This is a genomic window from Ruegeria sp. O5, assembly GCF_056535105.1.
Map to the genome: position 1 here is coordinate 1 of NZ_JBQERN010000001.1, position 56512 is coordinate 56512.

The window sequence follows — 56512 nt, forward strand, 5'->3', positions numbered from 1 at the left end:
ACTCAGCATTGGGCTGGAAAAGCCCTGTCGCATTCGAAAGGAAAGTGGCTTAAACGAGCACTTGGGGCGGCACAAAAACGGGACAGGTCCAGTGTCGCTCCTTAATTGGGTCTTTGCCACTCCGGGCGACCTTACGCCATCGTTCGGCACTGTTACGGACTTCTTTCAGGCCCACTTCCGTAAATGAACCGAGACCCATTTCGCGTCGTCTGCCGTGGATTTGGACCCGCAGAAACCATTGCCCGCCGCCATCAGCGCGTTTGTGCAGCCAAAGCCCGCCACCGTCGTTGTATTTTCCGGGAGGCGCTGTCTTTACCTTGACTGCCGTGAGTTTGTTTAGTGCAGGCATCGATCCACCTTCATGTCCACCCTGTATTCAGGGACACAGTGAAACACTTGGAGCTAAAGGGAAACAGTAAAGTACCCGCAAAGCACTGTCCTTGCGCAATTTTTTCCACGCCGGTGGATATAGGGGGACAAGCAGAAATACAGGGCAACGGTACTTCAAGGCATCTCGACCGCACCAAATCTTTTCGCATCCTGTGAAGCACGGATCAGCTTATGCGAAGCTGACTTTGCCGTTCTGGTCTGTTCTCTTGCATTGCAAATCCGTGGCCCGTAACTAAGCCAGGTGTCGGGAAGCGCGCCATGCCTCTGCAATGATGCGATTTTTCCCTTCGTCCTGAATTTGCGGGCCGTAATTGCGGGTAGGTGCGATGAGACTTGTCATATCAACGATGAAAGATGAGGGGCCGTTCATCCTTGAATGGATCGCGTATTACCTTTCGATCGGGTTTACGCATTTCATCGTTAACTCGAATGACTGCTCCGACGGCACTGACGCAATTTTGAAAAGATGCGAGGAACTGGGTTTTCTGGTGCATATCGACAACCCCGGTCCCTGGAAGCATGGGCCGCAGGCGTCGGCCTATGCGAACGCTATGGAACATCCCTGGTACGCTGAGGCCGAGTGGATTCTGGTTTGTGATGTCGACGAATTTCTCGATATCCGTGTTGGGGACGGCACGCTGGACGATCTGTTTCGTACCTTTCCACATGCAGATGGCTTTGCCGCGATATGGCAGATGTTCGGGCACAATGGGATTGTCGAGTTTGAAGACAAGTTTGTGATCGAACAATTCACATCTGCAGCAGAGTTGGGGGTGGTTACGCCGCAGAATGTGCGTGCCTTCAAATCGCTTGTCAGAAACAACGGGTCTTATCGGGCAATCAACACACACCGTCCACGTGGCCCAATCGCCGGCAAGGCTGAAAGCTTTGCATGGATCGATGGTGACGGAGATCCCTTGCCACCTGCAATGCGGCGAAACGGTTGGTCTCATTCCACGACTGGCGCGGCCTTTGGGCAGCAGTTTTTCAGGATGAACCACTATGCCGTCCGGTCCATTGAGAGTTATCTGATGAAGCGGCTGCGGGGGGATGTAAACACAACCGCGTTTCATCCCAAGATGGAGGCAACGGGACAAGCCTATTGGCACATGCATTGCTTCAACAAGGTTGAAGAATTATCGGTCCTTTCCAAATTGGACCGCCTTGGAAAATCGTATGATGAACTACGTGCGGATCGTGTTCTGGGAGATTTGCACGAAAAAGCTGTTGCTTATCACAAGCGCCGTATCTCGGAGATACGTGAAACAGAGGCCGCGCAGGGATTCATAACCCGGTACAAGAATTTTGCCGGGGGGCGATATATAAAGGCGCTGGATCTGGGCGTGATGGAAGAAGGCGATCTTTCCTTTGATGCCGAGACCTACAAAGACCCCGAAGTTTCTTTCGCGCAAGTTGCGAAATGGACGCGTTTGGGCAAGATGTCCAAACCTGAAAACTCACGACCCAATAACTATCCCTGGTTTACCCGGCTGGATTCTCTGGGAACGGCCATGGAGTACGAAGAAGCGGCGGCACAGCATGCATTAATCACTGATGCAAAACAGGTGGACTTGCCGTTCGATCCGAAGGACCCATCTTTCCTGCCGCAAGTGTCTCCGGAGGTTGAAAGAACGAAAGAGCAGCGACAGCGGTTCTTGCGGTCAATTAGTGGCAAGAAGAACTGGGTTTTGATCGGGCATGTCGAAACCGAAATCGTAGAAGAAATACTCGCATTGGATGCAGTCGCGCAATTGACAATCATCGGGCCATGGGGGCTGTCGTGGGATACGTTCGCCTGCAAGGATACAACGCAAGATAGTAATCTACAGGCCCTGGATCGCGCGTTCTATGCATTGCTGGAGTATTTCCGCGAACCGATCATTGCGGGGCGTCTGAGGGTCTACCGAGCGCTGCCGCCTTTGATGCTGAAGTTGTTTCAGGATCAAAGTGTGGGCGTCGTAATCATACGCGGCGTTCGCGCCGAGCGTGTCATGTTACAATTGTTGAACCGGATCGACAGGGTTCTGGCTCCGGGCGGAAGTATCGCCTTTACATCCTACAGGCGGGGCAAAGGGTCTTATTCCGGCATGTCTTCGGCGATTAACCGTTTTCTTGCGAGCAAAGCGAGTGACTATCGGATTACAAGCCTCGAGCCTCCGTGGCTTGGTATCGACAAGTTGCCACCACTTTCCAAAAACGACACATAGCTTCTGGTTCTTGAGGCAACGACATGTTAGCCATTGCCCAATAAACAAAACGGGTTTCGCGAGAAATCAATACCCGTCTGCAAGTGAGGTCGAGATGTCAAACGAACCCAGAGTGATCGGTGCTGTTCCCGGCAGCCAGAATAAACCGAACGCAGACAAGGCAACCAAGCGCAAGAATACAAAAGACGCGATCCGTCGTACGTTCCTGACGCGCCTTCCCAAGGGCGGGGTGGCTGTTGAGATCGGTGTCTGGCAGGGCGAGTTTTCTCCGACAATCCTGAAATTGCTTGAACCCAGTCAGTTGTTTCTGATCGATCCCTGGAAACATATTGGCGAGGAATCGCACACAACGGCGTTTGTCGGCCGGACCGAAGACGAAAAGATGGAAGCCATCTTCCAGAAGGTCGTCGCGTCCTTCGAAAAAGAGATCGAGGAAGGCAAGGTTGGCATCATTCGCGATTTCTCGGTGCCGGCATTAAAGCTCTTTGACGATGAGAGCATCTCTTTTGCCTATGTCGATGGGGATCATTCTTACGAGGGCGTTACTGCGGACCTGGAGGCGTTGTTTCCCAAGATCAAATCGGGTGGGATCATGGCGTTCGATGATTACCACCGTCGCGGCTGGTGGGGTGATGGCGTGATCCGGGCCGTCAACGAGTTTCTGGGCAAACACCCCCGTGAATTGCGTATCCGGGCAATTGCTGGTGCGCAGATCGCTATTGAAAAAATCACCCCGCAAGATGACAGCAAGAAACAGGGCGACTGAGCGTCTGGGGTGAATGGCAGCGATGAACAAGCCTGAAAAAATCCTCATCTCTGCGATGAAAAATGAGGGCCCGTATATTCTGGAATGGGTGGCTCATCATAAAGTTTTGGGTTTCGACAGGATCATTGTTTACACCAACGATTGCACGGACGGTACGAACAGAATTTTGCGCCGTCTTGAGGCCCTGGGTCATGTTGAGTTTCACAGGAACCGAGTGGGAACGGGCGGGATTCACAGATCAGCTCTGAGGCAGGCCCGCCGTTTGCCCGTCGTGAAAAAAGCCAAGTGGGTCTATGTCTGCGATGCGGATGAGTTTCTGAATATTCATGTCGGAAACCATAAGGTGGACGACCTGATTGAGGCCACACCGGGCGTGGATGTCATTTCCATTCCATGGAAGATATTCTCGAACAGCGGTCGCCATGTGTTGCGCGACGCGCCAGTGACGCAACAGTTTTTTGATGGTGAGTTGGAGTATGAGCAGGGCGGGGCGGGGCGCCGGTTCGTCAAATCGCTTTTCCGACAGGGCGAAGTCTATCTCCGCTATGGTATGCACAACCCGCATCCCAAATCCGAATTTGAGGCAGGTGTGTTCCGGTCTGTTCCCGGGGGGCACGCGAAAGAACCCGCACCTTTTGGGAATCATGTTGCACCGCCTTTTGGATTTGAGATTGCACAGATCAATCACTATGCGGTCCGCTCCACACAAGCTTATCTGGCCAAGCGCAGCCGTGGGCGAGCTAATCACTCGTCCCAGACGTTGGGAACGGAATACTGGGACCGTTGGAACAGGGGTGGCGCGGCGGATGAGACGATCCTCAGGTACAAGGACGAAGTTGACGCATTGATGGCGGAGTTTCAGTCCGACGAACGGCTTGCACGGCTGCACCGAAAAGCATTCCTGTGGCATAAGGCGTTGATCGAAGATCTTCTCAAACAGCCAGAATACAACGCGCTTTACCAGACGCTTGTTAATAAGCCGGCTGTAGAATTTGTTGCTAAAGACCGCGGATTGCACGCGCGTCTTTCGGCAGACAAGCAACCGTCTTCCAGCGAAAAACAGCCTGAATCCTGAAAAACCCGCCTTCGGAGAAACTGCATATGGCCGCGGAAAATACTCTTCCCACAATCGGAATGCTCTGGTTGGAAGGTCCTCTCAGTTTTCTGGAACAGATGTGCCTTTTGTCTTTTGTCGCGAACGGACACAGGGTCGTGCTGTTCCACTATGACGAAGTCGAGAATGTACCCGAAGGTATCGAACTGGTTTCGGCGAACGAAATTCACGAACCGCAGCGGTTCATTATGAACAACCAGTTTAAAACACCGGTTCCGCAATCTGATATTTTCAGGCTGCAGCTGATGCAAAAAACCGATTTTCTCTGGTGCGATACGGATGTGATTTCTTTGAAACCGATCCCGAAAGCGGATCATATTTTCGGCTTCTTCAATCGCAATACGATCTGCAATGCGATCATGCGGTTGCCGTCCGACAGCCCCGCGCTGAAAGCGTATACGGAATACAGTCTTGATCCATTCCCGATCCGTCCTTGGGTAGAAGGTGAGGAACGCGAGAATCTGGAGCGCCAGAAAAAGGCCGGTGAGTTGCCTCATGCCTCGGATCAGGCACACAGTGTTTACGGACCCGGTGTCATGACGTGGTTTCTGCGACATCATGGCGAGATAGAACACGCCAGCCCACCCCCGGTGTTTTACCCGTTGCCGTTTCGGCAAACGGGGCAGGCGAACGACATTCCAGCGCGGGAGTTTCGAAAAAAGTACCTTACGGATCAGACGCAGGCCGTCCATCTTTGGGGCCGTCGGATGCGTTGGTGGATTGCCAAGGGTGTAAAACGTCATTCATTTCTGGATCGAAGGCTGCGCGGTTTGGGGATCAGTCCTGCCAATGCACCTTTGCCACGCAGAGGGCGGGGCGCGCCGCAGAAAATTGAGTTTCCCGACTCGCTTCCGGATTTGCGGATCAGCAAAGAGGAAATCAGTGAGGCCACCAACGGCGTGATGTCCGTAGCTCAGGTCGCAAATTCTGAGCAGTTCTTCAAATTGGCCCAGGTTGAATTGGATAAGATAAAAGACAAAGGGCTTTATGGGGTGAATGACAAACCCCAATCGGGTCATCAGCGAGGTTGGGATCACTATGCCAATGACGCATTGCGGTTGAATGCCATGTCTATGTCATTGTCGAGGTTTGCCAACAATCAGCGCTATTTGCCTGACTTGAGCAACCCCAAGACCGTGACTGAGAAGATGCTGGTCATGAAGCTGTTTGCCGAGATGCCCGAAGTGTCGGCGGCGGATAAGTTGACGGCGGAAAGTTATATCCCAGAACCAGCCAGGAACCTTGTTACACCGGTGAAGCGCTATTGGGTTTCATCGTCGCCTGAGTTGCCGGAAGACCTCGATCTCGAGCCCGGCAGCTATTGGCTCAAATGCAATAACGGGCAGGGGCAAAACCACAGGATCACTTGGCCCATGAACACAGAAGACCGCAACCTGGCCAAGGAAAAGCTTACCAACTGGAGCAATAAACCCATTCCCCACGGCTTCTGGGCGGCAGAATGGTGGTATTCCACGATCGAAACGCGCTATTTCCTCGAGGAAGATTTGGCGGTTGAAGGTCAGGACATCATCGATTGGAAATTCTGGGTTGTCGCCGGAAAGGTCCAGATTGTTCAGGTCGACCGGGACCGCTCTCGGGGGCATGTGCAGATGATCCACGACCGGGATTTCAACTTTATCCCGAAAGAGCTGTACTTCCAGACAAGCGATGACACCGAGCCCAAGCCAGAGGTCTTTGACGATATGGTCGCAATAGCCGAAGCGGTTGGGCAACGTGTCGAGTTTGCGCGGGTGGACCTTTATGTAATTGGCGACAAGATATATCTTGGCGAAATTACGCTCTGCCCGTTTGGCGGAAAACGCAAGATGCGTACGCCTGAACTGGATGTGCAGTTGGGTGAGGCCTGGGTCGGCACCCGTCTGTTCCCGAACTGATCAGGTTACTCGACGGCGATTTCCTGACGCAGCTTTCCTGTTGTCTTGTCAAAGATCAGGACGCGGTTGTCGTCGGTCACGACCGCATACCAGTTGGACCCGATGGTCAGGGCCTGTGCCCGGGCACCGTCGGGCAGGTTGATCTGATCTGGCAAGGCAGGTGTGCGGTCCGATAGGCGGATGACAATCAGGGCGAATGTCACTAGAACCCCGCCAATCATCACCGCGGTCAGCAGCATGACCATTCGCCGCAGCAATCGCAGCTGCGGGGTTTCCTGCGGTTCTTGGGGTTCGGAAGGGACAGTCATGGGCACCCGCCAGATTGAGTTTCAGATCGCGGCTGATCCGCCGCCTCGCCTTGATAAGGCGCTTTCCCGCGATGCGCCAGACGGTGAAAACCTGTCGCGCACGCGGCTGGCGCGCCTGATCGAGGATGGCGCGGTTTGGATTGACGGAACCCGGACGCAGGACCCAAAGGCCAAGGTGTCCGAAGGGGCTCAGGTCGCCATAACTGTAGCCGAAGCGGAAGACAGCCATATCGGTGCTGAAGACATCCCGCTTGAGGTTGTTTTCGAAGACGCAGACGTGATCGTCGTCAACAAGCCAGCAGGTATGGTGGTGCATCCCGCGCCGGGCTCGCCCGGGGGTACGCTGGTCAACGCCTTGTTACACCATTGCGGTGACGCTTTGTCAGGTGTTGGGGGGGTGAAACGCCCAGGTATCGTTCACCGGATCGATAAGGAAACCAGCGGTCTTCTGGTGGTCGCCAAATCAGACGCCGCACATCACGGGCTGGCCGAGCAATTCGCAGCACATAGTGTCGAACGCTATTACCGCGCTGTGTGTTACGGGGTTCCGGATGCAAGTGATCCCCGTTTGCGAGGCGTCAAAGGTGTCAGCTTTGAACCGGGAAACATCATGCGTGTGACCACCCAGCTTGCGCGGCACAAGACCGACCGTCAAAGGCAGGCGGTGTTGTTTCATGGCGGGCGCCACGCGGTGACACGCGCGCGGGTTGTTGAAACATTTGGCACGCCTGCTGGCCTGGCTTTGATCGACTGCTGGCTCGAGACCGGGCGAACGCACCAGATCCGCGTTCATATGGCCCATGCCGGGCATGGGCTTGTCGGGGATCCGGTCTATGGTGGAAAGCGGAAACTGGCGACCAAGGCGTTTGCGCCTGCCGCCGCCGAATGCGTGTCCGGCTTTCCCCGGCAGGCGCTTCACGCTGCCGTATTGGGGTTCGAGCACCCGGTGACGGGCGAAAACCTGCGGTTTGAAGCCGAACTGCCGCAAGACATGGAGAACCTGATTGCCGCGCTTCGCGCACCGCTGACATAATAAGCAAAGTCCTGTGAGTAAGAGTTTCTTATCTTTCCTTCATGAAAGATTAATTTCAGACTGTTAGCAGCACCTCTTGAACAGGATGGGTTCTTTACCCATATCCTATGTTAAAGACTTAAACATTTGTCGGAGGGACATCATAATGGCAAATTACGCAAATCTCCCCGCGCCGACGCCCGAGGGCGGCCTGAACCGCTATATGCAGGAGATTCGCAAGTTTCCCCTGCTTGAGCCGGAAGAAGAATACATGCTGGCCAAGCGCTGGGTCGAAGAGCAGGACACAGAAGCCGCGCATAAGATGGTGACATCGCACCTGCGGCTGGCGGCCAAGATTGCCATGGGATATCGCGGCTACGGTCTGCCGCAAGCCGAAGTGATTTCCGAAGCCAATGTGGGCCTGATGCAGGCGGTCAAACGTTTTGACCCTGAAAAGGGTTTCCGTCTGGCCACCTATGCCATGTGGTGGATTCGCGCCTCGATTCAGGAATATATTCTGCGGTCATGGTCGCTGGTGAAACTGGGCACAACCTCGGCGCAGAAAAAGCTGTTCTTCAACCTGCGCAAAGCCAAGGCGCGCATCGGCGCACTGGAAGAGGGCGACTTGCGCCCCGAAAACGTCGCGCAAATTGCCAATGATCTTGGCGTGACCGAAGAGGAAGTCATCAGCATGAACCGCCGTATGTCCGGCGGGGACGCGTCTCTGAACGCCACGGTCGGGTCCGAAGGCGAAGGGACGATGCAATGGCAGGACTGGCTTGAGGATGAAGACGCCGATCAGGCCGGAGACTATGAGGCGCGCGATGAACTGGAAGCGCGTCGCGAGTTGCTGGCTGCGGCGCTGGACGTGTTGAACGACCGTGAAAAGGACATCCTGACCCAGCGCCGCTTGCTGGATCAGCCGGTGACGCTGGAGGACCTTAGCACGCAGTACAATGTCAGCCGCGAGCGGATCCGTCAGATCGAAGTTCGCGCGTTCGAGAAGCTGCAAAAGAAAATGCGGGATCTGGCACGTGAAAAAGGGATGCTGGGTGTCAGCTGACCACAATACCAGCCTGCAATAGCTGCGGGCTGGTTATTACACTTGTGCGAAGAAACCGCCTCTTCGCGCACGTGCCCGGCGCGTCCTGACAGATCATTTCCTGCTGAACGCGTACGGCCTCTATCCAGACTGTGAAGCCAAAAGAATGGCCGCAGAGCCAAAGCTATGGTACTGCAAGGACGCGTTTCAATTCGATGACGGTGTGACAGGTCGATCCTGCGGACCTCGCAGGGGAGCGAACCCTTTGGGTTCGAAAATCTATGGAGAGCGTGATGCAAAAACCGGTTCAGTTTGGCGTGTTGGGGGCCGCGAAATTCGCGCGTGAATACATGGCACCGGCGATACATGCCGCCAACGGGGCGCGACTGGCTGCACTGGCGACGTCAGACGCGGCAAAGGCTGAACCGTTTTCGTCTTTCTGTCCCGATCTGAACGTGTTCAAAAGCTATGATGCGCTGTTGGCGGACCCTGGTATTGATGCGGTCTACATACCACTGCCCAACCATCTTCATGTGGAATGGAGCCTGAAAGCGCTGGATGCCGGCAAGCATGTGCTGTGCGAAAAGCCGATGACTATGAAGGCGGACGAGTTTGACGCATTGATCCAAAAGCGCGACGAAAGCGGCTTGCTTGCCGCCGAGGCGTATATGATCGTGCATCACCCCCAGTGGCAACTGGCACGTAAACTGATTGCGGATGGTGCAATCGGCAATCTGGTGCACGTAACCGGAGCGTTCAGTTTCGACAATCGGGCAGATACCCAGAATATTCGTAACCGCGCTGAAACGGGCGGCGGCGGATTGCGTGATATCGGGGTCTACGTGATCGGTGGAGCCCGTTTTGCAACGGGGCAGGAACCGGTGTCGATACAATCAGCCATCCGTTGGCAGGATGATATCGACATCTTCACCGAAATTCGCGCGCAGTTCCCCGGTTTTACCTACTCAAGCTACGTGTCCATTCGGATGCATCCTCATCAGGAGATGGTGTTTCACGGGGACAATGGCCTGATCCGCCTGACAACTCCGTTTAATGCGCGTGTGTTTGGTGAAGCCCGGGTCGAGTTGCATCGCCCGGGGCTTGAGGTGCTGGTCACCCGGTTCCCTGGAGCAGACCATTACAAGCTTCAGGTCGAGGCCTTCTGCCGCTCGGTCAGGGAAGGGGTAGAGTATCCCTGTCCGCTGGAGTTTTCTCGGGGGACGCAAGAGGTGATTGACCGCGTGTTCGACGGCGCAGTTTCGCTGTAACTTGCCCTTTGCGCGCGGGCTCGGCTATCCTTTTGCTTACGTTTAGCAGGAGATGACCCATGGCCGGAGGCTGGGCGCGCGACGGCGCAGTGAGCGAACAGATCGAAGCGTCGATTTCGGATGAACTGGCGCGGATGCAGGCGCAAAAGAGGCCTGTTGGTGAAAGCCTGACCCATTGCGCCGAATGCGAAGAGCCGATCCCTGAAAAACGCCGCGTTGCTTTGCCGGGCGTGAAGCTGTGCCTTGAGTGCCAGCAGGAACGCGATGGTGCGTTCAAGGCACGTGGCGGCGTCAATCGGCGGGGGTCGAAGGACAGCCAGTTGAAGTGATCTCAGGTGCGGCTGCTTTGAGCCTATTTTGTCGGATGCTGCGTCGTGCATGAATGTCTGGCTCCAATGCAAGCAGGATGCGTTGCTCTCCGCAAAAAAGTTGCGAACGGTAGTCTTGGGCTTTGTTTACCAATTGTGAATAGAACATTTCCGGCACGTTTTCGGAGATTCCATGCAACACAGTTTCAGCCACTTCTTAAGGCACGGCGGTGACGGCAAGTACGAGATCGCGCAGCGACACGGTCATCTGATTGGCCGCCGCGTAGGATTATCGCTCAAGTCGACATTTCCTAACTACACAGCTCTACGGGCCGATTTCAGCGAACGCCTCGACCAGGTGATCTCCGAAAACACTCGGATGCTTCTGAACGCGCTGACCCCGCCTGACACAGTGCCAATTGTCTCCGAAGCTGAATTGCGGGATGTGTCAGATGCAAAGTCAGAAGCGCTCGACGCCTGGGACGCGCGTCTTGAGAGAATATTCGGCGAATACCAAAACCATCCGCAACGGTTGCGGCCACTGCGCACAGACATGGAAGAACGTCTCGTTCGGGCTTTTGCGGGAGTAATAAATCGGCTTCGGCAGGAAAGCTTGGGGATTCAGCAATACATCTGGCGCTCGCGAGATGATGCCAAGGTGCGCGACAGCCATGCGGCCTATGACGACCGCGTTTTCCGCTGGAACAATCCACCGGAGGGCGGGCATCCCGGCGAGGCACACAATTGCAGGTGCTATGCCGAGCCAGTGCTGCCGGGCGTTCAGAGCAATGTGGTACTCGCTGACTTTGCACCCACGGCAAATGGTGTCCCCGCTCTCGATCTGACGGAGGCGATGCGTGGCTTGCGCGCTCTGACGGGCGTCGGCGCGGCGCTTCTTGCGTCTGATGCGCTGCAAAACTGGACGCAAGCCATGCGTGATAGGCGCGTGGACGATGCTGGCGCGCGACTGGGGGTCGATGTAACAACTGTCGAAGGTCGCCTGGCGGCGACAGCCTATGCCCTCGTGCAGGAAGGGATTAGCACCGGCGAGTATCCGGTCCTGCCCAAGACCCCCGAATTCGCACGAATAGGGGCCGAAGCGGCAGCGCTTTATGAGTTGCTAAATCCCGGCACCATTCTTGATACAGGCGTTGGCGGTGATCCCGCGAAACAGCGCGCTTTGCAGGATTTCATCGCAGCCGCCGGGGCAGCGTTCGCGCGTGGTGAACTGCGGCTTCAGGATGGGGAACTGGCGCAAGGCTGGGTCGAAGTCTTTCCTGAGCTTGCGGAGGATGAACGCCGCTTGGGGCAACTGCCGGGTTTCACTCCGGAACGGGTCGAGCAATGGCTTGAAACCTATCCGATTGAAGAGCTTGGCCTGCCGAACCACACCGGATCGCCAATTCCTGATGATCCGACCGACAACATTGTCTCAACGCCGATCCCGGAAGAGGCGGGGCCGAATATTGTCGAAGCCCGACCTGGGGCCACAACGACACCTAGCGGCAACAGAATTCTGCCCCACGGTGGCAAAGGGGGCGGGCGAGAATATATTGGCCTCAAAGGCCACGATGTTGAGCAAATTGACGAGATCATCGCCAATCCTCGTCCAGATCTGAGCGGTATCGTTGAAGGGCGCGGCAGATACAAAGGGCAGGATATGACCCTGTTGACAGGCCAGGATGGCCATTGGGTGCTTCTTGACCCCGATGGTAACGTCTTCGCTGTAAGCAATCGTAATCTGCCGCTTGGGCACAAAGAGAACCAACCGGACGACATCATCCGTCCTCTGGAGGAGCAATGAATACACGGTTTGAAGACCTGATAGAGCAGGCACAAACAGGGGCAGGCACTGAATGGATTTCCGAAGCCGAGCTTCTGGACTTCAACGAATATCTTGCCACACGCGGCTTTGGCATTTCAAGAATGGAGGTCGCACAGGCAGCCGGTGGGACCGTCAAGCGAAATTTCGGCTACGGCATCTTGCCTGCCCCAATCGGCGACGACCCCGAACACTGGCTCAATCATTTCGATCCCCAACGTTCCGCCGCATATGTTCGCGAAACTGTTCAGTTTGCCAAAGAAGACGGCGCCCTGTTCGACTACAAGGTTTGGGCCGAGCAGCCTTAAATCACCGAGAAGCTTGGTCAAAAAAACATACGTTTCTGCCCTGCCAACCCTGAGCCGCCATTGGTGCGATCGCAGAGAAACGAGGCTTTGTCCGCTTAGCGGGCATTCAGGAGCCCCTTGGGCGTGACATTGCCAGGCATGGCAGGTTATTTCAGCAAGGCAGATGCCGCCACCCTCTGTCGAGGGCGTCTCAGCCCTCCATCGCCTCCAGCTCGTCAATGAAGCCAGAGATCATCGACAGGCCTTTATCCCAGAACTTGGGATCGCTGGCGTCCAGGCCGAACGGGGCCAGCAATTCCTTGTGGTGCATTGAACCACCAGCGCGCAGCATGTCGAAATACTTGTCCTCAAACCCATCCGCGCCGCTTTCGTAAACGGAATAGAGCGCGTTCACCAACCCGTCGCCGAAGGCGTAGGCATAGACGTAGAAGGGCGAGTGGACGAAGTGCGGGATGTAAGCCCAGAAAGTCTCGTACCCGTCCATGAATTCAAATGCGGGGCCAAGGCTTTCGGCCTGAACGCTCATCCACAGGGCGTTGATGTCATCCGGGGTCAGCTCGCCCTCGCGCCGGGCGGCGTGCAGCTTGCATTCAAAGTCGTAGAAGGCAATCTGGCGGACCACCGTGTTGATCATATCTTCGACTTTGCCGGCCAGCAGTACCTTGCGCTGTTCCGGGGTTTCGGCCTGGTCCAGCATCTTGCGGAATGTCAGCATCTCACCAAAGACTGAGGCGGTTTCCGCCAGTGTCAGCGGGGTGGATGACAGCATCTCGCCCTGACCGGCGGCCAGCACCTGATGGACGCCGTGACCCAGTTCATGGGCAAGCGTCATCACATCGCGCGGTTTGCCCAGATAGTTGAGCATCACATAGGGGTGGACATCGGTGACCGTCGGATGGGCGAAGGCCCCCGGCGCTTTGCCCGGTTTCACCGCCGCGTCGATCCATCCTTTTGAGAAGAAAGGCGCCGCGATTTCACCCATCCGGGGGTCAAAGGCATTATACGCGTTCATCACCATCTTTTGGGCCTCTTCCCAATTCACGATACGCGTGTCTTCCATGGGCAGGGGCGCGTTGCGGTCCCAGACCTGCATGACGTCCAGTCCAAGCCACTTGCGCTTCAGCTCATAATAGCGATGGCTCAGCTTGGGGTAGGCGGCCACGACCGCCTCGCGCAGGGCCTCGACCACCTCGGGCTCGACATCATTCGACAGGTGACGCCCGGTCTGAGCGGTCGGCATCTTGCGCCAGCGGTCGACGATTTCTTTCTCTTTGGCCTGCGTGTTGTGAACGCGGGCAAAGGTTTTGATATTGTCCTGAAAGACCGAAGCCAGCTCACGCGCCGCGGCCTCACGTTTCGCGCGGTCCTGTTCCGTCAGCAGATTCAGGGTGCCTTCGATGTTCAGTTCTTCACCGTCGACATGAAAGGCCAGTCCGGCAATCGTTTCGTCGAACAGACGTTCCCACGCGTCGCCGACAACCCCCAGATCATGAAGGAACTTTTCCAGTTCATCAGACAGCTGATAGGGCTTCATTGCGCGGATGCGACGGAACACAGGTTCGTAGCGGGCGAGATCCGTGTTCGCCGCAAAATGCGCTTTCAGAACAACGTCTTCGATCCGGTTGATCTCGAGCGTGAAGAACACAAGCGGAGTGGTGAAGATCGTGATCTTTTCCTGCATGTCCGACAGGAATTTGGCGCGCTCTGCATCTGTGGTCAGTTGATAATAGCGCAGACCGGCAAAGGACATGATACGCCCGGCGATGGCGTTAATCTTTTCGTTGCGATGCACACAGGTCAGCAGGTCTGCGGCCTCCAGACCGGCCAGCTTGCCTTCGTAATCAGCAGCAAACGCGGCACATTCACCTTCCAGCCAATCCAGATCGCGCGCTAATTCGGGTGCGTCTTCCGAGGTATAGAGATCGCTCAGATCCCATTCCGGAAGATTGCCCAGATTGCCGGAACCACCGGTTGCGTTCGCGTCACGGACAGGGAAGGGAAGGTTGCGCATGGGTCACCTTTAGTAGACTGCTTTTGCAAACATCTAGGGCTGGCGCGCCCGGATCACAAGCGGCCAATCCCAAAGGTGAAAAGGTTTACGAGGAAACCAGCTTGGAAGCGCCATTGGCCTGGTTGGCCAGAAAATGCGCCGCGATCTGGTCCAGAACAGGCCCTCGAACCTCGGGTGCTTCCATCAGCACCTCGTGTTCACCATCCGGAATTTCGATCAGCGTTCCGTTGGGCCAATTGGCCATGCGCGCACGAATTGCCTTGCGGTCCACAATTTGCTCATGGCTGCCCAAAAATGTCAGGCACGGAGTTTTCGGGGCGGGCTGTTCCATCAACCATGCACATTCGTCCAGCGACTCGCGCAGCCACAGGTTTGAAGGGGCACCCAGCGCGAGTTCAGGATGTGCGTTCAACTGATCCTGCATCATCCGGTACATGTCCGGGTCACGGGTCAGCATATTTCCCTCGAAAGGTTGCGACAGAACATAGCTTTTGAGCGTTGTGGTGGGGGGTGTGCGCTCGCCCAGGCCAAGTGCTGTGCCCCAATAGGCTGTCACGCGGCTTAGGGGTTTCATGACCGGAGTGAAGAAAATTCCCCACATAGGGCCCGTGAAGGCACATGCGGCAAAGCAGCCATTCTCGATGACGGCACGCAACCCGATTGCACCGCCCATCGAATGCCCAACCACGTACCACGGTTTCGGCAGGTCCAGCGCGCCTGCAAGTTTCAGGGTGACCTGAACGTCCTGCTGGTAATCGGTGAACTGATCGACATGTCCGACCCGAGCATCGTCCAGCAACCGATCTGCAAGACCCTGACCGCGCCAGTCGACGGCCAGCATGGCGAACCCACGCTCTACGAATTCGCTGGCAGTATTGCCGTATTTTTCAATGTATTCCGTGCGTCCCGGAAACATCATGACAGTGCCATGTGCCTTTCCGTCCGGAAGCCAGTGAGCAACGCGGATGCGTTTTTGATCCGACGTCGTCAACCAGTGGGCCTTACCACCGGCGGGGCCGCCGGCCACGTCTTCAAACAAAGGGGCCGGCGAGAACTCCATCAGGCCAGTACCGATGCCAGCTTCATGGCAACACCCATGTCGCCATCAATGCTCAGCTTGCCGGACATGAACGCACCTGTCGGGTTCAATTCACCGCTGAGGATTTGTTCGAACGTGTCGGCATCCGCGCTTAGGGTGACATCAGCATCATCGTCGCTGACCCGCGCGCCGTTGGAATCCAGGACAATGGCACCCAGATCGGCGATATCAAACTTGGCCGAGGCATCAAACGCGCCGCCTTCCAGTTTTTCATTCAAAGCGGCGGCTGCCTTTTCAAGTGTCTCACTCATGTTTTTCCTCATATTGTTAGTGCGCCGTGAATGGACATCCCCGGTCGCAACGCTACACTGACTATTGTTATGAGCATTGCAATCCACAATCTCAAAGGTACCGTCGCGGCACTTTTTGTCCTAGTCACGATTTCCTCCACTTGCCTTGCGCAACAGGCGGATTCACGGGACGAGGGCGAATTGCTGCAACAACTTGCCCAATCGACGCCCGAGCAGGCCATTGCCCTGGATCGGCAGTTGCAAGTTCTGTGGGCCCAGTCCGGTTCAGCATCGGCCGATCTGCTACTGGAACGTGGCCGCGAAGCGTTGGATGACGGTGACGTAGGTGCGGCACTGGAACATCTGACCGCCCTGACGGACCATGCGCCCGATTTTGCTGAAGGCTGGCACCTGCGCGCTTCGGCCTTTTTCGGGATCGAACGGTTTGGCATGGCCGCTGCCGATCTGGAACATGCCCTGACCCTGAACCCCAACAATTACGAGGCAATCTATGGTCTGGGCCTGATCTTTGAGATTATCGGACAACCCGACAAAGCCTACGACGCCTATTCACGGGCATTGGCTATACATCCCCACCACGAAGAAGTAACCAATGCGGTGAATCGACTGAAGCCGCAGATCGACGGCGCAGCGCTGTAAGGTCCGGGCAGGGGGCAAAGGTGAGCGGGTCATCCCGAATAGTGGCCGTATTGGGCCCTACGAACACAGGTAAAACCCATTACGCAATCGAACGGATGCTGGGATACCGCACAGGTGTCATCGGTCTGCCGCTGCGTCTGCTTGCGCGTGAGGTCTATGACAAGATCGTCGCCATCCGCGGGCCATCGGTTGTTGCTTTGGTTACCGGCGAAGAGAGGATCGTGCCGCCCCGGACTCAGTATTGGGTCTGCACGGTCGAGGCGATGCCCGAAGGTATGGGTGCGGATTTCGTGGCGATTGATGAAATCCAGCTGTGTGCCGATCCCGAGCGCGGCCATGTCTTTACAGATCGCCTGCTTCGGTCGCGCGGAACAAACGAGACGCTTTTTCTTGGTTCTGACACGATGCGCGGCCCGATTGCGGCGCTGGTGCCCGAGGCGCAGTTTGTCCGACGCGAGCGGATGTCGCAGCTGGTCTATTCCGGTTCGAAGAAACTCAGCCGGATGCCGGCCCGCAGCGCTATTGTCGGGTTTTCGGTTGAGAATGTGTATGCCATCGCGGAGCTTCTGCGCCGTCTGAAAGGTGGCGCGGCGGTGGTCATGGGTGCCCTCAGCCCGCGGACGCGGAATGCTCAGGTGGAGCTTTATCAGAATGGCGAGGTCGATTACCTGGTCGCCACAGATGCCATCGGTATGGGCTTGAACCTGGATGTAAACCACGTTGCATTTTCATCCCTGACCAAATTCGACGGGCGGCGGATGCGCCCGCTGGCCCCGAATGAGCTGGCCCAGATCGCAGGCCGGGCCGGGCGTGGCATGTCGGACGGCACCTTTGGCGTGACCGGCGAGGCGCCGCCGCTGGACGAAGGTGTCGCGCAGGCAATCATGGACAGCCGGTTTACGCCGATGAAAAAGTTGAACTGGCGGAATGCCGCCCTCCGGTTTGGCTCGATTGACGCGCTGATCAGCTCGCTTGAGGTCAGTCCGAGTGACGAACACCTGATCAAAGCCCGCCCTGCTGACGACCTGAATGTGTTGAAATCGCTGTCACAACAGGCCGAGATTGCCGCCCGTGCAAGTGACGGTCCATCCATCCGATTGCTGTGGGATGTGTGCAGAATCCCTGATTTTCGCGGCATCAGCCATGCAGAGCACGCCAGCCTTCTGGAAGTGATCTATGGCCACCTGCACGAACGCGGCAGTATTCCTGATGATTTCATGGCCCGGCAGATACGGCGGATTGACCAAACCCATGGGGATATCGATGCGTTATCCAAAAGGTTGGCATATATTCGCACCTGGACATATGTTGCGCAACGAAACGGTTGGGTGCGTGACGAATCACATTGGCGTGACGAAACGCGCACTGTAGAAGACAGGCTGTCTGACGCACTACATGAGCGACTGACTCAAAGATTTGTGGACCGGCGTACATCGGTTTTGTTGCGGCGGCTCAAGCAGAAGGAGGCCCTTTTGGCCGAAGTAAATGACAAGGGTGAAGTGACCGTCGAAGGCGAATTCGTCGGTCGTCTGGAAGGGTTCCGGTTCAGCCCGGACAAAAGCGCGCAAGGAACCGAGGCGAAAGCGCTCAAATCGGCATCTTTGCAAGCACTCGCGCCGCAATTCCATCTGCGTGCCGATCGCTTCTACAATGCGCCCGATACCGAAATTGATTTCACCGATCAGGGCGGCCTGATGTGGGGCGAATATGCCGTTGGCAAATTGGTTGCCGGGGCCGAACCTCTCAAGCCCGTGGTCGAGGTTTTTGTGGACGAAGCCGCCGGTCCGGATGTTGAACAGAAGGTGCGGCGCCGGTTGCAGCACTTCATCGACCGCAAGATCGCTGCGCTGTTCGAGCCATTGCTAAATCTGTCGCGCGATGAGGAACTCAACGGGCTGGCCAAAGGATTTGCCTTCCGCATGGTCGAGGCGCTGGGTGTTCTTCCGCGCGCCGGTGTCGCGCAAGAGGTCAAGGATCTGGATCAGGACGCCCGCGGCGCCTTGCGCAAGCACGGTATCCGGTTTGGCCAGTTCACCATCTTCATGCCGCTCTTGCTGAAGCCCGCACCGACGCGTCTGCGCCTGGTGTTGTGGGCGCTGTATGGCGGTTTGCAGGAATTCCCCGAAGCACCGCCTCCGGGGTTGGTAACAGTGCCGGTCGCCAAGGATGCACCGCAGGGTTACGATACCATGTGCGGCTACCGCGATGCGGGCGACCGATCGATCCGTATCGATATGCTGGAACGTCTGGCGGACATGCTTCGTTCGGAAGATAGCCGTGGCGGGTTCGAAGCCAAGCCGGATATGCTGTCGATCACTGGCATGACGCTTGAACAGTTTGCAGACCTGATGCAGGGGCTCGGCTACAAAGCCGAGCGCGGCGAGCGTGACAAGGTCAAACCGGCCCCGGTAGAGCAGCCTGAGACAGAGGCGGCTGAACAAGCCGTTATCGATGAGACGCCAGCACCTGACACGGCCTCAGAAGAGGTCGCCGCGCCAGCCGAGGCCACCGAAAGCACTGAGGCGACAGCCGAGGCCGTCGCAGAGGGTCAGGTTGCGGAACCTGCGTCGGATGAACCCGAGGTTGAAGTGTATTACACCTTCACATGGGGTCGCCAGCGCCAGCCGAACCGTGGCCCGCGCCGCGAGCCGGGGCAGGGTAAGGGGAAACCACGGGGCAAACCGCAGGAGGGCCGTGGCAAACCGCATGGCAAGAAGGGCGGAAAACCGCAAGGAGCCAAGACCTTCTCGTCACGTCCACCGAAGAAGGAAAAGGCCATTGATCCCGACAACCCGTTCGCCGCAGCGCTTATGGGTCTAAAGGACGGCAATTGACGCAAGATGGCCGAGGCCAAACTGCGAATTGACAAATGGTTGTGGCAGGCGCGGTTCTTCAAGACCCGCAGCCTTGCCGCCAAACAGGTCAGTGGTGGCCATGTCCGGCTGAATGGAAACAGGGTGCTGAAACCGGCGCAGGCCGTGGTCCCCGGTGACGTTCTGACCTTCTCGCAGGGCCGCATTGTCCGCGTTATACGTGTGGAAAAACTGGGGGAACGCCGCGGTCCGGCGCCCGAGGCGCAAACGCTGTACTTTGATATGACCGAAAAGCAGGAAGCGCCTCCTGTAAATCCGGGTTTCGAGGGAAAAGGTCGACCAACCAAGAAAGATCGACGCGCTATTGATCTTTCTCGCCCGGAAGATCACTGATCCTGTCTTGAAGAGCGGGCCAGACTGAATTAGCTAGTCGCTCAAACCGCAAACAGGAATCCGACCATGACCTATGTAGTCACCGAAAACTGTATCGCCTGCAAATACACCGACTGTGTCGAAGTGTGTCCGGTGGACTGTTTCTACGAAGGTGAAAATACGCTGGTCATCCATCCTGACGAATGCATTGACTGCGGCGTGTGCGAGCCCGAGTGCCCCGCCGACGCGATCCGCCCCGATACCGAGCCGGGTATGGAGGAGTGGGTCGAGTTCAATCGTAAGTATTCCGAACAATGGCCGGTGATTGTCACCAAGAAAGACCCGCTGCCAGATGCGGAGGAGCGTGACGGTGAAGAGGGCAAGATGGAGAAGTATTTCTCGGAAGCGCCCGGCGAAGGCGGCTGAGTGATTCGTTCCAAGCGGCCTGTTTTGGCATAAAGACCGCGGCACAACCTGTTGAATGCAGGTTGAATATGATAAATTCCCGTAAGGTAAACTTTCGGGCGTCGTAAATTTGTGATATACTACACCTACATGATGACCGAGATTGGGATGCGCTCCGTAAGTATGCTCACTTTGGAGTTCTGAATTTGTGACAATATCGCCGCCTGACGGGGCTGAGACAGTCCCCGCATGTGGTGCTTTTGTTGTCCGTGTCCCGTCCGCAAGCAAGGAAGAAACTGAATGACAAAGTCGAAAAAGCTCGAGTTCCGCCCGAACGACTATGTTGTCTACCCCGCCCATGGCGTGGGCCAGATTATCTCGATCGAGGAACAGGATGTCGCGGGATTCTCGCTTGAGCTGTTCGTCATCTCATTTGAGAAAGACAAGATGACGCTGCGCGTGCCGACCAACAAGGTGACCGAATCCGGTCTGCGGTCGCTCAGCTCGCCCGATGTGATCAGTCAGGCGATGAAAACGCTGAAAGGCAAGGCCAAGGTGAAACGCGCCATGTGGTCCCGCCGTGCGCAGGAATATGAACAGAAGATCAACTCGGGTGACCTGATCTCGATCGCCGAAGTGGTCCGTGACCTGCACCGCACCGATGATCAGCGCGAGCAGAGCTATTCCGAGCGTCAGCTATATGAAGCTGCCTTGGAACGTCTGACCCGTGAGGTCGCGGCTGTTTCAGGCGCTGGCGAGGTGTCAGCTGCCAAGCAGGTTGACGAGGTTCTGACCTCACGCGCAGCCTGATCGAAGGTACTTTGACAAAACGGGCCGTTCCAAATTTGGGGCGGCCTTTTTCGTGGCTTGGTGAATTGTTCAAGTGGCGCTAATTTCACTGTGTATGCAGCAGATTACCGGACGCACATGAAGCAGACTGTGAAATACCTGTACATCGGACACGACCCTGTTTCGGTCTGGTTTAGGTATGCGCTGATCCTGTTCGATGTTGCGACAATCATTTTCTTTGTCGGGACGGCGCACATCCCGCATGGGCCGGGCTTAACCGTTGCAAGCCAACTGGTCGGTGTGCTGATTTTTCTGGATTTCTCTGCGCGGCTCTGGATCTCAAAAGACCGCTGGAGATTTTTGCGCCAGATTTACACAGTGGCGGATATCGTGGTCATCCTCTCGCTGGTGCTTGATCCGTTTTTGACAGGCAACCTCGCTTTCCTGCGGATTTTACGTGCCCTGCGTCTGATCCATTCATATCACCTGCTCTGGGATCTGCGGCGCGACAGCCGTTTTTTCCGCACGCACGAGGACGCAGTTATTGCGGCGATCAACCTGCTGGTCTTTGTTTTTGCCACCTCGACGGCCGTTTTGGTATTTTTTATCCCCGAAGACGCGCAAACGCCTTACATAGACGCGCTGTATTTTACCATGGCGACGCTCACCACGACCGGGTTTGGCGACATCACTTTGGTCACACCGGGCGGCAAAATGTTTTCCGTCTTCATTATGGTCGTTGGCGTAGCCTTGTTCGTCCGGCTGGCGCAGGCGATTTTCGCGCCACAGAAGGTCCGCCACAAATGCCCCAGCTGCGGGCTGTACCGGCACGACCCCGACGCCGTGCATTGCAAACATTGCGGCGATACGTTGCGAATTGAAACCGGGGGCGCGTCTTAGATCTGGGCGCTGATGGTAAGCAGAAATGTGATTTCCGCCAATTGTTGTGATGCGCCCAGAATGTCTCCGGTTTGACCGCCGATCTTGGTCTTCGCGACGAGCCCCAAAACAGCGACGATCAAAGCCGCGAAGAGTATCGCGGTAAGCGCCAGACTTCCGCACAAGCTGTAAGCGACCAGAATCGCGATGCCCACAGCGATACAGGCTGATCCTGCGCCGGGGGTGCCAACTGAATGGCTCAGGCCCGACTTTCTGGCGTTTGGAAGAAGAACCATTAGAGCTGGCATCAGGGCGCGGGAAAATACGCAAGCTGCAACAACCATCCAGATCGGACCAACAGCCAGCATGGTGGAAATCGCGGATATTCGTAAAATCTGCGAGATCATCAAGGCAAGCACGCCGTACGTTCCAATCTGGCTGTCCTTCATGATCTCCAGCCGACGTTCAGCGGTGAAACCGCCCCAAAGCCCGTCGAACGTGTCGGCCAGACCATCCTCGTGCATAGCGCCCGTCAACAGGATCAGTACCGCGACCAGCAACGAGGCTGCGACAAACGGGGGCAGTTGAAACCCCATCGCCAGCCAACCGGTCAGGCATGCCAGCCCGCCAACGACCAGCCCAACTAGTGGAAATGCCCATACCGATTGTGCCTGCCGGGCAAACACGGCTTTGGGCAAACGGGGCAGGGGCAGGCGGGTCAACAGCACCAGGGCCAGCGGAACATCCCACAGGGAAAACGGTTTGGTGTCGTTTTTTTGCACGCCCGTGCCTTTCGGGGTCTTGTTGGTTTCGATCCTTCGGTTAAACACGCAGGACCACTCTGATGCAATGAGGCTTTCATGCTGCCTGAACTGAATGATTTGAACACGTTCCGTGCTGTCCTGGCGGGGGCTCCGGGCCCGGATGCCGCTGCGGTGCAGGGCGCGGCCGAACGAAATGGACAATTGACCAAACCCCCTGGTGCGCTTGGTCGGCTTGAGGATCTTGCGGTCTGGTATGCAGGATGGCGAGGGGACGCCCGTCCACAAATCAGCGCGCCTCAGGTCATTGTGTTTGCCGGAAATCACGGTGTTAGCGCGCAGGGTGTTTCGGCCTTTCCGCCGGAAGTAACCGTGCAGATGGTGATGAATTTCGAACATGGCGGGGCGGCGATAAATCAGTTGGCAAGGGCGGCAGGCGCGAAGATGGATGTTCACGCGCTGGATCTGGACAAGCCGACCGCGGATTTCACCCAAACCCCCGCCATGACAGAGGATGAGTTGCTGGCCGCGTTGCGCACTGGCTGGCTGGCCGTTGATCCGCAATCCGATCTTTTGGTGGTCGGCGAAATGGGGATTGGCAACACCACCCCGGCTGCGGCTATTGCCTGCGCGCTGTTTGGTGGCGACGCGTCCGATTGGACAGGGCGCGGAACCGGTGTGGATGACGCCGGTCTGGTCAACAAAACCCGTGTCGTGGCCGAGGGCGTCGCGAAACACACGTCGAATGATGGTCTGGACATCCTGCGCTGTCTGGGTGGGCGCGAGATTGCTGCGATGGCGGGTGCAATTGCTGCCGCGCGGGTGTTGCGCATCCCGGTGATCCTGGACGGGTTCATCTGTTCGGCCGCCGCAGCCTGCTTGTGGAAGTTGTCCGATGGCGCGCTGGATCATGCCGTGGCAGGCCACCAAAGCGCCGAAGCGGCCCATGGTGCCGTGCTGGCAAAATTGGGTAAAGAGCCGTTGCTGAGCCTTGGCCTGCGGTTGGGCGAAGGGTCCGGCGGGGCCTTGGCGATCAACATTCTGAAAAGTGCCGTCGCCTGTCATTCCGGCATGGCTACCTTTGCCGAAGCTGGGGTTTCGGACGGCTAAACCCGCACCTGACCCGGGCAAAGGCCTGGGTCAGGCCGATTTCTTGGCGTGCTCTTCAGCCAGTTCCAGCAGCGCGGTTTCCAGATCCTTTTCCAGCGCCTGCGAACGCTCAATGTATTTTTTGTTTTCGGCGGTTGGCAGTCCGGGAACCCAAAGCTCGGCCAGATCACGCAATGACTTCCGGTCGTGGTGGTAAAACGTCTGTTCAGCCTGGGCTGCTTCGTACTCACTCAGCCCGATATTCTCCAGAACATAGCGACCTGCACGCAGCGAGCTGTCGAACATTTCCCGCACGATGTCATTGGCACCCGCCTGATACAACTCGTACACATGGGTCCGGTCGCGGGCGCGGGCGATGATGTGCAGGTCAGGGCGCTGCCGTCTGGCATAGCTGACTAGTCGCGTGACTTGCTTGTGATCATCCATAACGGCGACAAGAACGGATGCTTTGTCCAATCCCGCCGCGCGCAACAGTTCCGGCCGAGTGGGATCACCCAGAAAGCCTTTGACACCAAATCGGCGCATCAGCTGAATGGTTTCAATATTGTGGTCCAAAACGACTGTCTTGAAACCGCTGGCCCGTACCAGCCGGTTGACGATCTGACCAAAGCGACCAATGCCGGCGATGATGACCGGGCCCTTTTCGTCGATCACGTCCGGTTCGGGGGTGGTCGCTGAATCGCCAATCTTCTTTGACAAGGCGTCGTAGACAATGAAAAGAAGAGGTGTGATCAACATCGTCAGAGCAACGATCATCAGCAGCTTTTGCGACAGGTTGGGCGGAATAACATTCTGTTTCGTCGAAAATGCCAGCAGGACAAATCCGAACTCACCAGCCTGCGCTAACCCAAGGGTGAACAACCAGTGATCACGCCCCCGCAGTTTGAAAGCCTTGCCCACTAGATAAAGGATGATCCCCTTGGCAAGTATCACAAGCAGCGCCAGTCCAATCAGGTCCAGCGGGTCGTTGAAGAAATAACCAAAGTCTATTCCGGCCCCGACCGTGATGAAAAACAGCCCCAGAAACAACCCTTTGAACGGTTCAAGGTCACTTTCCATTTCATGTCTGAATTCAGAACTGGCCAAAACAACGCCTGCCAGGAACGCGCCCAGGGCAGGTGACAGGCCGACCAGTGTCATCAGAAACGAAATGCCCACGACAATCATCAGTGCCAGTGCGGTGTACATCTCGCGCAGACGGGTTGCGTGGATGAAGCGAAACAACGGTCTTGTCAGGTAGACACCGGCCAGAATGACAAACACCACCACGCCGATTGTGACAAGGGTAACGGCCCAGCCTGGTAGCCCTTCGACCAGTGACAGACTATGATCGCCTGCGCCATGTGATCCTCCAGCCCCCCGGTCAATCGATCCATCTGCTTGGAAACGTGGCATGGCGGGCAGCGCCAGCAGTGGCAACAAAGCCAGAATTGGGATCACCGCGATGTCCTGCGTCAACAGAACCGAAAATGTCGCGCGGCCGCCGTTTGTCTGCATCAGGCCTTTTTCTGACAGGGTTTGAAGAACGATCGCGGTCGATGAAAGCGAAAGGGTCAACCCCACCGCCAGGGCAACCGACCAGGGATGGTTGGCGTACATGGCCACGGCAGCAATAGCGACTGTTGACAGCAACACCTGCAATCCGCCCAGACCCAATAACTTGTCGCGCATGTCCCACAGGGCGCGTGGCTCCAGTTCCAGACCAATGAGAAACAGCATCATCACCACGCCAAATTCGGCCACATGCTGAAGATTTTCGGTTTCCGCTCCTACAAGGCCCAGTGCGGGTCCGATAATGATCCCGGCGGCAAGATAACCCAGCACGGATCCCAACCCCAGTCTGGCAGACAGGGGAACGGCAATGACTGCCGCTGCCAGATAGATTGAAGCCTGATATAGAAAGTCGTCCATGTGTGTCCTCGGAACCTTTTCAGGTGGGAAGGGGGGCGTCGCGTTTAAGTTGATCCATTACGATCTGGCTTTGTACTCTTGCAACGGCAGGATGCGGCAGGATCACATGATGTAGCAAGCTGTTGAGGGCGGACAGGTCGTCACAGTAGATGTGCAGCAGATAGTCGGCCTCGCCTGTCATTGTCCATGCACTGGTAATCTCGGGTCGGGTGTCGACCATGCGGGCAAAGCTTGCGGATTGCTCGGGGCCATGGGTGCCCAGATGCACCTGAACGAACCCCTGCACCTGTAAGCCCAGTTTCAGCGGGTCCAGCCGGGCAGCATATCCGGTGATGTACCCTTCGACTTCAAGCCGCTGTCGGCGGCGACCCGCTTGACTGGGCGACAGGTTCAGCATTTCACCCAGTTGTTGCGCCGTCAGATGTGCATCTTTTTGCAGCGCGGAAAGCAGTCGCTTGTCGGTTGCATCCAGCATGTGCGGAAAAATCCTGATTTTATTAACTGATATGCGCATTTTGCGCGTCATCTTGCAGTTTATACAAAAACAATGCGCAGAAACAGCGTCAGAAAAGTCGTATTTTTGATTCAGCAAAGAAATTCCTGTTTTCCTAGGAGACGCCCATGGGTCCTTTCCCGCACAATGCCCCGAAATCTGTGATCAGCGAAGAAAACCCTGCCGGAACAGATGGGTTTGAATTCGTCGAATTCGCTCATCCTGAACCGCAGGAGCTGCGTGATCTGTTCGCAAAGATGGGCTTTGATCTGGTGGCCCGCCACAAGGAAGATCCTGCCGTCGAGCTTTGGCAGCAAGGGGATGTCACATACATTCTGAATGCCAACCCGGACAGTTTTGCAGCTAAATTCGTAGCCGAACATGGGCCCTGCGCGCCTTCGATGGGCTGGCGGGTCGTGGACGCGCAAAAAGCGTACGAGCATGCCGTGTTAAAGGGTGCGGAACCTTACGACGACGCTGACAAAACCATGAATGTGCCTGCGATCAAGGGCATTGGCGGGTCGCTGATCTATTTCATTGATCAGTACTACGACACTTCGCCCTATAATCAGGAATTCGAATGGATCAAGGAATCCAAACCTCGGGGCGAGGGGTTCTTCTATCTCGATCACCTGACGCACAATGTCTACAAGGGCAACATGGACAAGTGGTTCAAGTTCTATGGCGACCTGTTCAACTTCCGCGAAATCCGTTTCTTTGACATTCAGGGAAAATTCACTGGCCTTTACAGCCGCGCGCTGACGTCACCCTGTGGCCGTATCCGCATTCCGATCAACGAGGACCGCGGAGAGACCGGGCAGATCGTGTCTTACCTGAAGAAATACAAAGGTGAAGGCATTCAGCATATCGCGGTCGGTAGCGATGACATCTATGCCTCGACCGATGCCATTGCTGAAAACGGCCTGAAGTTCATGCCGGGTCCGAATGAAGCATACTACGAGATGTCCAGGACCCGCGTGGTCGGTCATGAAGAGCCGCTGGACCGGATGATGAAACACGGCATCCTGATCGACGGTGAAGGTGTCGTTGACGGGGGCGAGACGCGCATTCTGTTGCAGATATTCTCGAAAACGGTGATTGGCCCGATCTTCTTCGAGTTTATTCAGCGCAAGGGTGATGATGGTTTCGGCGAAGGGAACTTCCAGGCGCTGTTTGAATCCATCGAGCGCGAACAGATCGAAAGCGGCGAGATTTCCGCGGCTTGATCCAAATGAACCAATAAGTCGGGGGCGGTTCTGCTGCCTCTGACGTGCCTGTCTACAGGTGATCGGTCACGGCTTTGAGCGCCTATGTCAGCTGCGCGGCATCGCCAGGGTCACGTTGCGACCTTTCTTTTGATAACGCAGTTCACTGTCACTGATAGCAATGACCTTGCCGCCGTCAATACTGTCCCCAACTTTCAGTTTTTTGTAGCGCCCACTGGGAAGCCGGACCAAGGCGCGCCGATTTGCGGGTGTGCCATAAACGCCGATCAGATTTAAGCGACGCAAATTGATCGCGTTATCGAGCGTGGCCTGGCGGGCTACAGATGCGGTTGAGGGAATCTTGGGTGCAACCGATTTCGGCTGAAACGATCCGGCGTCGTCTGAACTCTGGTCCAGCGCGGCCGTTGATCCAAGATTGGAGTTACCAGAAGCAGGTGCCTTTGCCGTGTCCAGACCCGCCGGTCGCAACCTGGGGCGCGGGACGCGGACAACGGCCAATGCGGTTGGCGTCTCGTCGATTTCTGTGCGCGCTTGCAGACTGTCCGGGCGTGCTTTTGGTCGCTTGGTCGAAAGCTCTGCCAGCGACCGCCCCCCCAACTGCCCGCGTTCGAAGCTCTCGACCAGATCTGCGGGGCGAGGTTTGGGGCGAAGGCCGGCCAGTCTTTCGTCGACCTCGTCAAGTACGGGTTCATCTTCGAAACGCACTGGCGTTGCTGGCGGAACCTTCGACGGTCGGCCCTGATAAACGACAATCCCATCCGGGTTCAGCGTCCCTTCCGGCGTGGGCGTTACCAGCCCGCGATCATCCAGATTGAACCGCGCTCCTGCTATGCCATGTTGCACGTCCCGAACAAAGGGTTCGTCAGTATCGAAACTGGAAGCCGGAGGCAGGGCAACCGCATCGCTGGACAGGTCGGATTTGTCAATCGACGTCAGATACAACTCGTCCGGTTCCGGGGCTTCTGGCACGTCCAAAGCGGCCGGAGGCGTTACATTCACACCGGAGGCAGCGCTGATATCCTCATTTGCCTCGGGGTCCTGAGCCACAGATTCAACAGGGGTCGGGGCCACCTTGAGCGCCTCAAGGATTGCCGCGTCGGTAGGCGTGAGTTCCGGTTGTTCTTCGGCTTCGGCGTCAGTAGGTTCTGGTGTTGGGGGCACGTCCCTGTCCAGAGCAGGCTCAGGTGGCAAGTTTTCCGGGGGGGCAATTGCCGCAACTTCGGGCACTATCGGTGGCAGGGCGTCGATATCCGGCGCGGAAACACCTGTCTCGGTTGGAGTTGGGCTCAGTGCGACCTGATCTGTTTCTCTACCGCTGTCCAAGGCCAGCCAAACGCCGAAAGCGCCACCAAGAAGAAGCGCCGCGGCAAATGCCGGGATAGCAAAACGCGGTGCCTGCGCTTTCGTAGTCGCAAACTTATTGTCAGGTGTTTCGGGGGTCAGAAACACGTTTGGTGCCGCTGCGCCTGCAATGGGATGCGCTGGTTTCCCAGCGGATTTTGCCGGTTCGGGCTGGTCTGTGTTTTTTACCGACAGCGGGGGCTCTGTTGGGCGGGTTTTCGATGCGCCCGAACGTTCTGTGAACAATGCCTCTCGGGGGAATGCGTCTGCGTCTTCCTCGGCGCAAAACAAAACCGGTACGAAACCATGGTCCGAGGCAAAGGTACGCGCCTCGCTCAGCGTTTCTTGCGCAACAGCTGCAACATAGGTGGTGCCGCCTTCGGTCTGATAGTCGTAGCTGAGTTCGGACAAAGCGTAAGGCGTTGCGTCGGCAAGTGCGCTTTCAACGCGTTCCACCGTGTCTTGGGGGGGTAAGTCATCGGTTGCAATCTGAAGGTATCGAACTTGTTCGGAAGGCAAAACAAGCTTGCAGCTCAGGTCGTTTTCCAGCGCAAAGGCGTTTTCCCGCAAAACCTGCATCTGACCGGACAGGTCCGGCGAATCCAAAGGAATCGAGCCGATAACGAACCATTCGTCATCCGAGTGATGATACAATGATATTCCGGTCGCAGAAAAAGACAGCGCAAAGGCAGGTTTCATAATCCGCAGGAACCATAATTATCAACGTCGATGCAAACACCTTGGCGTTCGCAGACCGACATTAAAGCAGGAACTTGCCGAGGGAAAGAAAAAGGCAAACTCTCCTCTTGTATGGCAATGCATCGCCGACCCATCTTTAACCCAAGCAAATCGGAGTGATAACATTGAAGACATTCGCTTTTCTGGCCGCAATGATGGCCGCAACGACCGCTGGACTTGCCCATGCGGAAGAACGTCGCATCACCGTTGACGCAACCGGAACCATCGATGTTGCCCCCGATATGGCGACGATCACATTGGGTGTGACAAATGAAAATGCCGAGGCTTCGGCAGCGATGCAGGCCACCTCGGACGCAGTTGCGAAGGTTCTTGCGCGCCTGACCGGGATGGGGATTGAAGACCGCGATATTCAGACCCGCGATCTGTCGCTTTCCCCTGTTTGGTCCGGGCGGCACGGGCAGAATGGGGAAACACCGGAAATTTCGGGGTTCGCAGCCTCGAACCGCGTGTTTGTGCGTGTGCGTGATCTGTCCAAGCTTGGAAGCATCATGGATGCGGTCATTCAGGATGGCGCCAACGATTTTGGTGGATTGAGCTTTGGGGTGCAGGATACCAAACCAATCGAAGCCCAAGCGCGCGCGCAAGCTGTCGGCGAAGCTATGGCCAAGGCCGAGCAGTTGGCGCAGGCCGCGGGTGTAACCCTTGGCGCGGTGCAAACGATTTCGGAACAAACGGGGGGCGTACGCCCGATGCCCGAGATGCGCATGATGAGCATGGCTGACGCAGGGGGTGTTCCTGTGGCAGGTGGCGAGGTTTCGGTGTCTGTCAGCGTCTCGATGGTGTTCGAGATTTCGGAATGAAATCAACCCTTCGCGCGGGCCATCAGCGGTTTTCGTTGTTGGCCCGAAGCGTCGAAATTATCGGGTGACAACCAGGCCTCGAAAGCATCACGGATGCGTGGCCATTCGGTATCTATGATTGAATACCAGGCCGTGTCGCGGTTGCGCCCTTTGTAGTGGGTTGCTTGGCGAAACACGCCTTCGAAGGTGAACCCAAGCCGCTCTGCCGCACTGCGCGACGGACCATTCAGCGCGTCGCATTTCCACTCGTATCGCCGGTAACCCAGTTCATCGAACACGCGCCGCATCATCAGATACATGGCTTCGGTTGATTGCGGCTTGCGCTGAAGCAGGGGTGAAAAGTGGATATGCCCGACCTCAATCGCTCCGGCGGCGGGAGCTATCCTGAGGTAAGAAGCCATGCCCAACGGTACCTCATCACCGTCCAGAACGGTATGGAACATCGGGTCCGCGTCCACGCAGTTGGCGCGCGCCCAGTCTTCGAACTCAGGTTCGCTGTCAAACGGGCCGTAGGGCAGGTAGGTCCAGTTGTGGCCATCCGTGTCCTTGGCAAACGCCCGGAACAGTCCGGGCGCGTGCCTGTTCACATCAAGGGGCACGACAGAACAATACCGGCCCACCATCGGCGTATAGGGTGGTGTCGGGCGTGGAAAGTTACCCGAAACCGGTAAACCGATGGGCTGGCCAAGGTTGTTTGTATCGTGCTGGGTCATGGTCAGGCGGTTGCTTTGGCCAGAGCCTGATCAAGGTCGGCAATCAGATCGTTCACGTCCTCGATCCCGATGGATACGCGCACCACGCCCGGACCTGCGCCCGCGGCTTCCTGCTGTTCCGGGGTCAACTGACGATGTGTGGTCGAAGCCGAATGAATGATCAGCGAACGCGCGTCGCCCAGATTGGCTACGTGGCTGAAAATCTCCAGCGCATTGACCAGTTTGATACAGGCGTCATAGCCACCTTTCACGGCGAATGTGAACAGGGCGCCGGCACCGCGTGGATACTGAGCTTTGACCCGATCCTGATAGGGCGATGACAGCAATCCAGCATAGGTGACGTAGTCCACCCGGTCATCCGCTTCCAGCCAGGCCGCGATTTTTTGCGCGTTTTCAACATGACGCTCCATCCGCAGCGACAGGGTTTCGATCCCCATCAGCGTGTAGTGGGCCGCCTGCGGGTTCATGGTCATGCCCAGATCGCGCAGACCGATGGCGATGCCGTGGAAGGTAAAGGCCAAAGGTCCGAACGTTTCGTGGAACTTCAGTCCATGATAGGCCGGTTCGGGTTGGCTGAGCGAGGGGAACTTGTCATTTGCCGACCAGTCGAACTTGCCCGAATCCACGATGCAACCGCCAGTGACCGTACCGTTGCCGGTCAGGTACTTGGTGGTCGAATGCACGACCAGGGTCGCTCCGTGTTCGATCGGGCGGCACAGATATGGTGTTGCCGAGGTGTTGTCGACAATCAGCGGAATGCCCGCCGCATCGGCCACATCTGCCAGTGCACGGATGTCCGTCACATAGCCGCCGGGATTAGCGATGGACTCGCAGAAAATCGCACGGGTATTTTCATCGATTGCGCCCTTCACCGCGTCCAGATCATCGGTGTCGACAAACTTGGCAGACCACCCAAAGCGTTTGATTGTCTGGCTGAACTGGGTGACCGTGCCGCCGTACAGACGGGTTGAGGCGACCACGTTGCAACCCGGACCCATCAGCGGGAACAGCGCCATGATCTGCGCCGCGTGCCCGGACGAACAGCAAACGGCGCCAACACCGCCCTCAAGTGTAGCCACGCGCTCCTGAAGAACAGCCACAGTTGGGTTGGTCAGGCGCGAATAGATAAAGCCCACCTCTTGCAGGTTGAACAGGGCCGCTGCGTGGTCTGCATCGCGAAACACATAGGCCGTGGTCTGATAAATGGGTGTCTGGCGCGCTCCGGTCGCCGGGTCGGGGCGGGCGCCCGCGTGAATTTGCAACGTGTCGAAACCGTAGGTGGGACCGTCAGACATCTTGAAAATCTCCTGTTGGAATTTGTCTTGCGAAATCTGTAGGCCATTGCCCGCTTGCGCACAACGATCCTGTCAGCGCAGCCAGAGGCCCCTGCTTTTGATCGTGTTGCGGATGGCCTGTTCACGTCGTGGCAGATGATCGCGGTCAAACAGGGCGCGGACTTTTGCGCCTTTACCCTGCAGAACCATCTTTTTCAGCGGCTCATATTGCTTGAGAACCTTCTTGACCTTGTTTGGAGCGACGATGGTTTCCAAAACGTCTATCACATGATCGCTTTCACGGGCGTACAGCAAGGGAAACAGGCGATAGTGGCAACTGACGGATCCATCCAGCAAACCAGAGGGCAAAACATCACGACCACCGCCGAACGAGTGAATGACAAGGGGCAGGGCGGCCTGATCCAGCCAGGGGTCAAGGCTTTGGCCTGTCAACTCCGGAATGTTTTCGTCGCGGATTGTTCTGGCGTAGTCCAGAAAACGCTCACCAAATTTCCGGGGACATTTGTAGAAGAAATAGCCTGCATTGAAATACAGGTACCGCCGCCAGTGGTCATGGGGTTGATCGGTGTCCAGCGAGCTTTCGAAATCCAACCCGAACCGGGCGTAAAGTGCGCGCCAGATACCGTCAAAACCGGGACCATACAGCGTTGGTTTGGGCCATGTCCCTTCAACTTTCAGTGACGCGCTGGGGCGGTCGAAGTCAAAAGGTACAGATGTGATCTCGCCAGTGATCAGCGTGTCGGTGTCAAAGAACACAAAGGGCTCATCTTCCGGCAGGGCCATCAGCGCTTCGATCTTGTTGCCGTAGGGATAGCTTTCACCGAATACATGCGAGTCGAAGGGCAGAATTTCGGCATCCAGTTGTTTCAGGGCATTCAGAACTTCTTCGTCCTGAATGCGGGGATCCTGTTTCCAGCGTGGCCCCGGATTGGGCGTGGCGACAAACAGTTTGCCCTCGAATTGCGGCGAAGAATGGCGCAGTGAAGCCGCAAACAACAGGGCTTCGTATTGCAGGCGGTTGTTTTGACCGACGACCGCGATGTTGAATTTCTGTGACGTTGCCTGCATCTATGCCCGTTTCCCGACAGGTGTTTGACCGTGCACCTTGAAGTTCGGATTACAGCAAGCGGCCCAAGGCGTCAAAAGCGGAAAATTTGAAATTTCATCACGCGATCCCATTTCTTTCAGGGGTCGCAGCAGAAAGGGTTACACATGCGGATCAATGCGGATTTCACAAAACGGGTCGCAGTTCATTTTGACAATAGCGAATGGGTCGCTTCCCCTGCGGCTGGCGTCGAGCGTAAAATGCTGGACCGGATTGGTGATGAGGTGGCCCGCGCAACAACCATTGTCCGCTTTGCGCCCGGCAGCGCTTTTTCTGCCCATACCCATGACGGCGGCGAGGAATATCTGGTACTGGACGGTGTATTTCAGGACGAGACCGGAGATTTTCCCACCGGCACTTATGTTCGCAACCCTCCGACGTCCTCGCACACTCCGTCTGCTGCGGAGGGCGCGACCATTCTGGTCAAGCTGCACCAGTTCGACCGGCAAGACCGAACCGAGGTGCGCCGCTCGATAAATGGCGATTCTGACGTACAACTGTTCAAAGATGATCATGAGGACGTTTTTGTGCGGACATGGGCGGCGGGGGACGTGGTCGAGCTGGATGCGCGCGACGGAATGGAAGTGTTTGTCATAAGCGGCAGTTTCTGTGAATCGGGGGAGGAATTTTCGACATGGGACTGGTTGCGCTTGCCGCCCGGAACGCACTCTCGGGCCGTTGCAGGGCCTGACGGCGCCCGGGTTTGGACCAAGTCCCGCCATCTTGGCGGAATGGTCTGAAAGCTTTTCGGCCCTGAAATTAACCAAAATGCCAATGAATCCGGGTTTTACGGCCCGGATTTTCAATTTTTTGACCATTTGGCAAATTTTACCAATTGATAAAAAATTTATTTGTGGCAAGCTGAGGTCATAACAAACATATCTACAGGGAGTAGAGTGATGGCACAGGGCCAGATGGCACCCGGCATCGTCGCCGGGCGGCTTTCAAGCGATGAGCTGACCTCGAATTTCACCGATCTGCATCCGCCCTTGGCCCCGCATGAGGCCGCAGTTGCAGCAGACCGTTGTTATTTCTGCTATGACGCACCTTGCGTGACAGCGTGTCCGACAGACATCGATATTCCGCTATTCATCCGTCAGATTCAGGCCGGACAGCCGCAGGCAGCCGGGCGAACGATTTTTCAGCAGAACATATTGGGCGGAATGTGCGCCCGTGTCTGTCCGACGGAAACACTGTGCGAAGAGGCCTGTGTTCGTGAGACGGCAGAAGGCAAACCGGTCGAGATCGGACGGCTACAGCGCTTTGCGACGGATGATCTTATGTCCGCGGGCGCGCATCCGTTTGAACGTGCGGCATCAACTGGGAAGACGGTTGCTGTCGTGGGGGCAGGGCCTGCCGGTCTGGCCTGCGCGCATCGTCTTGCCATGCTGGGTCATGACGTGGTGATCCACGAAGGCAAGCCCAAACCGGGCGGTCTGAACGAATACGGGATTGCCGCCTATAAATCGACCAACAATTTTGCGCAGGCCGAGGTCGACTGGCTGTTGAAAATCGGTGGTATCACGGTTGAAATCGGGTCGGTTCTGGGTGAAGGCATCTCGCTGGATGGTCTGGTCGAAAACTACGACGCGGTGTTCCTGTCCATCGGACTTGCCGGGGTGAATGCCCTGCGCGCGGATGGTGTTGACAAGGACGGCGTGCGGGATGCCGTCAATTTTATCTCGGACGTGCGGCAGGCTGGTGATCTTGCACAGCTTCCTGTCGGGCGGAACGTCGTCGTGATTGGCGGAGGCATGACTGCCGTGGACGCAGCGGTAAAGTCCAAATTGTTAGGTGCCGAGAATGTCACCATTGCCTATCGCCGGGGCCGCGACGCCATGGGTGCCAGCCGGTACGAGCAGGATCTGGCAGCCTCGCACGGGGTTCAGATCTTGACCAACGTGCAGCCGGTGGCGGTACACGGCAATGGGACTGCCGCCGAGATAGAACTGGAGTATACCTCAAGCCAGAACGGCCAACTCACCGGAACCGGTGAGACGGTCCGGCTGCGGGCAGACCAGGTTCTCAAAGCCATCGGTCAGACGCTGGAAGGTGCGCCGCAAGGGCTGAAGCTGGACGGCAACAAGATTGCTGTCAGCGGTGCGGGACGCACTTCTGTGGCCGGTGTCTGGGCAGGCGGAGATTGCGCGGCGGGGGGCGAAGACCTGACCGTTACGGCTGTTGCCGAAGGCCGGGATGCAGCGATGGACATCCACGCGACGCTGGTTTCGTGATAGGATGGGGTATTCACCCCATTCCTTTCGCTGCTGAGGTATTCCCATGTCCCAGATCGAACAAGCCGTAGCGCAACACTACACCACCGGAGCACTGACCGACCGCGTCCGCGCGGCGCTTGAGGCCAGCGGTATCGATCCGGATGCGGCCACGGTCGCAGACCTGAAAGCAGGGGACGAGTTCCATACGGGCGGCGTTCTGGCGACCAACAACCTGTTTGCGCAGTTGTCGCCGACCCATGCGACCCGTGTTCTGGATGTCGGATGCGGTATCGGCGGGACCTCTCGCTATGTCGTGGATCGCTATGACTCGACAGTAACAGGCGTCGATCTGACACCGGAATTCGTTGAAACCGCCAAGGTGCTCAGCGATATGGTCGGGCATTCCTCGAAAACCAGCTTTCATGTGGGCAGCGCATTGGACATGCCGGTGCCGGATGCTGGGTTCGACCTGGCCGTCATGATGCATGTGGGCATGAACATAAAGGACAAGGCCGGGCTGTTCGCCGAAGTGTCGCGGGCGCTGGCCAAGGGCGGTACTTTTGCCCTGTTCGATGTGATGGCCGGAGACGTGGACGAGCCGCTGGCTTTCCCTCTGCCGTGGTCCACTGTTGCCGAAACCTCGTTCGTGGATGCGCCGGATGTTTACAAGTCTGCGGCAAGCGCCGCGGGTCTTGAACTGGTGACAGAAACGGATCGCACCGAATTCGCGATACAGTTCTTCGAGGACGTCTTTGCAAAGATTGCCAAATCCGGCCCGGCACCGCTGGGCATTCACCTGATGATGGGCGAGACGGCACCCGAAAAGTTCCAGAACTACGTCAAAAACCTCAAGGCCGGGCGCATACGTCCGACCGAAATGATATTCAAAAAATCCGGCTGAGCCGGGAAGGGAGAAGCCATGGCCGATCTGACGACTAACTTTCTGGGCATTTCCAGCCCCAACCCTTACTGGCTTGCCTCTGCGCCGCCGACGGACAAGGAATACAATGTTCGTCGCGCGTTTGAGGCCGGTTGGGGCGGTGTTGTGTGGAAGACGCTGGGGTCCGAGGGACCGCCGGTCGTAAATGTGAACGGCCCGCGGTATGGCGCGATTTACGGTGCCGACCGCCGTTTGCTGGGACTGAACAATATCGAACTGATCACCGACCGCCCGCTTGAGGTGAACCTCGAGGAAATGGCGCGGGTCAAGGCCGACTATCCGGATCGCGCCCTGATCGCTTCGATCATGGTGCCCTGCGAGGAAGAAGCCTGGAAAGCCATTCTACCGCGCGTGGCCGAAACCGGCGCGGACGGAATCGAACTGAACTTCGGTTGCCCGCACGGGATGAGCGAGCGCGGTATGGGGTCCGCCGTAGGGCAGGTGCCGGAATATATCGAGATGGTCACGCGTTGGTGCAAGCAATACTATGACCGTCCGGTCATCGTGAAACTGACACCGAATATCACCGATATCCGGAAACCTGCGGCGGCGGCCAGAAATGGTGGCGCGGATGCGGTGTCGCTTATCAATACGATCAATTCGATCACCAGCGTCAATCTGGATACGTTCAGCCCGGAACCCTCGATCGATGGCAAGGGCAGCCACGGAGGATATTGCGGCCCTGCCGTGAAGCCGATCGCCCTGTCGATGGTGTCCGAAATCGCTCGGGCCGAGGCGACGCATGGCATGCCAATCTCGGGCATCGGGGGTGTCACCACGTGGCGTGATGCGGCCGAGTTTATCTCGCTGGGATGTGGCACGGTGCAGGTCTGTACCGCTGCGATGACCTATGGGTTCAAGATCATTGATGAATTGACGGCAGGTCTGTCGGAATGGATGGATGAAAAGGGGTATACCAGCATTGATGAGGTGATCGGGCGCGCGGTGCCCAATGTCACCGATTGGCAATACCTGAACCTGAACTACATCGCCAAAGCCAAGATCGATCAGGACCAGTGCATCAAATGCGGCCGATGCTATGCCGCCTGTGAAGATACCAGCCATCAGGCGATTTCAATGTCGGATGACCGTGTGTTCGAGGTGATGGATGACGAATGCGTCGCCTGTAACCTCTGCGTTGATGTCTGCCCGGTGGAAGGCTGTATTTCGATGGTGCCGATGGCGGCGGGTGAAATCGATCCGCGCACCGGGAAAGAGGTTCAGCCGACCTATGCGAACTGGACCACGCACCCGAACAATCCGATGGCCAAAGCAGCGGAATGATCGAGACAGGGAATATCCCTGAGGGGCCGCTGACGCGGCCCCTGCATTCATGGCGTCAGAAGCTTTCGGTACAGCGTATCGACAAAGGGTTCTGCACCCTCAAACGGGTTTTCGTCACCCAGAATAGCCCGCACCTGAACGTCGAAATCGGCATAATGCTGCGTCAGCGCCCAGATCGAAAACATCAGATGATAAGGGTGCAACCGCGCGATTTTGCCCTGATCCATCCAATTGGTGAGAATGGTGACCTTTTCGTCAACCAGTTGTTTGAGATCATTGGACAAAGCGTCGTGAATGCGGGGCGCTCCTTGCACAAGCTCATTGGCAAAAAGGCGGCTTTCCCGTGGTAGCTCCTGACTCATTTGCAGTTTCCGGCGAATATAGGCCAGCATTTCCTCCATCGGATCACCGGTCTCATCCAGATCGTGCAGGGGCGCCAGCCAGGTTTCCAGCAAGCCCGAAAGCAATTCGGTGTGGATCGCTTCTTTCGACGCGAAATAGTAGAGGAGATTGGGTTTGCTCAACCCCGCCTCGGCAGCAATCTGATCTACGGTCGCCCCACGAAACCCGTGTGCGGAAAACACATTCAGGGCAGCCTCGAGAATCGCGGCTCGGTTCTTCTTCTGGATACGAGTCGGTGCGCGGTCTTTCGGCATGATTTCAGTGTGTCTCTTTTTTCGTCGGATAGGCACGGATTACACTGAAATTTCAGGCTTTGCCGCGCAATTTCTTGACTGATACCGAACCCGTGATAGCGTGAGTTTGACCAGTTGGTCAAATCAAGACACCAATAGCGAGCAAAATCGCAAGCAAACAGGGAATAAGACAATGGCAGCTCCGGCGCAGAATCTCAGGATCAATGGCGACAGGTTGTGGGACAGCCTGATGGAGATGGCCAAGATCGGTCCCGGTGTTGCGGGGGGGAATAACCGGCAAACTCTGACTGACGAGGATGCCGAAGGCCGCGCCTTGTTCCAGAAATGGTGTGAAGAGGCTGGATGCACCATGGGGCTGGACCAGATGGGCAACATGTTTGCGCATCGTGAGGGCACCGACCCGGACGCTTTGCCGGTCTATGTGGGATCGCACCTGGATACGCAGCCGACCGGTGGAAAATATGACGGTGTGCTGGGCGTTCTGGGCGGGTTGGAAATTATCCGAACGCTCAACGATCTCGGGATCAAGACAAGACATCCCATCGTGGCGACCAACTGGACCAACGAGGAAGGGACGCGATATGCGCCTGCCATGCTGTCGTCCGGTGTCTTTGCAGGAATGCACACGCAGGACTGGGCGTATGACCGTGAAGATGCCGAGGGTAAGAAATTCGGGGATGAACTGAACCGGATCGGTTGGCGCGGCGAAGAAGAAGTCGGCGCGCGCAAGATGCGCGCTTTCTTTGAGTTGCATATCGAACAGGGCCCGATCCTTGAAGCCGAAGGCAAGGATATCGGCGTCGTTACCCACGGTCAGGGTCTGAGCTGGACACAGATCACGGTGACCGGAAAGGATGCCCATACCGGTTCGACCCCGATGCCGATGCGCAAGAATGCCGGGCTGGCGATGGCGCGCATTCTTGAGAAAGTGGACGAAATCGCCTGGTCTCATGCGCCGCATGCGGTTGGTGCGGCGGGTCATATTGACGTTTTCCCGAACTCGCGAAACGTGATCCCCGGAAAAGTCGTTTTCACGGTCGATTTCCGCTCGCCTGAGCTGGAGGTGATCACCGACATGGAAAACCGTCTGCGGGTGGCGGCGGAAGATATTGTCGAAGAAATGGGCCTGCAGATCGAATTCGAGAAAGTCGGCGGTTTTGATCCGGTTAAATTCGACGACGATTGCGTGTCCGCCGTGCGCGATGCGGCTGAAAGGTTGGGCTATTCGCATACCAACATCATCTCGGGCGCGGGGCATGATGCCTGCTGGATCAACCGTGTGGCCCCGACCGCCATGGTCATGTGCCCCTGTGTCGACGGGCTGAGCCATAATGAGGCTGAAGAGATCAGCAAGGATTGGGCGGCAGCCGGGGCAGATGTCCTGCTACATGCCGTGGTCGAGACTGCTGAAATCGTGGAATAGGGGGCGCTGCCCCCGTCGCCCAAGGGCGACTCCCCCGGGATATTTTGGCCAGATGAAGCAAGCGGCGCAGACCGCATCAGGGAGTTCAAAATGAGTACTGTTATTAAAAACGGAACCGTTGTCACCGCGGATTTGTCATACAAGGCGGATGTATTGGTCGAAGGCGGCGTCATCACCGGGATCGGGATGGGTCTGAAAGGGGATAACGAGCTGGACGCGACCGGCTGTTATGTGATGCCCGGTGGGATTGATCCGCATACCCATCTGGAAATGCCGTTCATGGGCACCTATTCCAGCGATGATTTTGAAAGCGGTACACGGGCGGCCCTGGCAGGGGGCACGACGATGGTTGTTGACTTCGCGCTGCCCAATCCGGGCGAAAGCCTGCTGGATGCCCTGAAGCGCTGGGACAACAAATCGACACGGGCGAATTGCGATTATTCGTTCCACATGGCGGTGACATGGTGGGGGGAACAGGTATTTGATGACCTCAAGACCGTGATTGAGACGCGCGGCATCAACACCTTCAAACATTTCATGGCCTATAAAGGCGCGCTGATGGTGAATGATGATGAGCTTTATGCCTCGTTCAGGCGTTTGGCCGAACTGGGCGGCATCGCAATGGTGCATGCCGAGAACGGAGACGTCGTTGCCGAACTGAGCGCCAAGCTGCTGGCCGAGGGGAACTCTGGCCCCGAAGCGCATGCCTATTCCCGACCGCCGCAAGTAGAGGGTGAGGCCACCAACCGGGCCATCATGATCGCTGATATGGCGGGGGTGCCGCTATATGTTGTTCATACATCCTGCGAAGAATCTCATGAAGCCATTCGTCGGGCCCGAATGCAGGGCAAGAGAGTGTGGGGCGAACCGTTGATTCAGCATCTGACTCTGGATGAAAGCGAATATTTCAATCAGGATTGGGACCACGCCGCGCGGCGGGTCATGAGCCCCCCGTTCCGCAATAAGCAGCATCAGGACAGCTTGTGGAATGGCCTGCAATCAGGATCGCTGAGTGTTGTGGCAACCGACCATTGCGCCTTTACGACCGAACAGAAACGCTTTGGAGTTGGGGATTTCACCAAGATCCCGAACGGGACCGGCGGTCTGGAAGATCGGATGCCGATGCTGTGGACGCACGGTGTGAATACCGGACGCCTGACGCCCAATGAATTTGTTGCAGTGACTTCAACAAACATCGCCAAGATACTGAATTGCTATCCGAAAAAAGGCGCGATCCTTGTTGGGGCGGATGCAGATATCGTAGTGTGGGATCCTGAAAAAACGAAAACGATCACAGCCAGTACGCAGCAATCTTCGATCGACTACAACGTGTTTGAGGGCAAAGAGGTCAAAGGCCTGCCGCGCTTTACGCTGACCCGCGGACAGGTTGCGGTACATGATGGTGAAATCCGCACGCAGGAAGGCCATGGCGAGTTCGTTGCGCGCGAGGCAAATACGACCGTCAACAAGGCTTTGAGCGCGTGGAAAGAACTAACCGCCCCTCGGCCAGTTGAGCGGACAGGTATCCCGGCGACGGGGGTTTGATCCGTTGGGCCGCTGTCTGGGCGGCCCCGGCACCACTCTTTTCAAGGCAGTAGAATGACCACTGAAAGCACGACCCAGCACGTCATCGAAGCAAGGCAGCTTGACCTCACCTTTCAAACCAATGACGGGCCTGTTCACGCGTTGAAAGACGTGAACCTGACGATCGACAAGGGTGAATTTGTTAGTTTCATAGGCCCCTCGGGCTGTGGGAAAACCACTTTCCTGCGCTGTATTGCGGCCTTGGAGACACCGACCGGCGGGTCGCTGACTGTCAACGGAATGACAGCGGACGAAGCACGGCGGAACAGGGCCTATGGGTATGTCTTTCAGGCAGCGGGCCTTTATCCCTGGCGCACCATAGCAAAGAACATCAAGTTGCCGCTTGAGATCATGGGCTATTCCGCATCCGAGCAGGAGGAAAGGGTGAGAAAAGTCCTGGAACTGGTTGATCTTGAAGGATTTGGAGGAAAGTTTCCCTGGCAGTTATCCGGTGGGATGCAGCAGCGCGCCAGCATCGCCCGGGCTTTGGCCTTTGATGCTGATATCTTGTTGATGGATGAGCCGTTCGGCGCTTTGGATGAGATTGTGCGAGACCACTTGAACGAGCAGCTTCTGGCGCTTTGGGCCAGAACAGAAAAGACCATCGGCTTCGTGACGCATTCGATTCCCGAAGCCGTATATCTGAGCACCAAAATTGTCGTGATGAGCCCGCGGCCGGGGCGGATTACGGATGTGATCGACAGCCCTCTGCCAAAGGAACGGCCGTTGGACATTCGTGACACTCCGGAATTCATCGAAGTGGCCCATCGTGTTCGCGACGGGTTGCGGGCGGGGCATTCTTATGACGACTGATCCGGGGGCAGAAACCATCAGACGGGCCGTGGTAAGTGACGTGCCGGCTTGTGCCCGCGTGATTTACAACTGGGCCTGGCAGACGGCCTGGATGCCTGATGAATTGCCGGTGGAGGAATTGGCGACCCTGATCCACGAAGCGTTCGACAGTCGCGAGATCTGGGTCGCGGGTGATCCGGTTGATTGCTACATGTCCATAGATCCGGCGCAGTGTAAAATCGGTGCGTTGTATTGCAGCCGGACGGGGCAGGGAATTGGCAAGCGTTTCGTTGCCAAGGCGAAGCAGGGTCGGACCCATCTTTGGCTGACAACACACAAACCCAATCAGGCGGCGCAGAGGTTTTACCGCCGTGAAGGGTTCGAGGTAACTGCCGAAGAACCACCCGTACCGCCGAATACAGTGCCCGTCTATCGAATGGAGTGGCACGCATGAAGCAGATCATTGCCGTTTTCACCGTCGTCGCCGTGATCGTTCTGTTTTGGTATGTCGCTTGCGTTCCGATGAACATCAAAGGGGTTTTGACCGAGCTTGAACGTGGCGGTGCCGAGGTTCAGCCACCCACCGCAAGTGCGCGCCGGGATCTGGGAGAGTTCGGTCTGGTTCTGAATAATTCGTTCGCGATTCCAGCAACTTGGGAGCAAGGCAAGCCCCGTTTGCCATCACCTCATCAGGTGGCGATTGAACTGTGGGATACAACTGTTCTGAAGAAAATCAACTCGAAGAGATCGCTGATCTTTCATGGGTGGGTGACACTCAGCGCTACGATGCTGGGCTTTGTCATCGGGACCGGGCTGGGTGTCCTGTTGGCCGTTGGGATCGTGCATAGCCGCGTGATGGATTTGTCGGTCATGCCATGGGCTATCGTTAGCCAGACGATCCCGATTATCGCTTTGGCACCGATGATTATCGTGGTTCTTTACTCGGTCGGGGTTCAGGGGATCATTCCCAAGGCGATCATCTCAGCGTATCTGAGTTTTTTCCCGGTGGTCGTCGGCATGGTGAAAGGGTTGCGCAGCCCTGACGCAATGCAACTTGACCTGTTGCGGACTTATAATGCCAGCCAATCGCAGGGGTTTTGGAAACTGCGCCTGCCGGCGTCGATGCCATACCTGTTCACCTCGTTGAAGATCGGTATCGCGGCGTCGTTGGTCGGCGCAATCGTGGGTGAGCTGCCGACAGGCGCTGTCGCAGGATTGGGTGCTCGGTTGCTGGCAGGCAGTTACTATGGTCAAACCGTGCAGATATGGTCAGCGCTGTTTGCTGCGGCCATTCTGGCTGCCTGCCTGGTCGGTTTGCTGGGATTGATTGAACGGTCGGTTCTGAAGCGGATGGGGATGGCGCAATGATGTTGGTTGTCTTTGCTTTGCTGCTGTGGGCTTTCGGCTGGTGGTTGAACAGCCGATTGGCCAGTGGCCCGCAAGCCGACAGCCAGATGGTACGCTTTCTGGCATCGGTGATTTTTGGTCTGACCATTGTTGGAGCCTGGGAGCTGGTGGTCCGTGGGCTTGAAGTGCCGCTGGTCATTCTACCGGCACCGTCTGCCATAGCGGTGCGATTTGCAGGTAGCCTTGACATTCTTTGGGCCGACTTTGTTCAGACGATCCTGAAAGGGGCGCTCAGCGGATATGTCATCGGCTGTGGATCGGCCTTCCTTTTGGCGATTGCCGTCGATCGGTGGGATTTCCTGCGTTTGGGGCTATTGCCAGTGGGAAATTTCGTCGCGGCTTTGCCCATTGTGGGAACGGCACCCATTCTGGTCATGTGGTTCGGGTTTGATTGGCATTCCAAAGCGGCGGTGGTCGTTGTGATGGTGTTCTTTCCGATGCTGGTCAATACCGTGGCCGGTCTGCGCGAGGCCACCGCAATGCAGCGTGACTTGATGGAAACCTATGCTGCAAGCTATTGGCAGAGCTTTCTGAAGCTGCGGCTGCCTGCGGCGATGCCTTTCATTTTCAACGGGTTGAAGATTTCGACAACTTTGGCTTTGATTGGCGCCATCGTGGCGGAATTCTTCGGATCGCCAACGCTCGGTATGGGATTTCGGATTTCCACCAGCGTCGGTCAATTGTCGTTGGACATGGTCTGGGCCGAAATCGTTGTTGCCGCTATCGCGGGTACGGCCTTTTATGGCCTGGTGGCGGGAATCGAAAAAGTGGTGACGTTCTGGCACCCCTCACAACGCGGATAAGACGAAGAAAATCAACAGACCCTGAAAATCGGGGCGCAACAAGCAACTAGGAGAAATGAAGATGAACAAGCTATTCAGCGGGGCGGTTGCCGCCTTTGGTCTGGCAGCCAGTACGGCGCTGGCGGCGGATGAAGTGACACTGCAACTGAAATGGGTCACGCAAGCACAATTCGCGGGCTACTACGTTGCCAAGGACAAGGGCTTTTACGAGGAAGAAGGGCTGGACGTTACCATTCTGCCCGGTGGGCCTGACATCGCTCCGACACAGGTGATTGCGGGCGGCGGTGCTGATGTGACCGTTGAATGGATGCCTGCCGCTCTGGCCGCACGTGAAAAAGGGTTGCCGTTGGTGAACATCGCCCAGCCGTTCAAAAGCTCGGGCATGATGCTGACCTGCTGGAAAGATGCCGGTATTTCGTCGCCTGAGGACCTGAAGAACCGCACTCTGGGTGTCTGGTTCTTTGGCAATGAGTTCCCGTTCATGAGCTGGATGAGCCAGTTGGGCATCAGCACTGATGGGAAAGGCGACAACGGTGTGGAAGTTCTGAAACAGGGCTTCAACGTCGATCCGCTGCTGCAACGTCAGGCGGATTGCATCAGCACCATGACCTACAATGAATACTGGCAGGTCATCGATGCCGGTGTCAGCCCGGATGAACTGGTAACCTTCAAATACGAAGACCAGGGTGTCGCGACGCTGGAAGATGGTCTTTACGTTCTGGAAGAAAATCTCAGCGATGCGGCCTTCACCGACAAGATGCAGCGGTTTGTTCGAGCCTCGATGAAAGGTTGGAAATACGCCGAAGAGAACCCCGACGAAGCGGCGGATATCGTGCTGGAGAACGATGCAACGGGTGCGCAGACGGAAGAACATCAGAAACGCATGATGGGTGAGATCGCCAAGTTGACCGCAGGTTCGAACGGCGCGCTGGACCCGGCGGATTTTGATCGCACCGTTGGTACCCTGCTGGCCGGAGGTTCTGACCCGGTGATCACCAAGACACCTGAAGGGGCCTGGACGCACCAGATTACGGACGCTGCTCTGAACTGACGCTAACCGTTAGTTTGAAGGTCAAAAGCGCGGTCCCAATCGGGGCCGCGTTTCGCATTCGTGGTGTCGGAATTGTGTCTGTACTTGGCACCGATATAAAGTAGTATTTCCCTGTAAACTTACGCGTTTTTATACGAAGGGTCGACTATAGGGAATAAAATGCAGGAATTTTCATCAGAATTCAGCGCTGCGATTGCCTTGATCCTTGGGGGAGATTCTGAGCTGTGGGCAATTGTGCTGTTGTCTCTGAAAGTGTCCGTATTTGCGGTGCTGGTTTCTGCTCTGATCGGAATGCCCGTGGGGGCTGCGTTGGCCGTCGCCCGGTTCCCCGGCCGCCGGATGCTGATCGTCCTGACGAATGCACTGATGGGGTTTCCACCGGTTGTCGTGGGCCTGCTGGTCTATCTGATGCTGTCCCGTTCGGGCCCCTTGGGGGTGCTTGAGCTTTTGTACACTCCGACCGCCATGATCATCGCGCAGGTGGTGTTGGTCACTCCCATTGTCGCGGCTCTGACGCGACAGGTTGTTGAAATGTTGGCTGAGGAATATTCTGAACAGCTGCGGTCCTTGGGCGTGTCACGGCTGGCCTCGGTTCCGGTTTTGTTGTGGGATGCGCGACTGGCACTTGTCACGGCCCTGCTTGCCGGTTTCGGACGCGCCATTGCCGAGGTGGGCGCGGTTATCATCGTTGGCGGAAACATCAATCATGTGACCCGCGTGATGACCACAACCATTGCGCTTGAAACGTCGAAGGGAAATCTGTCGCTGGCACTGGCGCTGGGGGCGATCCTGATCGGGATTGCAATTGCCGTAAACGCGATGGTCAGCGCGGTCAGTTTGCGGGCCGAACAGGAGGGGTTGCGCCATGCGTGACGTGATCTGTGACATGTCGAACTGTCTGACGGTTGAAAATGTGCAAATTCGCAGCAACGGCAAGGTTTTGCTGGATGTTCCTTCATTGATTCTGGATGGTCCAGGGCCGACGTTGCTTCTTGGCCCCAACGGTGCGGGAAAAAGTCTGTTGCTACGGTGCTTGCATGGCCTGATCTCGCCGGATCGCGGGCGGGTGGTGCAGGACGGAAACCCTCTGGGCGCCGCGCAGAAAACGCGCCAAGCCATGGTATTTCAGAGACCGGTTCTGTTGCGACGGTCTGTTGCTGCAAACCTGGGCTTTGTCCTCAAGCGTCAGGGCATGGGGCGAGCGGCGAGAAAGGCACGTATCATCGAGTTGCTGGCCGAAGGCGGGCTGGAGGGGAAGGCCTGGCAATCTGCCCGGTCGCTCTCAGGGGGCGAGGCCCAGAGGCTGGCCATTTTGCGTGCCTTGGCGCTGGAGCCCGAAACACTGTTTCTGGACGAACCGACCAGCGCCCTTGATCCCGGCGCAACACAGATGATCGAACGTATGGTTCTGCGCGCCTCGGCGCGGGGTGTACGGATCGTGATGGTCACACATGATATTGGCCAGGCCCGTCGTTTGGCGTCGGATGTGGTCATGATGCAGGGCGGTCATGTGGTTGAACACGGCCCCGCAAAGCAGGTTTTGGATACCCCCGAAAGCGAAGCATCGCGTCGCTACCTCGCGGGTGGATTGGTTACCTAAAAGATAAAACGGAGAAAATGATGTTCCGCGCAATACTTCGGGCAGCGGTGATAGCCTTTGGTCTGTCGGCAAATGCGGCCTTGGCAGAGACACCGTTCATTGTCGTGCAGTCTACGACATCCACCCAGAATTCGGGGCTGTTGGACTATATTCTGCCGTGGTTCGAGGCCGAGTCGGGCATTGACGTGCGCGTTGTGGCCGTAGGAACCGGTCAGGCAATCCGCAATGCCGTCAATGGTGACGGAGACGTCCTGCTGGTTCACGCCAAATCCGCCGAAGAGAAATTCGTCGCTGATGGATATGGCATGGAACGGAAGGACCTGATGTATAACGATTTTGTATTGGTGGGCCCCAAGGCAGATCCCGCCGGAATTCGCGGTGGTGCCGACATTCTGAGCGCTCTTACAGCGATTGCAAAGGCTGAAGCCCCGTTTGCGTCGCGCGGTGATGACAGCGGAACGCACAAGGCCGAGCTGCGGCATTGGTCGGCTGCGGGGCTGGACCCAACCGGCGCGTCCGGCAGTTGGTATCGGGAAACCGGTTCAGGTATGGGGGCGACGCTGAACGTTGCCAGCGGCATGGACGCGTACACTCTGACAGATCGGGCGACGTGGCTGTCCTTTGGTAACAGAGGCAATCTTGAGATCCTGGTCGAAGGCGACCCGCGTCTGTTCAACCAATATGGTGTGATCCTCGTGAATCCTGAAAAGCATCCGCATGTACGGGCGGCCGCTGGTCAGCGTTTCATCGACTGGTTGACCGGGCCCGACGGGCAGCAGGCGATCGCCTCTTTCCGGCTGGACGGTCAGCAGGTGTTTTTCCCCAATGCGCATTAAGCTGGCCTGCGGCCAGCCCCTGCGGGGCGAGTATTTTTGAAAAGATGAAGGCGCGGGTGGATTTTCACCCGCTGGCCCCATTGTGGTGGATCGTGCCAAGACCAGACAGGTCATAGCCGCCGAACTCGCGCGCCCGCTGGGCGAACTGACCCGAGCGCAACAGGGTTAGCAGTTTCTGTATCGGCGGATCGAAAAAGGCCCGACGCCAGATGGCAAGATCCAGCCGCTCGGAATGAGTGGGGACAAAACCCAAGTTGTAGAGACCGGCTAGGGCGCCAAGCCCAAAACCGGCCTCGGCCTTCCGGTCATGCAGGGCGATCGCAAGCTCTTCTTCTGTACGTGCGCAGCCGGGTCGAATGTCCAGATCATCCCGGCGCAGGCCGTGGGCGTCCAGTTGGGCGTCAAACAGGCGCTGGCTTGCCGCACTGTCCTGACGCAGTATGACGGTGCGTGACTTGAGGTCGTCAAAAGAATTGATGTCGGATATGCCCGGGGCAAGAAGCAATCCACGCTCACGTCGGGCGACTTCGTATAGGATCACCGGGGCTTCGCCCAAAGTGTCTTGCAGGGATTCCTTGTTGAATCCGCCATTTTCGTGGATGTGTAACACAGCGCCCTGCGCGCTGCGTTCACTGAGCCTGATCAGGCCATCAAAAGAACCGTCGTAATAGGTGGCCAGCCCCGACCCACTTTCACGCAGCGCCCAGTCCAGCAAGGGATCGTGGCTGCCTGCTATGATCGGGGGCAGGGGCGGTTCTGCGACCTGAGGGCCGGATCGCGACGCGTTGAGCCAGGCAATGATCTCGGCCCGCGGAAATAACAGCTTGCCCATGGCGCGCACACACGGCACCTCGCCTGACGAGGCAAGGTCATAAGCCTTCCGCTCGCCAATGCGCAGCAGATCGGCCAGTTCACGGGTGGTCAGATATTGCGCCATTCAGTCGAGGCGCACGGCGATGCCGGACGTAGTGTCAGCGGTGCTGAACCCGATCTGTTCCAGCACAAACGGGGCTGCGCCTGCAATAACGACCATCGTGGCGACGGCGGCAAGAAAGGCTTTCATGGGCTCCTCCGGTTCAGTTCCGGTCAGTTGTTGCGCGACGCAGAAAAGCGATAAGATCCTGGCGATCCTGTGCTTTGGCAATTCGCTGCATCGGCATTTTCGACCCCGGAATGTAGTGGTCTGGCCCCTCGTCGAAAAGGGCATTTATTGTCTCGTCATTCCAAATGATATCAGAGCCTTGCAATGTATCCGAGTACAAATATCCACGAACCGTGCCGGCCTGACGTCCAAATACACCGTGCAGGGTTGGGCCTGCACGTCGCGCGTTATCGGATGACAGGCTGTGACAGATCGAACATTTGCGCGCAAACTGGCGTTCCCCGTTGTCCATCTCATCAGGATTTTTCAGGAAACTCGGTTCTGTCGAGGCCATCTGGTGTTGGTCGGACAGAGCGTCCACAGGCCAGCTGTACATCGCCTCGTCAAGTCCGCCCGCATGGATGTTTTTACCGTCTTTGGAAAATGCCAAAGCCCAGACCGGACCGCGCAACGTGGCGCGAAAATCCTGTGCAATGCGCCAATCGACGGTGTCGATGACCATAATATACCCTTCGCCATCGCCTACGGCCAAAAGTTTCCGATCCGGGCTGAGCGCAAGGGCAAGGATCGGGCGGCGGTCCAGAGTGAAATCGCGCTCTTCACCGTTGGAAAGGTCAAGGATACGTGTGACACCGTCTACCGCACCATAAGCGAGCCAGTTGTCCTGTGCATTCAGCGCCAGTTCATTGATGCCGAACCCGTGCTCGACCAGACGCCTTGTTTCTTGCCCGCTGGACACATCCCATAAGCGCAAAGCGCCGTCGACGCCCGCCGAAAAAAGCTGCGTGCCGTCAGGTGAGAATGCGACCGCGTTTACGCCACTGCCGGTCGGTCCAAGCCGCGCGGGTTCTGTGCCATCGACAGGCCACAGGCCGATTGTTCCATCCCAGCTGGCCGTGGCAATAAGGGTTTCTGACGCGGCAAGGCCAACAATCTTCCCCTTGTGTCGGCCAATGATTTCACCGCTTGGCCATTTGCGCAGGGTGAAATCGTCTCCGGCAGAAAAGAAAGCGGAGCCGTTGAACGCGACTGCGTTCACGGCGGCCTCGTGCCCTTCGAACCAATTTGGCGTTTGCCCGGTCCAAAGACCCACAGAGTTATCGAAACTGGCTGTTGCGATGCGACCGTCTGGCGCGGTGGCGATGCCCATGATGGGGCCGCCATGCCCTTTCAGCGTGAAGAATTCTGCCACGGCGGGCAGGGGCACTAGCGCCAGCGCCAGAACCAGCCCACGCATCTATTCAGCGGGTGAGGCGGCTGCTTTGCCAGCCTCTTTTTCCTGCACCTCTTCCAGCCAGAGCGAGTGATGCTCGCGCGCCCATTGTTCTTCGACCTCTCCGGTTCCCATGGCGTCAAACGCGCCCTCCATCCCGACCGAGCCGAGATAGATATGCGCGACGATGATCGCGATGAACACATAGGCAATCATGACATGCCAGACTTGGGCGAATTGCATCTCTTCCTGCGGTGACATCTGCACCGGCAAGGTCAGACCCAGCGCCTGCGGAATACCCGTGGCGTTTGCGACCGAGAAGGTCTTGGCGAACAGGGGCATCTCGAACGGGAACAGCAGTGACAAGCCGGACAGGCTGATCGACACGCCCAGCAGGATGCAGGCCCAGAAGATGATCTTTTGCCCCGCATTAAATTTCCGGGCGGGCGGGTGGTTGCCCTTGGTGAACAGGCCCCCGCCAGCGGCCAGCCATTTCAGGTCAGTGCGGTTGGGGATGTTATGAGCAATCCAGTTCACCGTGACGATGATCAGACCCAGCATGAAAGCCCAGGCCAGATTATTATGCAGCCACTTGCAGCCCTGTGCGATGGTGGCGAAACCTTCCTTGCCGAAGATCGGGATCAGGAAGTCGCGACCATAGAGCGTAAGCAAACCAGTAATGCCGAGGATCAGGAACGATCCAGCAAACAGCCAATGGCCAAAACGTTCAATCCCGTTGAAACGGGTGACCGTTCGGCCTGTTTTCTCTCCATCGATGCGGATTTTCCCACGGATCAGGAAGAACAGCAGAATGATGCCCAGCATCCCGGCGATGATGTAAGTGCCATATTCGCGCAGCGGTCCGCTGCGGAAGTTCAGCCACCACATGCCGCCATCCTGTATCAACACGCTTGCAGCGGGGCCGTTTGACGATACGGTCACATTGGCCGAGCCATAGCGCAACGCACGATATACATCACTGTCCGACGCGACACCACGGGTGCCAAGCTGACCCATCAGACCCTCGACATTGCTCTGGCCGGTATTGCCGGAGCGATATCCGTTATCCACCTGCTCACCACGTTGCCGGGCGAGAATATCTTCAAGGGTCGTCGCTCCGCCGGTTCCCGCCCTTTCAGGCGTGGCGTTGCTGTCATCGGTCGTTTGGGCGGCTGCCGAAAAGGTCAGTCCAAGGGTGAACAGAAAAGCGATGAGAAAGCGGAGCATCTGAACCTCGGTCAAATTCCAAGATCGGACAACCCGCGCCGAGCGGGTTGTCCATTGCTTTGTGCAGACAGCGGCTTAGCCGTCTTTCTGGTCGTAGGCAGTACCCCAACCCCAGGCGCCCGAGCCGAAACCGCGCGCCACGACGCGTTCACGGTAAACAGCCGACACCACGTCGCCGTCACCGGCAAGCAGGGCCTTGGTGGAGCACATTTCGGCGCAGATGGGCAGTTTGCCCTCGGCGATCCGGTTGCGACCATATTTGGCGAACTCTGCGGTCGAGTGGTTTTCTTCGGGACCACCGGCGCAGAAGGTGCATTTGTCCATCTTGCCGCGTGAACCGAAATTGCCTGCCTGCGGGTATTGCGGCGCGCCAAACGGGCATGCGTAAAAGCAATAACCGCAACCGATGCACAGGTCCTTGGAGTGCAGGACAACACCTTCTTCGTTCTGGTAGAAGCAGTCGACCGGGCACACCGCCATGCAGGGCGCATCCGAACAATGCATACAGGCCACCGAGATCGAGCGTTCGCCCGGATTGCCGTCATTGATCGTCACCACCCTGCGGCGGTTGATACCCCAGGGTACCTCATGCTCGTTCTTGCACGCGGTTACGCAGGCGTTGCATTCGATGCAGCGTTCAGCGTCGCAGAGAAACTTTGCTCTAGCCATTAATCGTCCTCCTTACGCTGCCGAGATCTTGCAGAGAGTACACTTGGTCTCCTGCATCTGGGTCACTGAATCATAGCCATAAGTCTGGGCGGTGTTGGAACTTTCGCCCAGAACATAGGGGTCAGCACCGGCGGGGTATTTGTGCCGCAAGTCCTCGCCCTGGAAATGGCCGCCAAAGTGGAAAGGCATGAAGGCGACACCGGCACCGACCCGATTGGTCAGCATCGCCATCACCTTGACCTTACCGCCTTCCGGACCTTCGACCCAGACCTGTTGCCCGTCCCGAATGCCAAGGTTGTTGGCATCGCGCGGATTGATCTCGACGAACATGTCCTGCTGAAGTTCAGCAAGCCATGGGTTAGACCGGCTTTCCTCGCCGCCGCCTTCATATTCAACCAGACGACCTGACGTCAGGATTATCGGGTAATCCTTTGAAAAGTCGTTCTTTTGGATCGAAGCATAAAGGGTGGGCAGGCGATAGGCGTGCCGGTCTTCGTAGGTTGGATAGTCCACCACCAGATCACGCCGGTTCGTATAAAGCGGCTCGCGATGCAGTGGGATCGGATCCGGGAAGGTCCAGACGACCGCGCGGGCCTTGGCGTTCCCGAAGGGCGCACAGCCATGCTTGATCGCCACCCGCTGGATACCGCCCGAAAGGTCGGTTTTCCAGTTGGTCTCGGGGCCTGCAACGGCATCGATTGCAGCGCGTTCTTCAGCCGTCAGGTCACCGTCCCAGCCAAGGTCCATCAGCATCTGCATCGTGAATTCAGGGTATCCGTCCTGAATTTCTGATCCAACGCTATAGACCCCTTCGGCCAGCAGGTTGTCGCCATCGCGTTCCACTCCGAACCTGGCGCGGAAGGTCAGGCCGCCTTCGGCCACCGGTTTGGACATGTCATAGAGGTTCGGAGTCCCCGTATGACCCATCTCAGCGGTTCCCCAGCACGGCCAGGGCAGACCATAATATTCGCCGTCGTTTGGTCCACCAATGGCTTGCAGCGTGGTTCGGTCGAACGTGTGCTGATTGGCCATATGGCTTTTCAAGCGCTCCGGCGACTGCCCGGTATATCCAATGGTCCAGAGGCCTGAGTTGAATTCACGCGTGATGCTTTCAACATTCGGGGTCTCGGGGTCTTCCATCTCGATATTGCGGAACAGGCGATCCGCCCAACCGAACTTATTGGCGAACTTGGCCATGATGACCTCGTCCGGCAGGCTTTCGAACAGCGGATCAACCACCTTGTCACGCCACTGCAACGAGCGGTTTGACGCGGTGACCGAGCCACGGGTTTCGAACTGCGTACAGGCGGGCAAAAGGTAGACGCCATCGGTGCGGTCATGCAGAACGGCCGAGACAGTGGGATACGGGTCAATCACGACCAGCATGTCCAGCTTTTCCATTGCCGTTTTCATTTCCGGACCCCGTGTTTGCGAGTTCGGCGCGTGACCCCACAGAACCATGGCACGGACATTGTTGTCCTGATCCATGTTCGCAGGATCTTCCAGAACACCGTCGATCCAGCGAGAGACCGGGATACCGCTTTCATTCATCAGCGGTTTGTCCTTGCCGTCTTTGCCCTTGATCGTGGCGAACTGGCCCTTCAGCCAATCCAGGTCTTCACCCCAGACGCGGCTCCAGTGACCCCATGCGCCCGCAGACAGGCCGTAATAGCCGGGCAGGGTGTGGGACAACACACCAAGGTCTGTCGCGCCCTGCACGTTGTCGTGGCCGCGGAAGATATTGGTGCCACCACCCGAGGTACCCATGTTGCCCAGCGCAAGCTGAAGCACGCAATAGGCGCGGGTGTTGTTGTTGCCGTTGGTGTGCTGCGTGCCGCCCATGCACCAGATGACCGTGCCGGGGCGGTTGTTGGCCATTGTTCGGGCAACACGTTTCAGTTGCGAGCCAGGCACGCCAGTGACGCGTTCTGTTTCTTCAGGCGTCCATTTGGCCACCTCATCCTGAATCTGGTCCATACCCCAGACACGGGTGCGGATGAACTCTTTATCCTCCCAACCGTTGTCGAAGATGTGCCACAGGATACCCCAGATCAGCGCAACGTCTGTACCCGGGCGGAAACGGACATATTCATCCGCATGGGCCGCGGTGCGCGTAAATCGCGGGTCGCAGACGATCAGCGGTGCGTTGTTCTGCTCTTTCGCGCGCAGAACGTGCAGCAGAGAGACAGGGTGCGCCTCGGCCGGGTTGCCGCCGATGATGAAGATGGCGCGCGAGTTGTGGATGTCGTTATACGAATTGGTCATGGCGCCGTAGCCCCATGTATTCGCAACACCCGCAACAGTGGTCGAGTGACAGATACGGGCCTGATGATCCACGTTGTTCGTGCCCCAGTAGGCAGCGAATTTGCGGAACAGATAGGCCTGTTCGTTATTGTGTTTTGCTGAGCCCAGCCAATACACGCTGTCGGGCCCGGATTCTTCGCGGATCGACATCATGCCGTCGCCGATCTCGTTGATCGCCTCTTCCCAGCTGATGCGCTTCCACTCGCCGCCTTCCTTCTTCATCGGATATTTCAGGCGGCGCTCGCCATGGGCGTGCTCGCGAACCGAAGCCCCCTTGGCACAATGTGCACCCAGGTTGAACGGGCTGTCCCAGCCGGGTTCCTGCCCGACCCAGACACCGTTCTGTACTTCGGCAACGACGGTACAGCCGACCGAACAGTGGGTGCATACGGATTTGATGTTTTCGACGGCCTGATTGGCCGCTGTCTGGGCACTGGCTGGCGTCACGGTTCCACCTGTGGCGCTGATCGCGGCAAGGCCGCCGATCGTCAGGCCCGAGCCACGCAGGAATGCGCGGCGATCGACGGTTTTCTCGCCGACCTGGGACAGGATACTTGTCCGCTGGGGGCGTCTCGCAACCCCGTTGGTCTTTTTCCTAAGCATGTCTTTCCTCCCTTGCGCGCCGTGTCAGCCACGGCTGGCTTGGTACTGCTGAAACCGACGTCAGGGCCAATCGCAACCGTCTGCCGGGTGTGAAAGCGTCCGGTCCTAGAACCGGGTGCTCTCGATGTAGGCGCGTGTATGCGCAGTATCCTGAATGCGGGTTTCGTCGGTCGGCAGCGCGGCGGCTTCGGCCTTCCCGGTCAGGCTGGCGGCGGCAACGGCAGCAGGTGCTGCGGTTCCGGCCAGTTTGAGGAAGTCACGGCGGGTGGCGCCTTCTTCCTTGGTCTTGCTCATGGGAACCTCCTTTCCCAATTGCAGTGTAACGCCCGTTTGGGCGCTGGCGAATGACAGCGGTTCACGCTGTCGTCATCCGGAACGCTTCGCGCTCGATCTCCATGAACACCCGACCGGCAGTGCCGACGGATGCATAAAGAACCGAGTTCTCGGCTGCTTCCAAATCCGAATAGAAATGCGTGGCCCACGGGCCGATATGCTTGCTCCAGAATGCCTTTTGGTCATCCAGGGATGCCGGGCTGCCAAAACGCCCGACGATCATTCCGGCCATCATCTCCATCAATGAGGCGATGTTATCTTCGGGCTCGAATACGTTCTGGGCACGTGTGATCCCGCGAACCGCCATGTCATTGCGCAGCTGAGCCAAGGGTTTCTCGTTCAGGAAGCCCGTCAGGTAGAAACTGGCGTAAGGCAGCAACTCACCCCGGCCCAATCCGATGAACAACGCATTGAATTCCCGTTCGGCAGCGGCTGGCTTGGTCACCTTGGCAACCCGCGCCATGGATTGAATGGCCTTGCCAAGATTCGTGTCATCTCCGACCAGACCAGCCATTTGGTTCAGCAACATCTGGTCTGGAGGACCTGCCAGTAACAGACCCAGAAAGTTATAGAAATCCGCGCGCAGGCGATCCTCGGCTGAAACATCCAGAGTGTGCGCGTCACTTGCGGTCATTCGGTCATCCTTCAAATTCAAATGTCATTCGACGTGGCGACGGGGAACGTTCGAGTTCTTCGGGCTCTTCTACCTGAACCACTGAAACCGGATCTGGGGCAGGGTCGGGGTCAACTGATACGACCTCTGGTTCTGTGAGCGTCTCAGCTTCGATTTCGTCTACTTCTGATTCTTGCGCGCCGGCGGCCAGTGCTTCGACATGCGCCAGCATGCCTTTTCCAACCTGATAGGCGGTTTGGATGTTTTCGATCACGCAGGCGGCATCGGTGTAGTCCTCGCCGTAATCAACCAGCCCGTCGACATTGGCCAGAACAGGGTTCAGCCGCCACAACCGCCGCAGGGCGCGGCGCCGCAGGCGATCAGGCACTGCCTTGGACATAAAGCCCGAAACATCATCGCCGGGTCCGAGGGTATCGGGATCGGGAAGGTTGAATTCAGCCAAAATCTCAGCGTCACTCTTTTCTTCAAGTTCGGCGTGATGGGCTGCGATCACCTGTTCTTCAAGGGCCAGCGCCTCGGCTTCAGCTTCGGCTTGAACGGCAGCCTTTCGGCGCGACCAGAAATCACGCCGCTCTGTCATTGCAGCACCCGTCTCGGGGCGCGGAAAACATCCGATGCCTGCC

At 57.2% G+C, this 56512-nt stretch carries 56 protein-coding genes (1 of these 56 cut by a window edge); 33 read left to right on the forward strand and 23 right to left on the reverse strand.

What is annotated here, in order from left to right; all coding sequences use genetic code 11:
* Positions 1 to 49: 49 nt before the first annotated feature.
* Positions 50 to 349: an Arm DNA-binding domain-containing protein gene (locus tag ACR0M3_RS00005; RefSeq protein WP_480909093.1), complete on the reverse strand. Its 300-nt coding sequence runs from the start codon at positions 347 to 349 to the stop codon at positions 50 to 52.
* Between the two features lie 367 nt (positions 350 to 716).
* Here ACR0M3_RS00005 and ACR0M3_RS00010 point away from each other — a divergent pair, with 367 nt between their 5' ends.
* From ACR0M3_RS00010 to ACR0M3_RS00025, 4 genes are all read left to right on the forward strand, one after another.
* Positions 717 to 2597, forward strand: coding sequence for a glycosyltransferase family 2 protein (locus ACR0M3_RS00010; RefSeq protein ID WP_480909095.1), 1881 nt, complete (start codon positions 717 to 719; stop codon positions 2595 to 2597).
* A gap of 94 nt (positions 2598 to 2691) precedes the next feature.
* Positions 2692 to 3363, forward strand: a complete 672-nt coding sequence (locus tag ACR0M3_RS00015; protein ID WP_480583676.1) for a class I SAM-dependent methyltransferase — start codon at positions 2692 to 2694, stop codon at positions 3361 to 3363.
* 22 nt (positions 3364 to 3385) lie between these two features.
* Positions 3386 to 4438, forward strand: coding sequence for a glycosyltransferase family 2 protein (locus ACR0M3_RS00020; RefSeq protein ID WP_480909097.1), 1053 nt, complete (start codon positions 3386 to 3388; stop codon positions 4436 to 4438).
* A 26-nt stretch (positions 4439 to 4464) separates the two neighbouring features.
* Positions 4465 to 6372: an ATP-grasp fold amidoligase family protein gene (locus ACR0M3_RS00025; protein ID WP_480909099.1), complete on the forward strand. Its 1908-nt coding sequence runs from the start codon at positions 4465 to 4467 to the stop codon at positions 6370 to 6372.
* A gap of 5 nt (positions 6373 to 6377) precedes the next feature.
* Here the strand turns inward: ACR0M3_RS00025 and ACR0M3_RS00030 are convergent, their stop codons facing one another.
* Positions 6378 to 6680 (reverse strand): DUF6476 family protein, encoded by a 303-nt coding sequence (locus tag ACR0M3_RS00030; RefSeq protein WP_480565221.1) that lies wholly within the window; start codon positions 6678 to 6680, stop codon positions 6378 to 6380.
* Between ACR0M3_RS00030 and ACR0M3_RS00035 the strand changes: the two genes are divergently transcribed.
* From ACR0M3_RS00035 to ACR0M3_RS00060, 6 genes are all read left to right on the forward strand, one after another.
* Entirely contained in the window at positions 6679 to 7713 is a 1035-nt protein-coding gene (locus ACR0M3_RS00035) for an RluA family pseudouridine synthase (protein ID WP_480909101.1), read from the forward strand. The two genes, ACR0M3_RS00030 and ACR0M3_RS00035, sit on opposite strands and share 2 nt — an antisense overlap.
* 145 nt (positions 7714 to 7858) lie before the next feature.
* Positions 7859 to 8755, forward strand: coding sequence for an RNA polymerase sigma factor RpoH (rpoH, locus tag ACR0M3_RS00040; protein ID WP_209504218.1), 897 nt, complete (start codon positions 7859 to 7861; stop codon positions 8753 to 8755).
* A 272-nt stretch (positions 8756 to 9027) separates the two neighbouring features.
* Entirely contained in the window at positions 9028 to 10002 is a 975-nt protein-coding gene (locus ACR0M3_RS00045; protein ID WP_480909103.1) for a Gfo/Idh/MocA family protein, read from the forward strand.
* Positions 10003 to 10061: 59 nt separating this feature from the next.
* Positions 10062 to 10331 (forward strand): DksA/TraR family C4-type zinc finger protein, encoded by a 270-nt coding sequence (locus ACR0M3_RS00050; protein WP_480583687.1) that lies wholly within the window; start codon positions 10062 to 10064, stop codon positions 10329 to 10331.
* A gap of 172 nt (positions 10332 to 10503) precedes the next feature.
* On the forward strand, positions 10504 to 12114 hold the full coding sequence (locus ACR0M3_RS00055) for a phage minor head protein (protein WP_480772582.1): 1611 nt from the start codon (positions 10504 to 10506) through the stop codon (positions 12112 to 12114).
* The gene (locus ACR0M3_RS00060) at positions 12111 to 12440 is read left to right on the forward strand and encodes a hypothetical protein (protein WP_480508082.1); all 330 of its coding nucleotides are present in this window, start codon (positions 12111 to 12113) and stop codon (positions 12438 to 12440) included. The genes ACR0M3_RS00055 and ACR0M3_RS00060 overlap by 4 nt, the downstream gene beginning before the upstream one ends.
* Positions 12441 to 12630: 190 nt before the next feature.
* Here ACR0M3_RS00060 and ACR0M3_RS00065 read toward each other — a convergent pair whose 3' ends face one another.
* From ACR0M3_RS00065 to ACR0M3_RS00075, 3 genes are all read right to left on the reverse strand, one after another.
* Positions 12631 to 14451: a M3 family oligoendopeptidase gene (locus ACR0M3_RS00065; protein ID WP_480909105.1), complete on the reverse strand. Its 1821-nt coding sequence runs from the start codon at positions 14449 to 14451 to the stop codon at positions 12631 to 12633.
* Positions 14452 to 14536: 85 nt separating this feature from the next.
* The gene (locus ACR0M3_RS00070; protein WP_267364481.1) at positions 14537 to 15511 is read right to left on the reverse strand and encodes an alpha/beta hydrolase; all 975 of its coding nucleotides are present in this window, start codon (positions 15509 to 15511) and stop codon (positions 14537 to 14539) included.
* On the reverse strand, positions 15511 to 15801 hold the full coding sequence (locus ACR0M3_RS00075) for an SCP2 sterol-binding domain-containing protein (protein ID WP_209504212.1): 291 nt from the start codon (positions 15799 to 15801) through the stop codon (positions 15511 to 15513). Before ACR0M3_RS00075 ends, ACR0M3_RS00070 begins: the two co-directional genes overlap by 1 nt.
* Positions 15802 to 15870: 69 nt before the next feature.
* On the opposite strand from ACR0M3_RS00075, the gene ACR0M3_RS00080 reads away from it, so the two are divergent.
* The 6 genes from ACR0M3_RS00080 to ACR0M3_RS00105 all read left to right on the forward strand — a co-directional run bounded on the left by ACR0M3_RS00080 (position 15871) and on the right by ACR0M3_RS00105 (position 21719).
* Positions 15871 to 16440, forward strand: a complete 570-nt coding sequence (locus tag ACR0M3_RS00080; protein ID WP_480565207.1) for a tetratricopeptide repeat protein — start codon at positions 15871 to 15873, stop codon at positions 16438 to 16440.
* Positions 16441 to 16460: 20 nt separating this feature from the next.
* Positions 16461 to 19274 (forward strand): helicase-related protein, encoded by a 2814-nt coding sequence (locus tag ACR0M3_RS00085; protein ID WP_480909107.1) that lies wholly within the window; start codon positions 16461 to 16463, stop codon positions 19272 to 19274.
* 6 nt (positions 19275 to 19280) lie between these two features.
* A complete protein-coding gene (locus ACR0M3_RS00090; protein WP_480481370.1) occupies positions 19281 to 19646 on the forward strand; it encodes an RNA-binding S4 domain-containing protein in 366 nt (121 codons plus the stop codon).
* Between the two features lie 66 nt (positions 19647 to 19712).
* The gene (gene fdxA, locus ACR0M3_RS00095) at positions 19713 to 20051 is read left to right on the forward strand and encodes a ferredoxin FdxA (protein WP_170616129.1); all 339 of its coding nucleotides are present in this window, start codon (positions 19713 to 19715) and stop codon (positions 20049 to 20051) included.
* 279 nt (positions 20052 to 20330) lie between these two features.
* Positions 20331 to 20840: a CarD family transcriptional regulator gene (locus tag ACR0M3_RS00100; RefSeq protein WP_209504207.1), complete on the forward strand. Its 510-nt coding sequence runs from the start codon at positions 20331 to 20333 to the stop codon at positions 20838 to 20840.
* A gap of 117 nt (positions 20841 to 20957) precedes the next feature.
* A complete protein-coding gene (locus ACR0M3_RS00105; protein WP_480481368.1) occupies positions 20958 to 21719 on the forward strand; it encodes a potassium channel family protein in 762 nt (253 codons plus the stop codon).
* Here the strand turns inward: ACR0M3_RS00105 and cobS are convergent.
* Positions 21716 to 22480 carry an adenosylcobinamide-GDP ribazoletransferase gene (gene cobS, locus ACR0M3_RS00110; protein WP_480909110.1) on the reverse strand — a complete coding sequence of 255 codons (765 nt, stop codon included), beginning with the start codon at positions 22478 to 22480 and terminating at the stop codon, positions 21716 to 21718. The genes ACR0M3_RS00105 and cobS overlap by 4 nt on opposite strands.
* Positions 22481 to 22558: 78 nt before the next feature.
* Here cobS and cobT point away from each other — a divergent pair, with 78 nt between their 5' ends.
* Entirely contained in the window at positions 22559 to 23569 is a 1011-nt protein-coding gene (gene cobT / locus ACR0M3_RS00115) for a nicotinate-nucleotide--dimethylbenzimidazole phosphoribosyltransferase (RefSeq protein WP_480505547.1), read from the forward strand.
* A gap of 30 nt (positions 23570 to 23599) precedes the next feature.
* On the opposite strand, the gene ACR0M3_RS00120 is transcribed toward cobT, so the two are convergent.
* Positions 23600 to 25480, reverse strand: a complete 1881-nt coding sequence (locus tag ACR0M3_RS00120; RefSeq protein ID WP_480909113.1) for a monovalent cation:proton antiporter-2 (CPA2) family protein — start codon at positions 25478 to 25480, stop codon at positions 23600 to 23602.
* 19 nt (positions 25481 to 25499) lie between these two features.
* Complete coding sequence (locus ACR0M3_RS00125) at positions 25500 to 25955, reverse strand: Lrp/AsnC family transcriptional regulator (protein ID WP_209504202.1); 456 nt, start codon at positions 25953 to 25955, stop codon at positions 25500 to 25502.
* A gap of 146 nt (positions 25956 to 26101) precedes the next feature.
* Between ACR0M3_RS00125 and hppD the strand changes: the two genes are divergently transcribed.
* On the forward strand, positions 26102 to 27199 hold the full coding sequence (hppD, locus tag ACR0M3_RS00130) for a 4-hydroxyphenylpyruvate dioxygenase (RefSeq protein ID WP_480909116.1): 1098 nt from the start codon (positions 26102 to 26104) through the stop codon (positions 27197 to 27199).
* Between the two features lie 87 nt (positions 27200 to 27286).
* Here hppD and ACR0M3_RS00135 read toward each other — a convergent pair whose 3' ends face one another.
* Entirely contained in the window at positions 27287 to 29239 is a 1953-nt protein-coding gene (locus ACR0M3_RS00135) for a hypothetical protein (RefSeq protein ID WP_480909119.1), read from the reverse strand.
* Positions 29240 to 29394: 155 nt separating this feature from the next.
* On the opposite strand from ACR0M3_RS00135, the gene ACR0M3_RS00140 reads away from it, so the two are divergent.
* Positions 29395 to 30099 carry an SIMPL domain-containing protein gene (locus tag ACR0M3_RS00140; protein WP_480492689.1) on the forward strand — a complete coding sequence of 235 codons (705 nt, stop codon included), beginning with the start codon at positions 29395 to 29397 and terminating at the stop codon, positions 30097 to 30099.
* 2 nt (positions 30100 to 30101) lie between these two features.
* Here ACR0M3_RS00140 and ACR0M3_RS00145 read toward each other — a convergent pair whose 3' ends face one another.
* The 3 genes from ACR0M3_RS00145 to ACR0M3_RS00155 all read right to left on the reverse strand — a co-directional run bounded on the left by ACR0M3_RS00145 (position 30102) and on the right by ACR0M3_RS00155 (position 33175).
* Complete coding sequence (locus ACR0M3_RS00145; protein WP_480909122.1) at positions 30102 to 30812, reverse strand: GNAT family N-acetyltransferase; 711 nt, start codon at positions 30810 to 30812, stop codon at positions 30102 to 30104.
* Positions 30813 to 30814: 2 nt separating this feature from the next.
* Positions 30815 to 32107, reverse strand: a complete 1293-nt coding sequence (locus tag ACR0M3_RS00150; protein WP_480553261.1) for an O-acetylhomoserine aminocarboxypropyltransferase/cysteine synthase family protein — start codon at positions 32105 to 32107, stop codon at positions 30815 to 30817.
* 72 nt (positions 32108 to 32179) lie between these two features.
* Positions 32180 to 33175, reverse strand: a complete 996-nt coding sequence (locus ACR0M3_RS00155; RefSeq protein ID WP_480909125.1) for a hypothetical protein — start codon at positions 33173 to 33175, stop codon at positions 32180 to 32182.
* 144 nt (positions 33176 to 33319) lie between these two features.
* Here ACR0M3_RS00155 and ACR0M3_RS00160 point away from each other — a divergent pair, with 144 nt between their 5' ends.
* The 4 genes from ACR0M3_RS00160 to preA all read left to right on the forward strand — a co-directional run bounded on the left by ACR0M3_RS00160 (position 33320) and on the right by preA (position 37652).
* Positions 33320 to 33952 (forward strand): cupin domain-containing protein, encoded by a 633-nt coding sequence (locus ACR0M3_RS00160; protein ID WP_480909128.1) that lies wholly within the window; start codon positions 33320 to 33322, stop codon positions 33950 to 33952.
* Between the two features lie 159 nt (positions 33953 to 34111).
* A complete protein-coding gene (locus tag ACR0M3_RS00165; RefSeq protein ID WP_480909131.1) occupies positions 34112 to 35446 on the forward strand; it encodes an NAD(P)-dependent oxidoreductase in 1335 nt (444 codons plus the stop codon).
* 46 nt (positions 35447 to 35492) lie between these two features.
* Positions 35493 to 36329 carry a class I SAM-dependent methyltransferase gene (locus ACR0M3_RS00170; protein WP_480558643.1) on the forward strand — a complete coding sequence of 279 codons (837 nt, stop codon included), beginning with the start codon at positions 35493 to 35495 and terminating at the stop codon, positions 36327 to 36329.
* Positions 36330 to 36347: 18 nt separating this feature from the next.
* Positions 36348 to 37652 (forward strand): NAD-dependent dihydropyrimidine dehydrogenase subunit PreA, encoded by a 1305-nt coding sequence (gene preA, locus ACR0M3_RS00175; protein WP_480481342.1) that lies wholly within the window; start codon positions 36348 to 36350, stop codon positions 37650 to 37652.
* Between the two features lie 47 nt (positions 37653 to 37699).
* On the opposite strand, the gene ACR0M3_RS00180 is transcribed toward preA, so the two are convergent.
* On the reverse strand, positions 37700 to 38308 hold the full coding sequence (locus ACR0M3_RS00180; protein WP_209504191.1) for a TetR family transcriptional regulator C-terminal domain-containing protein: 609 nt from the start codon (positions 38306 to 38308) through the stop codon (positions 37700 to 37702).
* Positions 38309 to 38480: 172 nt separating this feature from the next.
* Here ACR0M3_RS00180 and ACR0M3_RS00185 point away from each other — a divergent pair, with 172 nt between their 5' ends.
* From ACR0M3_RS00185 to ACR0M3_RS00230, 10 genes are all read left to right on the forward strand, one after another.
* Positions 38481 to 39731, forward strand: coding sequence for a Zn-dependent hydrolase (locus ACR0M3_RS00185; RefSeq protein WP_480493380.1), 1251 nt, complete (start codon positions 38481 to 38483; stop codon positions 39729 to 39731).
* 90 nt (positions 39732 to 39821) lie between these two features.
* Entirely contained in the window at positions 39822 to 41276 is a 1455-nt protein-coding gene (gene hydA, locus ACR0M3_RS00190) for a dihydropyrimidinase (protein ID WP_209595938.1), read from the forward strand.
* 54 nt (positions 41277 to 41330) lie between these two features.
* Positions 41331 to 42128 (forward strand): ABC transporter ATP-binding protein, encoded by a 798-nt coding sequence (locus ACR0M3_RS00195; RefSeq protein ID WP_209595940.1) that lies wholly within the window; start codon positions 41331 to 41333, stop codon positions 42126 to 42128.
* Positions 42118 to 42561, forward strand: a complete 444-nt coding sequence (locus ACR0M3_RS00200) for an N-acetyltransferase family protein (protein WP_480909134.1) — start codon at positions 42118 to 42120, stop codon at positions 42559 to 42561. Before ACR0M3_RS00195 ends, ACR0M3_RS00200 begins: the two co-directional genes overlap by 11 nt.
* Positions 42558 to 43475: an ABC transporter permease gene (locus tag ACR0M3_RS00205; RefSeq protein WP_480565157.1), complete on the forward strand. Its 918-nt coding sequence runs from the start codon at positions 42558 to 42560 to the stop codon at positions 43473 to 43475. The genes ACR0M3_RS00200 and ACR0M3_RS00205 overlap by 4 nt, the downstream gene beginning before the upstream one ends.
* Positions 43472 to 44317, forward strand: coding sequence for an ABC transporter permease (locus ACR0M3_RS00210; protein ID WP_480909137.1), 846 nt, complete (start codon positions 43472 to 43474; stop codon positions 44315 to 44317). The genes ACR0M3_RS00205 and ACR0M3_RS00210 overlap by 4 nt, the downstream gene beginning before the upstream one ends.
* Positions 44318 to 44378: 61 nt before the next feature.
* Positions 44379 to 45368, forward strand: a complete 990-nt coding sequence (locus ACR0M3_RS00215) for an ABC transporter substrate-binding protein (RefSeq protein ID WP_480476654.1) — start codon at positions 44379 to 44381, stop codon at positions 45366 to 45368.
* 159 nt (positions 45369 to 45527) lie between these two features.
* Entirely contained in the window at positions 45528 to 46241 is a 714-nt protein-coding gene (locus ACR0M3_RS00220; RefSeq protein WP_480909139.1) for an ABC transporter permease, read from the forward strand.
* The gene (locus ACR0M3_RS00225) at positions 46234 to 46968 is read left to right on the forward strand and encodes an ATP-binding cassette domain-containing protein (RefSeq protein WP_480909141.1); all 735 of its coding nucleotides are present in this window, start codon (positions 46234 to 46236) and stop codon (positions 46966 to 46968) included. Before ACR0M3_RS00220 ends, ACR0M3_RS00225 begins: the two co-directional genes overlap by 8 nt.
* A gap of 20 nt (positions 46969 to 46988) precedes the next feature.
* Positions 46989 to 47804, forward strand: coding sequence for an ABC transporter substrate-binding protein (locus ACR0M3_RS00230; protein ID WP_480909144.1), 816 nt, complete (start codon positions 46989 to 46991; stop codon positions 47802 to 47804).
* 64 nt (positions 47805 to 47868) lie between these two features.
* Here ACR0M3_RS00230 and ACR0M3_RS00235 read toward each other — a convergent pair whose 3' ends face one another.
* The 10 genes from ACR0M3_RS00235 to ACR0M3_RS00280 all read right to left on the reverse strand — a co-directional run.
* Complete coding sequence (locus ACR0M3_RS00235) at positions 47869 to 48741, reverse strand: helix-turn-helix transcriptional regulator (protein WP_267365570.1); 873 nt, start codon at positions 48739 to 48741, stop codon at positions 47869 to 47871.
* Positions 48742 to 48867: a hypothetical protein gene (locus ACR0M3_RS00240; protein WP_267365569.1), complete on the reverse strand. Its 126-nt coding sequence runs from the start codon at positions 48865 to 48867 to the stop codon at positions 48742 to 48744. It lies immediately after the preceding gene.
* A 13-nt stretch (positions 48868 to 48880) separates the two neighbouring features.
* Entirely contained in the window at positions 48881 to 50143 is a 1263-nt protein-coding gene (locus ACR0M3_RS00245; RefSeq protein WP_480869163.1) for a c-type cytochrome, read from the reverse strand.
* Positions 50144 to 51346, reverse strand: a complete 1203-nt coding sequence (locus ACR0M3_RS00250) for a formate dehydrogenase subunit gamma (RefSeq protein ID WP_480565140.1) — start codon at positions 51344 to 51346, stop codon at positions 50144 to 50146.
* 75 nt (positions 51347 to 51421) lie between these two features.
* Positions 51422 to 52015 carry a formate dehydrogenase FDH3 subunit beta gene (fdh3B, locus tag ACR0M3_RS00255; RefSeq protein WP_209504177.1) on the reverse strand — a complete coding sequence of 198 codons (594 nt, stop codon included), beginning with the start codon at positions 52013 to 52015 and terminating at the stop codon, positions 51422 to 51424.
* A gap of 12 nt (positions 52016 to 52027) precedes the next feature.
* Positions 52028 to 54922 (reverse strand): formate dehydrogenase subunit alpha, encoded by a 2895-nt coding sequence (locus tag ACR0M3_RS00260; RefSeq protein ID WP_267365565.1) that lies wholly within the window; start codon positions 54920 to 54922, stop codon positions 52028 to 52030.
* Between the two features lie 105 nt (positions 54923 to 55027).
* A complete protein-coding gene (locus tag ACR0M3_RS00265) occupies positions 55028 to 55216 on the reverse strand; it encodes a ubiquinol-cytochrome c reductase iron-sulfur subunit N-terminal domain-containing protein (protein ID WP_209504175.1) in 189 nt (62 codons plus the stop codon).
* A gap of 61 nt (positions 55217 to 55277) precedes the next feature.
* Positions 55278 to 55889, reverse strand: a complete 612-nt coding sequence (locus ACR0M3_RS00270; RefSeq protein ID WP_480909146.1) for a TorD/DmsD family molecular chaperone — start codon at positions 55887 to 55889, stop codon at positions 55278 to 55280.
* Positions 55890 to 55893: 4 nt separating this feature from the next.
* Complete coding sequence (locus ACR0M3_RS00275; RefSeq protein WP_480909149.1) at positions 55894 to 56469, reverse strand: DUF3306 domain-containing protein; 576 nt, start codon at positions 56467 to 56469, stop codon at positions 55894 to 55896.
* On the reverse strand, positions 56466 to 56512 hold the 3' end of the coding sequence (locus ACR0M3_RS00280) for a DUF3305 domain-containing protein (protein ID WP_267365561.1). It continues 508 nt past the right edge of the window; 47 of the gene's 555 nt are visible here — the last part of the coding sequence; its start codon lies off the right edge, out of view; the stop codon is at positions 56466 to 56468. Before ACR0M3_RS00280 ends, ACR0M3_RS00275 begins: the two co-directional genes overlap by 4 nt.

Bases quoted from the DNA above. Each gene is read 5' to 3' on its own strand.
- cobT (WP_480505547.1), top strand. From the start codon at position 22,559: ATGCTGCCTGAACTGAATGATTTGAACACGTTCCGTGCTGTCCTGGCG.
- ACR0M3_RS00210 (WP_480909137.1), top strand. From the start codon at position 43,472: ATGATGTTGGTTGTCTTTGCTTTGCTGCTGTGGGCTTTCGGCTGGTGG.
- hppD (WP_480909116.1), top strand. From the start codon at position 26,102: ATGGGTCCTTTCCCGCACAATGCCCCGAAATCTGTGATCAGCGAAGAA.
- ACR0M3_RS00010 (WP_480909095.1), top strand. From the start codon at position 717: ATGAGACTTGTCATATCAACGATGAAAGATGAGGGGCCGTTCATCCTT.
- ACR0M3_RS00225 (WP_480909141.1), top strand. From the start codon at position 46,234: ATGCGTGACGTGATCTGTGACATGTCGAACTGTCTGACGGTTGAAAAT.
- ACR0M3_RS00005 (WP_480909093.1), bottom strand. From the start codon at position 349: ATGCCTGCACTAAACAAACTCACGGCAGTCAAGGTAAAGACAGCGCCT.
- ACR0M3_RS00155 (WP_480909125.1), bottom strand. From the start codon at position 33,175: ATGCAGGCAACGTCACAGAAATTCAACATCGCGGTCGTCGGTCAAAAC.
- ACR0M3_RS00240 (WP_267365569.1), bottom strand. From the start codon at position 48,867: ATGAAAGCCTTTCTTGCCGCCGTCGCCACGATGGTCGTTATTGCAGGC.
- fdh3B (WP_209504177.1), bottom strand. From the start codon at position 52,015: ATGGCTAGAGCAAAGTTTCTCTGCGACGCTGAACGCTGCATCGAATGC.
- ACR0M3_RS00070 (WP_267364481.1), bottom strand. From the start codon at position 15,511: ATGGAGTTCTCGCCGGCCCCTTTGTTTGAAGACGTGGCCGGCGGCCCC.
- ACR0M3_RS00230 (WP_480909144.1), top strand. From the start codon at position 46,989: ATGTTCCGCGCAATACTTCGGGCAGCGGTGATAGCCTTTGGTCTGTCG.
- hydA (WP_209595938.1), top strand. From the start codon at position 39,822: ATGAGTACTGTTATTAAAAACGGAACCGTTGTCACCGCGGATTTGTCA.
- ACR0M3_RS00260 (WP_267365565.1), bottom strand. From the start codon at position 54,922: ATGCTTAGGAAAAAGACCAACGGGGTTGCGAGACGCCCCCAGCGGACA.
- ACR0M3_RS00160 (WP_480909128.1), top strand. From the start codon at position 33,320: ATGCGGATCAATGCGGATTTCACAAAACGGGTCGCAGTTCATTTTGAC.
- ACR0M3_RS00220 (WP_480909139.1), top strand. From the start codon at position 45,528: ATGCAGGAATTTTCATCAGAATTCAGCGCTGCGATTGCCTTGATCCTT.
- preA (WP_480481342.1), top strand. From the start codon at position 36,348: ATGGCCGATCTGACGACTAACTTTCTGGGCATTTCCAGCCCCAACCCT.
- rpoH (WP_209504218.1), top strand. From the start codon at position 7,859: ATGGCAAATTACGCAAATCTCCCCGCGCCGACGCCCGAGGGCGGCCTG.
- ACR0M3_RS00055 (WP_480772582.1), top strand. From the start codon at position 10,504: ATGCAACACAGTTTCAGCCACTTCTTAAGGCACGGCGGTGACGGCAAG.
- ACR0M3_RS00050 (WP_480583687.1), top strand. From the start codon at position 10,062: ATGGCCGGAGGCTGGGCGCGCGACGGCGCAGTGAGCGAACAGATCGAA.
- ACR0M3_RS00060 (WP_480508082.1), top strand. From the start codon at position 12,111: ATGAATACACGGTTTGAAGACCTGATAGAGCAGGCACAAACAGGGGCA.
- ACR0M3_RS00090 (WP_480481370.1), top strand. From the start codon at position 19,281: ATGGCCGAGGCCAAACTGCGAATTGACAAATGGTTGTGGCAGGCGCGG.
- ACR0M3_RS00235 (WP_267365570.1), bottom strand. From the start codon at position 48,741: ATGGCGCAATATCTGACCACCCGTGAACTGGCCGATCTGCTGCGCATT.
- ACR0M3_RS00105 (WP_480481368.1), top strand. From the start codon at position 20,958: ATGAAGCAGACTGTGAAATACCTGTACATCGGACACGACCCTGTTTCG.
- ACR0M3_RS00170 (WP_480558643.1), top strand. From the start codon at position 35,493: ATGTCCCAGATCGAACAAGCCGTAGCGCAACACTACACCACCGGAGCA.
- ACR0M3_RS00015 (WP_480583676.1), top strand. From the start codon at position 2,692: ATGTCAAACGAACCCAGAGTGATCGGTGCTGTTCCCGGCAGCCAGAAT.
- ACR0M3_RS00100 (WP_209504207.1), top strand. From the start codon at position 20,331: ATGACAAAGTCGAAAAAGCTCGAGTTCCGCCCGAACGACTATGTTGTC.
- ACR0M3_RS00075 (WP_209504212.1), bottom strand. From the start codon at position 15,801: ATGAGTGAGACACTTGAAAAGGCAGCCGCCGCTTTGAATGAAAAACTG.
- ACR0M3_RS00275 (WP_480909149.1), bottom strand. From the start codon at position 56,469: ATGACAGAGCGGCGTGATTTCTGGTCGCGCCGAAAGGCTGCCGTTCAA.
- ACR0M3_RS00120 (WP_480909113.1), bottom strand. From the start codon at position 25,480: ATGGACGACTTTCTATATCAGGCTTCAATCTATCTGGCAGCGGCAGTC.
- ACR0M3_RS00045 (WP_480909103.1), top strand. From the start codon at position 9,028: ATGCAAAAACCGGTTCAGTTTGGCGTGTTGGGGGCCGCGAAATTCGCG.
- ACR0M3_RS00135 (WP_480909119.1), bottom strand. From the start codon at position 29,239: ATGAAACCTGCCTTTGCGCTGTCTTTTTCTGCGACCGGAATATCATTG.
- ACR0M3_RS00265 (WP_209504175.1), bottom strand. From the start codon at position 55,216: ATGAGCAAGACCAAGGAAGAAGGCGCCACCCGCCGTGACTTCCTCAAA.
- ACR0M3_RS00035 (WP_480909101.1), top strand. From the start codon at position 6,679: ATGGGCACCCGCCAGATTGAGTTTCAGATCGCGGCTGATCCGCCGCCT.
- ACR0M3_RS00205 (WP_480565157.1), top strand. From the start codon at position 42,558: ATGAAGCAGATCATTGCCGTTTTCACCGTCGTCGCCGTGATCGTTCTG.
- fdxA (WP_170616129.1), top strand. From the start codon at position 19,713: ATGACCTATGTAGTCACCGAAAACTGTATCGCCTGCAAATACACCGAC.
- ACR0M3_RS00185 (WP_480493380.1), top strand. From the start codon at position 38,481: ATGGCAGCTCCGGCGCAGAATCTCAGGATCAATGGCGACAGGTTGTGG.
- ACR0M3_RS00215 (WP_480476654.1), top strand. From the start codon at position 44,379: ATGAACAAGCTATTCAGCGGGGCGGTTGCCGCCTTTGGTCTGGCAGCC.
- ACR0M3_RS00200 (WP_480909134.1), top strand. From the start codon at position 42,118: ATGACGACTGATCCGGGGGCAGAAACCATCAGACGGGCCGTGGTAAGT.
- ACR0M3_RS00250 (WP_480565140.1), bottom strand. From the start codon at position 51,346: ATGCTCCGCTTTCTCATCGCTTTTCTGTTCACCCTTGGACTGACCTTT.
- ACR0M3_RS00195 (WP_209595940.1), top strand. From the start codon at position 41,331: ATGACCACTGAAAGCACGACCCAGCACGTCATCGAAGCAAGGCAGCTT.
- ACR0M3_RS00080 (WP_480565207.1), top strand. From the start codon at position 15,871: ATGAGCATTGCAATCCACAATCTCAAAGGTACCGTCGCGGCACTTTTT.
- ACR0M3_RS00125 (WP_209504202.1), bottom strand. From the start codon at position 25,955: ATGCTGGATGCAACCGACAAGCGACTGCTTTCCGCGCTGCAAAAAGAT.
- ACR0M3_RS00020 (WP_480909097.1), top strand. From the start codon at position 3,386: ATGAACAAGCCTGAAAAAATCCTCATCTCTGCGATGAAAAATGAGGGC.
- ACR0M3_RS00145 (WP_480909122.1), bottom strand. From the start codon at position 30,812: ATGACCCAGCACGATACAAACAACCTTGGCCAGCCCATCGGTTTACCG.
- ACR0M3_RS00245 (WP_480869163.1), bottom strand. From the start codon at position 50,143: ATGCGTGGGCTGGTTCTGGCGCTGGCGCTAGTGCCCCTGCCCGCCGTG.
- ACR0M3_RS00030 (WP_480565221.1), bottom strand. From the start codon at position 6,680: ATGACTGTCCCTTCCGAACCCCAAGAACCGCAGGAAACCCCGCAGCTG.
- ACR0M3_RS00165 (WP_480909131.1), top strand. From the start codon at position 34,112: ATGGCACAGGGCCAGATGGCACCCGGCATCGTCGCCGGGCGGCTTTCA.
- ACR0M3_RS00270 (WP_480909146.1), bottom strand. From the start codon at position 55,889: ATGACCGCAAGTGACGCGCACACTCTGGATGTTTCAGCCGAGGATCGC.
- ACR0M3_RS00180 (WP_209504191.1), bottom strand. From the start codon at position 38,308: ATGCCGAAAGACCGCGCACCGACTCGTATCCAGAAGAAGAACCGAGCC.
- ACR0M3_RS00150 (WP_480553261.1), bottom strand. From the start codon at position 32,107: ATGTCTGACGGTCCCACCTACGGTTTCGACACGTTGCAAATTCACGCG.
- ACR0M3_RS00065 (WP_480909105.1), bottom strand. From the start codon at position 14,451: ATGCGCAACCTTCCCTTCCCTGTCCGTGACGCGAACGCAACCGGTGGT.
- ACR0M3_RS00025 (WP_480909099.1), top strand. From the start codon at position 4,465: ATGGCCGCGGAAAATACTCTTCCCACAATCGGAATGCTCTGGTTGGAA.